The following is a 51,846-nucleotide window of genomic DNA, read 5'->3' on the forward strand; positions in this document are numbered from 1 at the left end:
CCCGGCGAAATCATAGTCCCAGAAGCTGACGATCGCGATCGTCAGGATCGGCAAGAGGAAAAAGAAACCGAGGATCAGCGCCAGCGGCGCCGCCTGCAGCCAGGCGATTGCCGCCTCCGGCATGCGGAAGCCACGGGTGCGGGCCGGCGCCGGCTCGGTCGTTTCTGGCGTTAGGACTGTCGACACCGATGGGCCTCCGGGGTGAATTCTTCGCTGTTGGACTTCGGGTCACAATCGGCGACGCTGCCTCGAAAGCTGCAGCGTTCTCGATCGATCCCTCCCCCTCGTGGGGAGGGTGACCCGAAGGGTCGGGAGGGGGTTTCTTCGGTACAGAAGCCCCTCCCCAACCCTCCCCACAAAGGGGAGGGAGTGACGCCACCGTCTCCCCGGCGGGGAGACGACAGATCTTACGCCGCGATGAATTCGTTCCAGCGGCGCACCATGTAGCGGTCCTCGTCCATGACCGAGTTCCAGCAGGCGACCTTGCCCATGCGCTCTTCGAACGAGCCGCCATCGCGCACCGCGCCGGCCTTCTCCATGACCTTGCCTTCCGGAGACATGATGTCGCCTGCAGCCGGCTTGCCTTCGATCCAGTAGCCCCATTCGTCGGCCGACATGAATTCCTTGGCGGTGTCCATGGCAGCGGAGTAGTAGCCCTGGCGGTTGAGATAGCCGCCGACCCAGCCGGACGTGTACCAGTTGATGTACTCATAGGCGGCGTCGAGCTGCGCACCCTCGAGGTGGGCGGCAAGACCAAGACCACCACCCCAGGAGCGATAGCCTTCTTTGAGCGGCTGGTACTTGCAGGCGATGCCTTTCGAGCGGACGGCGGCCACGGCCGGCGACCACATCGACTGGATGACGACTTCGCCTGATGCCATCAGGTTGACCGATTCATCGAACGACTTCCAGAAGGCGCGGAACTGCCCGTCCTGCTTGGCCTTGATCAGGAAGTCGATCGTCGTGTCGATTTCCGCCGTGGTCATGTTGCCCTTGTCGGCATATTTGATGATGCCCATGGCTTCGCAGATCATCGCCGCATCCATGATGCCGATCGAGGGAATGTTGAGGATCGAGGTCTTGCCCTTGAAGGCCGGGTCCATGATATCGGCCCAGGAGGTGATCTCGCGGCCGACGAGGTCGGGGCGGATGCCGAGCGTGTCGGCGTTGTAGATGGTCGGAACCATCGTGAACAGTTCGGTTTCGCCCTTGGCAAAGGTCTTGTCGCCGGCCTTTTCGACATAACCGACCGTGTGCGGCGCCGTGCCCTGCGCAATCACGCTGTCCGGCGTCAGCTTGCCGGTTTTGAACAGCGGCACGATCTTGTCGTAATATTTCAGCTTCTTGATATCCATCGGCTGGATGACGCCGGCCGGAAATACCTTCTTGAGGATCCAGTATTCGATGTCGGCGATGTCGTAACTGTCCGGCTGGGTGACGGCGCGCTGGGCGGCCGCATCCGAATCCGTTGCCGTCATTTCGAGCGTGATGCCGAGGTCGGCCTTGCACTTCTCGGCGATGGCATTGATGTTCGAAACGCCGGTGCCGAACTGGCGCAGCGTGATCGGGTTCTGTGCCCAGATCGTCGGGAAGCCCGTGACCAGGCCGGAGCCGATGATGGCACCGGTTGCGGCGGCGCCGGTCTTCAGCAATGTGCGGCGCGAGAGGCCCGCAGTCGTCTTGGTCGTCTTGGTCGTCTTGGTTTCTTCTGTCATGTCCGTTCCCTTTTTATGTGTTGATCAGGCGGTAACGCGGCCGAGCAGGATGACATCCTCCTCCGCCCAACTCAGAGAGACCGCATCGCCGACGGCGACGGGTTTGGCGTAGAAACTGCTGTCGCCGACGATCACGGTAAAATCGTCGCTGCCGGCACCGATGACGGTGATCTTCACCGAGGCGCCGCGATATTCGATATTGGAGACGATGCCGTTGAAGCCGAGCCCCGGTGCCGAGGCCGGCTCGATGCGCACCCGGTCAGTGCGGATGCCGAGATCAACAGGCGCGCCGGGTTCCTGCGGATCGCCATGGACCGCAAATGTCAGGCCTTCAGGCACCTCCATCACGACCTTGCCCTCCGCGCTCGAAACGGCGCGGCCGGTCAGAACGTTGTGGTCGCCCATGAAGCGCGCCACGAAAGCAGTGGCCGGCCGCTCGAACACCTCGCGCGGCGGCGCAGCCTGCTCGATCCGGCCGTCATTCATGACGACGACGAGATCGGCCAGCGCCATCGCCTCTTCCTGGCTGTGGGTGACGTGCACGAAGGTGATGCCGAGGGTCTTCTGGAGCTTCTTCAGTTCCGCCCGCATGCGGATTTTCAGGAATGGGTCGAGAGCCGAAAGCGGTTCGTCGAGCAGAAGCGCTTCCGGATCGGTGATCAGCGCCCGGGCGAGCGCCACGCGTTGCTGCTGGCCGCCGGACAGTTGGGCCGGCCGGCGATTGGCATAGGCCTCCATCTGCATCAGTTTGAGCATGTCGAGCGCCTTTGCCCGGCGCTCCGCCTTCTCCACGCCTTTCATCTTCAGGCTGAAAGCGACATTGTCGACCAAGTCGAGATGCGGAAACAGCGCATAGGACTGGAACATCATTGCCGTGCCGCGCTTGGCCGGCGGAAAATCCGTGACAACCGTATTGCCAAGCCTGACATCACCGAGCGAGATGCTTTCATGACCGGCGATCATCCGCAGCGTCGAGGATTTGCCGCAGCCGGAGGGACCGAGCAGGCAGCAATAGCTGCCGGCCGGAATCTTCAGGCTGATCGCATGCACGGCCGTGGTATTGCCGTAGATCTTTGAAACGGAGACAATGTCGATCTCGGAGGCTTTGGACATGAAGACTGTTCCCTATTATTGGAAACAGACAAAGCATCAAGCGTGCCAGTTGCGGGCTTAAGCGTTAAACCACTGAAATTAAACGGATCGAGAAAATGTGTCCGGTTCTCCACCGACAGTATCCCGATTTTGCACTGCCCATAATTTGAGCGTTTTGTTTTCAATGAAGGCAGTTATTGTATACAATACAGACGGCAGAATGCCGACAAAATCCCGGTTAACTTTGGCCGGCATCTGCGCTAAGAGTGACGCATCGAACTGGAATACGACGACGATGACGACTGCCGGAAAATCCATCTTCAGCGACGAGGGCGCCGATGTCAGCGCTCACCATATCCGCGTCGCCATCCGCGATGCAATCGTCGAGCGTCGGCTGGCACCCGGCACGAAGCTGACGGAAACCGATGTCGGCACTCTCTTCAACGTCAGTCGCACGCTGGTCCGCGGCGCCTTGCAGGCGCTTTCCTATGAAGGTCTCGTTCATGTCGAGAAAAACCGTGGCGCCTTCGTTGCCCACCCCTCTCCCGAGGAAGCCCGCCAGATCTTTGCCACCCGCCGGCTGATAGAGCCCGGTATCGTGACCGAGGCGATGAAGCACATCACGCCAAAGGATGTGTCGGACCTTCGGGATCTGCTGGCGGCGGAGGAAAGGCTGACTGTCGAACGCGGCCAGTCGGCGCGTCGGGCCGAAATCAAGGCGTCTGGCGATTTTCACCTGGCACTGTCGGCAATTGCACGAAACGCCATCATGCTGCGCTTCATGGACGAACTGGTCGCCCGATCCTCCCTGGTCATCGCGCTCTACGGGCAGTCCAGCATCTCGAGCTGCGGCCACAACGATCACCGCGACATTGTCGAGGCACTGGAAGCGCGCGATCAGGCCCTGGCCTGCCGGTTGATGCTGCATCATATCGATCATATCGAGGCCGATCTCGACCTTCGCATCAAGAAGGGCGCGGACCTCAAGGAAGCGCTCAATCTCTGACACCTGCCGTCAGCGCGGATCGCCCGGCGGGCACAGTGGGAGTTGCCCGGAACCGCCTGTCGGGAGAACAATATTTCCCTTTATAAACAGATACAAACACATGAAAAATCGGCGGAACCAAATGCCCGTCGCCGCGTTTCTCGCTCGCCTATTTGTAATGCAAGGACGAGAAGATCGTGAGCTACAAGAGTTTCCCAAATCCCATCCGCATCATCATCCGCAGCAGCCAGGAACTCATCATAGCAACCGCATGGGACGCCGTCGAGTTTCTGCGCAACTGGCCGGCATGCAGGGACCGGGCCTACCGTCGCGCCCTGCAGCATTGCCTTGACGCACTGGACGGCATCACGAGCCCGAAGAAGGCCCATGCCGCTTTTGCCGATGCCGCGCGTCAGGCGGGCATACTGGCATGAAACGCACAACCGGGCACTAACGCGCGCGCCGCACGACAAGGTGCCGACCACACCGCCCGAACGTCCGATTGCCATTGCCAAACGCCCGCCCCATATCCCGGCGGGAGTTTTCGCGTGTAAATTTGAAAGGCGAAAAACGCAGAGATGGGCTTGCCGTTCCCAAAAACGCGAATATACTCAGGAATAATTATTTCCACAGAGTGAAATAAATCAAGGGAACTGATCATGGCACTGAGCTGGCGTTTTTCTGCCCTCGCCGACAGGCATCGGGCACTGGGGTCCAACCTTGAGGACTGGAGCGGCATGGGAACCGCCTGGACTTACGACAAGGACATCTCCGCTGAACACATCGCCGTGCGCACCAAGGCAGGCATCATGGACGTGTCGGGCCTGAAGAAGGTTCACCTCGTCGGGCCGCATGCCATTGCCATTCTCGAATACATTACCACCCGCGACATGACCAAGGTCTATCCCGGCAAGTCGGTCTATGCCTGCATGCTCAACGATCGCGGCCATTTCACAGATGACTGCATCGTCTACCGCACCGGCCCGAATGCCTGGATGCTGGTGCACGGCTCGGGCACCGGCTCCGAGGAAATCGCCAAGCAGGCCGTTGGCCGCAACTGCGCCGTGCTGTTCGACGACGATCTGCATGACCTGTCGCTGCAGGGCCCGCTGGCCGTCGACTATCTCGAAAAATACGTGCCCGGCATTCGCGACCTCAAATATTTCCATCACATGCAGACGACCCTGTTCGGCGCGCCGGTGATGATCTCGCGCACCGGCTATACCGGCGAGCGCGGCTACGAGATTTTCGTGCGCGGCCAGGATGCCGGCCTGGTCTGGGACCGCATCGTCGACGAAGGCAAGGACATCGGCATCATCCCCGTCTGCTTCAGCGTGCTCGACATGCTGCGCGTCGAGAGCTACCTCCTGTTCTACCCCTACGACAATTCGCAGATGTATCCCTTCGCCGACGAGCAGCCCGGCGACAGCCTCTGGGAACTCGGGCTCGATTTCACCGTCAGCCCCGGCAAGACCGGCTTTCGTGGGGCGGAAGAACATGCCCGCCTGAAGGGCAAGGAGCGCTTCAAGATTTTCGGCCTTCTGGTCGAGGCCGATGGCCCGACCGATCTCGGCGACGAGGTCTGGGCCGACGGCAGGAAAGTCGGCACCATCACCTGCCCTTCCTATTCGAAACTGACCAATCGCTCGATGGCCATCATGCGCGTCGATGTTCCCTATGCTGTCCAGGGCACGAAACTCGAGGTGAAGGGGAAGACCGTCAACGCGCCGGCGATCGCCCACACCATCACCTTCGACGATCCGAAAAAGACAAAACGGACGGCGCAGGGCTGAGGACATCAGCATGCTTGTTCAAGGGATCAAAAGCAGACCGGAATACAAGGGGCTCGAGATCGATCCCCATGCGAAACGCCACCTCTTCGTCCTTGAGGGCGAAGGGGCAAAAGCCTTGACGGATCAGGTCGAGGCCAAGGGCAAGGATTTCCTCGCCAGATCCGAAATCCTCTATCTGGCCGGGGGTGCAGCCCCCAAGGCCTATGACGCGGTCATGGCCGCCCTGTCGCCCGACATTTTCTGGCAGGCACCGACGCTGCAGCCGATGCTGTTTCGCCTGCGCGCCTGTCTCGAGCAGGCCCGGATGGGCACGCGCATCTATGTCGCCGGCACCGAGGGCTTCATCGGCCAGATCATGCAGGTGGTCCTCGAATACGGCGTCGATTTCAATTCGATCCACACCGAACATCGCGGTTCGACGGCGCGGCGCGTGCAATGCGTGCACTGCAAGGGCATCACCGATGATGTGACGACCAGCCCCTTTGCCTGCACCCATTGCGGATTGTCGCTTCTGGTGCGCGATCACTATTCGCGGCGTCTGGGCGCGTTCCAGGGCGTCAACATCGATGCGGAAGAACCGGGCACCGCCCCGCAGCCGGAGGAGATGTTCCCGTGAGCCTCAGCACAGACATGCCCGTCCGGGTCGCCGATGTGACGCAGGTCACCGATCTCGTCAAGCGCTTCCGCTTCGAACGGCTGGACGGCCAGCCGATGCCGTTCTTCTCCGGTGGCGCCCATGTTGTCGTCTCGATGAACGACAACGGCTTGCTGCGTCGCAACCCCTACTCGCTGATGTCCAGCCCGGATGACAATAGCGGCTATGACATCAGCGTTTTGCGGGTTCCCAATTCGCGCGGTGGCTCGATCTTCATGCACGAGCAGGTCAAGCCGGGCGATCAGCTAACGGTCAGCCAGCCCGTCAATCTCTTCGCGCCCGACCATCGCGGCCGCAAGCACATCCTGATTGCCGGCGGCATCGGCATCACGCCGTTCCTGGCGATGATGGACCAGTTCAGCCGCGACAACGTCGCCTTCGAACTGCACTATGCGATTCGCTCGCGCACCCACGGCGCCTATTGGCAACAACTGCTCGATCGATATGGCGCGCGCCGGATCAAGATCTATGTCGATGAGGAAAAAAGCACCCTTCCCCTCGCCACGATTGTCGAAAACCAGCCGCTCGGCACCCATCTCTATGTCTGCGGACCGGCCGGCATGATCGACGGCGTGCTGCTCACGGCCTTGCAGGCGGGATGGCCGAAGGAAAACCTGCATTCGGAGCGTTTCCTCGCGCCGCCAGCCGGCCTGCCTTTCCAGGTCTTCCTCGAAAAATCGAATATCCACATGACGGTCGGCGAGCACCAGAGCATACTGGAGGCCGCCGAGGCCCATGGCTGCGACGCACCCTACATGTGTCGCGGCGGCGCCTGCGGCCAGTGCGAGACCGCAGTCGTCTCCAGCGATGGCATGCTCGAGCACAACGACATCTACCTGTCGGACGCGGAAAAGGCGTCGGGCGGGAAAGTCATGATCTGCGTCTCGCGCTTCAAGGGCCAGCAGCTCGTTCTTCAACTCTAGCGTCCGCATTCAAACGAAAAAAGGGGACCGGACTGATGACCATCACCTTCAAGAGCGAGACGTTTCGCGACGACTTCACCTTCCGCAACAGCCTCTACAACATCCGGCGCTTCCCTTTTCCCTTCGACCGCGACGACTACATGTATTCGGTCAACATGGAGCCGCATGTCAGGGGCAAGGCCGACAGCGTCTTTGAAAACCTTGTTGACGTCGATGAACATTATGTCGCCGAGATGCAGGACCGCGCCAAGGTGCTCAAGGAAGACCCGCTGCGCTGCCAGGCCCTGCCGCACATGATGGCGGCGCAATGGGACGTGCTGGAACTGCTGATGGAGCATCAGGCGCAGGATTATCCCGCGCATTTCACCCTGACGAAGGATGGCGACCGCTGGCGCTGGATCAACCGGCCGATGGGCATCGATGACACCTTCACCTTCGGTGACCCCTCGACCCTGCCCTATCCGCCGATGGAATACATCACCCGCCAGGCGCAGGGCGATTTCTGCATCGTCGACCAGCGCGACAACAATCTCTGGATGGATGCCGGCATGGTCACCACCCAGGCCGACTGGTCGCTGGATTTCGATATCGGCATGAACTTCATGGAATGGCACGGGCCGGTGCCGCTCGCCCACCAGATCGGCATTTTCGACCGGGCGTTGAAATTCCTCCTGAACCTGCAGCAGGGCAAGCCGACCCGGCGCCTCAACTGGACGATGACGGTCAATCCGCGGCTCGATACAAGCCCGGAAAACTACCACAAATGGGGACCGGACCGCCTGACCGTCACACCTGAGAATGTCGGGCAGAAGATGCACCTGCGCGTCGAGCTGCAGAGCCTCTGGCGCCTGCCGCGCTCCAACGCCATCCTGTTCGTTATCCGCTGTTATCTGATCAGCCTCGAGGAACTGGTGACCGTGCCGAAATGGGCCCGCCGCCTCCCCCGTGTCCTGCAAAGCCTGCCGCCCGAAATCATCGACTACAAGGGCCTCACCCGCAACCGCCCGCTGATGATCGACTGGCTTTCGAAATACGACGACGGGTCCCCGACAAGTGCCGGGATACATCCTGATTGACGACAGGAAGGCCCCTCCCCAACCCTCTCCACAAGGGGGCGGGAGAGACCGCTTCCGACAATGGCTTCCGACAATGGCTTCCGAGTTTGTCCGTGCAGCTTTGCTTCAATTGCGCCGGTTTGGCTGGAGGTGTCGACAGGGTAGGCCCTCCCCTTGCGGGGACGGTTGGAAGGGGCCTTTCGCCAATCTGACAACGACATAAAAAGGGAACGCACCAACATGACCAGAGTAGCCGTGATCGGCGCAGGACCATCCGGTCTTGCGCAATTGAGAGCCTTCCAGTCCGCCGCCCAGAAGGGCGCCGAGATCCCCGAAGTCGTCTGCTTTGAGAAGCAGGCCGACTGGGGCGGCCTGTGGAACTACACCTGGCGCACCGGCCTCGATGAATATGGCGAGCCGGTCCATGGCAGCATGTATCGTTATCTCTGGTCGAACGGGCCGAAAGAGTGTCTGGAATTTGCCGATTATTCCTTCGAGGAGCATTTCGGCAAGCCGATTGGCTCCTACCCACCCCGCGCCGTACTCTGGGACTATATCAAGGGCCGCGTCGAAAAGGCCAATGTCCGTGACTGGGTGCGCTTCTCGACGCCGGTGCGCATGGTGCGCTTCGACGAGGAATCAAAGACCTTCACGGTGACCGCGCACGACCGCGTCAACGACGTGATGTATGACGAGATCTTCGACTATGTCGTCGTCGCCTCCGGCCATTTCTCGACCCCGAATGTTCCCTATTTCGAAGGCGTGAAAACCTTTGGCGGTCGCGTGTTGCACGCCCATGACTTCCGCGATGCGCTGGAGTTCAAGGACAAGGACGTGCTGATCGTCGGGCGCAGCTACTCGGCTGAGGACATCGGCTCGCAATGCTGGAAATACGGCGCAAGGTCGGTCACCACCAGCTACCGTTCCAAGCCGATGGGCTTCAAATGGCCGGAACGCTTCGAGGAGCGTCCGCTGCTGCAGAAACTGGTCAACAAAACAGCGCATTTCGCCGATGGCACGACCAAGGAGGTCGATGCGCTGATCCTGTGCACCGGCTATCTCCACCATTTCCCGTTTCTGCCCGACGACCTGCGCCTGAAGACCGCCAACCGGCTCTGGTCCGACAACCTCTACAAGGGCGTCGTCTACGAGGACAATCCACAGCTGATGTATATCGGCATGCAGGACCAGTTCTACACTTTCAACATGTTCGACGCCCAGGCCTGGTACGCCCGCGACGTGATCATGGGCCGGATCACGCTTCCCTCGAAGGACGAGATGAAAGCGCATTTCGACAGCTGGCGCGCCCGCGAGGAAACGCTTGAAGACGCCGAGCAGATGATCTGGTTCCAGGGCGACTATGTCATCGAATTGCTGGCCGATACCGACTATCCGAAATTCGACATCGAAGGCACCAACAAGACCTTCATGGAATGGGAACACCACAAGGCCGACAACATCATGGGCTTCCGCGACAACGCCTACAAATCCCTGATGACCGGCACCATGGCGCCCAAGCATCATACGCCCTGGCTGGAAGCGATGGACGACACGCTGGAGGTATATCTGAAGAACTGACTGCGGGCCTTGGCATAGGCCCTGACGACACGGCGAAAGCGCCGTCCCCCTGTTCCACGACGCGGCGATTTTTGCCGCGTCGTTTGCGTTTTGAGCCAACGTGCGCAACACACCATCTTTCGCTGAAAAAATATTCAATTGCCCATTTTTTAAAATAGATTGCGGAAAATATAGTCATAAATTACTTTAATTTCAGTAACATAACCCCTTGAAACTATTATCGATGAATATAAACTCTTTTTCAGCCTCCCGATTTTTGCAGCTTTCTGACATGCGTGAAATAACAACCGGGGCGGACGGAAACGATACTTTCAAAAAATGCCACAACCTGGGTTCCGGGCAGGATCGTTGCGTCCATTATCTCTGATTGTATTCCCTGCTGCCAGACAAGCTGCAACGGCAGACAACGGCTCAAGAAAGGGGACGACATGGAACAGCAATTGACGGAGCTTGCCGCCAAGGTGGCAACGCTCGAAGCCAGCTCAGGCTGGATGAAGAAAATCGACATGGAGATATTTTACTGGTGGTGCATCGCCTTGATGTTTGCGATCCACGCCGGCTTCCTCGCCTATGAAATGGGGGCTTCCCGCGCCAAGAACGTGCTTGCCTCGGGCATCAAGAACATCCTTGCCGTCGCTTTCATCATCCCGGTCTTCTACTTCGTCGGCTGGTGGATCTACCTTGCCTTCCCCGCCGGCATCACCCCGAATCTCGAGACCGGCGCCGCCGGCCTGCCCTGGTCTGCCTCGATGGGCCCGAACCTGACCGACAGCGCATCGGGCATCTTCTGGGGTGCGTTTGCACTCTTTGCGGCGACGACAGCCTCGATCCTGTCGGGTGCCGTCATCGAACGCATCCGGCTCTCCGCCTTCATCGTCCTTGCCATCGTCCTCGGTTGCTTCGCCTGGATCCTGGCTGCATCCTGGTCCTGGCATGGCGGCGGCTGGCTGCTGACGAAATTCGGCTGGCATGATTTTGGCGCAGCAGGCTGCGTGCACATGGTTGCCGGCTTCTTTGCGCTCGGCGTGCTGATCAACCTGGGCCCGCGCATCGGCAAGTTCGGCCCCGGCGGCAAGATCAATGATCTCAGCCCCCACAACCTGCCCTTCGCCATCTTCGGCCTGATGCTGATCATCGTCGGCTTCTTCGGCTTCCTCGGCGGCTGCATGATCTATATCGGCGATGGCCAGTGGACGAGCATCTTCGGCAATCCGACGACGCTGTCGGCCGTGTCCTTCAACGTTCTCATGGGCTTTGCAGGCGGCATCATCGGCGCATGGCTGATGACGCGCGATCCGTTCTGGATGATGTCCGGCGCTCTGGCCGGCATCTTTGCGGCCGCTCCCGGTCTCGATGTCTATTATCCGCCTCTGGCCTTCCTGCTCGGCGTCGGTGGCGGCCTGATCACGCCGCTGGCAGACCGCTTCCTGCAGAAAATGGGCGTTGATGACGCCGTCGGCGCCGTCTCGGTTCATGGCATTGGCGGTTTGTGGGGCATTTTGGCCTTTGGCATCTTCGCTTCGGGGTATCCGCAGACGGTCGAGGGCGCGCCCGATACCAACTTCCTCGCGCAGTTGATCGGTGCCGTCACCATGGCACTCGTCGGCTTCGTTCCGGGCTTCCTCGTATCCATGCTGTTGAAAGCAATGGGCAAGCTGCGCATTCCCGAGAAGATCGAGATCATGGGCATGGACAAGGCCAAGGTTCCTGTCCGCGCCTATCCGGAAGGCCATTTCGGAACGACACCCGGCGGCATGACGCAAGTTCCCTTCCCGGGCGAATAAGATCCATGGGTGCCGCGCGGCCAAACGTGCGGCACCCGTCAAATCACCCCCCGCCCCGGATGCCACGACAGCATGGGGCTAGACCTTGAAAGGATTGACATGGGTTCTCCCATCACCACCTGGGAAGGCGCAGAAGCCTATTTCACCGGCTTTGGCAGCTTCTCCACAAGCTTCTTCCTGATTGCCGCGATCGCCTTCACCATCGGCGCCATTGCCTATGGCTCGAAACACGAGACAGAAGCCTACGAGCGCAGCCAGCTCGACTAGCTTTCATACCAGGTCAAAGGGCCGGGATGCTGCATCCCGGCCCTTTTTCTGCGTCTTGATGGTGCCTGATCCAGACTTCGATTAAGCCCAGTCCGGGCCGGAAACACTCAGGATCGCGGTTTCAGCTTCTGCGGATCATAATGCGCAAAGGGCACGATCCGCGCCGGAAAGCGCTTCTGGTGGCCGTCCAGCTTGCCGATCTCCACCTCCGTACCGAGCGCTGAATGCAGCACGTCCAGGCGTGCCAACGCGATGGTTTTCTTCAAAAGCGGCGAGCGCGTCGCGCTGGTGACGACGCCGACCTGGGCGCGGCCGATATGCACCGTGTCGCCATGGCCGACGGCATCATTGCTGTCGATGTCGAGACCGACGAGTTTGTAGCGCGGGTTTTCCTTGCGCTTGATCAGCGCTTCCCGTCCAATGAAATCCTCGGTTTTCGATTTCAGCGGCACGGTGAAGCCGATGCCCGCCTCGAAAGGATCGGTCTGATCGGTGAAGTCGGAATGCGCAAAGATCAGACCGGCCTCGATCCGTACCATATCGAGCGCTTCGAGCCCCATTGGCTTGATCCCATGCTTCTGCCCGGCTTCCCAGACCGCATCGAACACCGCGATCGCATCCTTCGGATGACAGAAGATTTCATAACCGAGTTCGCCGGTGTAACCCGTCCTTGAGACGACGACCGGCGCGCCTTCGAAATGACCGATGCGGCCGACCGAAAAGCGGAACCAGTCGAGTTCGCCGATCGACGGCTGCGACGGCGCCGTCCAGATGATCTCCCTGATGATCTCGCGGCTGGCCGGCCCCTGGACGGCGAGATTGTGCATCTGGTCGGTCGATGCGCGGACAAAGGCCTTGTAGCCCATCGTCTCCGCCTGCTGGCGCAGCCAGATGCCGGAGAAATCGTCGCCGCCGATCCAGCGGAAATTGTTCTGCGCCAGACGGAAGACCGTGCCGTCGTCGATCATGCCGCCGTTTTCATAACACATGGCGGTATAGACCACCTGCCCCGGCGACAGTTTGCGGATGTCGCGCGTCAGGCAATATTGCAGAAGCGCCTCGGCATCCGGCCCGGTCACCTCGAACTTGCGCAGCGGCGACAGATCCATCACCACCGCCTTCTCTCGGCAGGCCCAGTATTCCTCGATCGGCCCGTCATTGTTGAAGCGGTTCGCCAGCCAGTAGCCGCGATACTCCGCGAAATTGCGCGTCATCGCCGAAAGGCGCGGGTGAAAAGCGGTTTCCTGTGTCAGTTCCGGCTCTGCATCTGGGGTCATTCTGGTGGCCACTGCTCGCGTGAATTTCTCGGCGGATGAATAGGTGCGGACATGGATGTCCGTCGGGTCCCAGCCATTCGCGGCATCGATATCATCGGGACAGGAGGACGAGACGCAGACGAGGTCGGTCATCGCCCGCATCAGGATATAGTCACCCGGCCGCGACCAGGGCTCGTCGAGATAGAGCTGGTTCTGGTGGTCGATATTGGTGTTGTAGAAATAGTTGATCGCTTCCCAGCCCTTGCGCGGCGCAATACCGTAGGGTGCAAGCGCATGGTTGAAATTATCCGTGCAATTGACATGCCCCGGATAGCCCATGTCGTCATAATAGCGCGAATTGCAGGCCGTCGCGAAGGCGTCATGGCGGCCGACCGTATCCTGCACGATCTCAACCAGCGGCTCGAAATCGCGGTCGAAAGCCTTTGATGGCAGCCCTGGCGTCGGATAACTGCGCCCGAGCAGCGTGCGCGTCACCGTCGAATCCAGCGCCAGATCCAGCCCCTTGTCGACCTTGCGCGCTGCAAACGCCTGAAAATCCGTGCATTGCCGTCCGGCGACGTCAATGATCTGGATGAATTCGCCGGCCCGCACGAAATAGGCCGATGCCCTAGCCGCGGGAATGCGCAGATCCTGCACCGGATCGGCCATCGGTTCAGGCAGGCGCTCCTCATAGGAGCGCAGGATGCGCGTGCGCGTCACGCGAAAATCGATCGCGGTTGCCGTGTCCTGCCTTTCCGCGTCCATGGCCGCACCCGGCGCCGCAACGATCAGGAGACCGTCAAGCGCCATCGTCAGTTCCGCCGTCGTCCCGGCCGGTGTGTGGTCACCAAACAGCACCAGCGCCCTGGCATCCGCGAGATCGACGCCCCGGCGCCTGAGCGCGCCCAAAGTGCGGCGTGCGCTGTCATTGTCGAGCGACAGACTGTCCTTCAGGCCATCGGCGGCCCCCGTGAATGCAGCTCCGAGACCGGCGGCGTTGAACCGGCCCTTGGCATCGACAAAACTCACCTCGCAGGGCTGGCAGCCCTCGCTATCGGTCAGCGTCACGCGGTCACCAGCGGCCACCTTGATCACGGTCGTGCCGCGTCCACGCACACGGTACCGCTCCACGCCGGCAGGCAGCGACGGCATGCCGGGCCTCAGGATCGCGCTCGCCCGCGGCGGCTGCAACACGGCGGAAAGTCCTGCCGGTCCGTCCATTTCGTCCTCCCTGAAGCACGATGTGCAACCCACTCCCGTGACGCGACGAAGTCTGCCCGGACAATGTGGCCAAACTATCCTACGCGGGACCGGCAAAAGCAAAGAGAGACTTGACTGAGAAGAAAAAAAATTCACTATGAGGATAAGCTGCGCACTGTAAAAAACAACGGGAACCGGACGAAGCCGCCTCATCGCGACGCTCGCTCCAGAAACAAACAGCCGCAGCGATCACCAAAAAAAAGATAGCGCAACATTGCGCGCAACGACAAAACTGGTCGAGGGAGACTGCTCATGGCTTCTACTGTTGAAACCGAGGGATCGGCAACCGCGTCCAGCGGCGGACTGATCCGCGCGCTGGACTGGAAAGGCGCCTTCTGGCTCGCCGCCGGCGTTCCGCCGCTCGTGCTGTTTTCCATCGGCGGCATCGCCGGAACGACTGGCAAGCTCGCCTTCGTCGTCTGGATGATCTCGATGACGATGGGCTTCCTGCAGTCCTTCACCTATGCCGAAATCGCCGGCATGTTCGGCAACAAGTCCGGCGGCGCCTCGATCTATGGCGCCACCGCCTGGGTACGTTATTCCAAGTTCATCGCGCCGCTGTCGGTCTGGTGCAACTGGTTCGCCTGGTCACCCGTCCTCTCGCTCGGTTGCGCCATCGCCGCCGGCTATATCCTCAATGCGCTGTTTCCGATCTCGGGTGCCGATGCACCGGCGGTCATGGAATGGATCAGCGCCAACGCTGCCTCGCTGACATCAGACAGTCCGCGGGTCGTCGAATGGATCGCTGCCAATGCCGGCAAGACGCCAACCGACGCCATCGCCGCGCTGTTGTCGGCCGATGGCATTTCCGCGATGACACCGGCCATTCGCAGCTGGTCACTTGTGTCCTTCGAGATCCCCTATCTCGCCAATGCCAACCTGAACGCCACCTTTGTTATCGGCGCCGTGTTGATGCTGGTGATCTTCGGCATCCAGCACCGGGGGATTCTCGGCACCGCGAATGTCCAGAAATGGCTTGCGATCATCGTCCTGCTGCCACTGCTGCTGATCGGTCTCTATCCGATCTTCTCGGGCCAGATCGACGGCGGCAACATCACCGGCCTGCTGCCGCCGACCGGCGCCTATTCGGGCATCGACGGCACCTGGAGCAATGGCGGATGGACGCTGTTTCTCGGCGGTCTCTACATTGCCGCATGGTCGACCTACGGCTTTGAAACCGCCGTCTGCTACACCCGCGAACTGAAGAACCCGAAGGCCGACACCTTCCGGGCGATCTTCTACTCCGGGCTTTTGTGCTGCCTGTTTTTCTTCCTCATCCCGTTCACCTTCCAGGGCGTTCTCGGCCATGCCGGCATGCTGGCACCGGGCATCGTCGATGGCACGGGCGTTGCCGAGGCGCTTGCCAATCTCATCCATGGCGGCCGGATCATCACGCAGATCCTCGTCATCCTGATGATCATGGCACTGTTCCTGGCCATCATGACGGCGATGGCCGGGTCTTCGCGCACGCTCTATCAGGGCGCCAAGGACGGCTGGCTGCCGAAATATCTCGATCACACCAACGAACACGGCGCACCGACCCGCGCCATGTGGACCGATTTCGGCTTCAACCTGATCCTGCTTGCCATCGCATCGGATGTCGCCGGCTATTTCTTCGTGCTCGCCGTTTCCAATGTCGGCTACATCATCTTCAACTTCCTCAACCTCAATGCCGGCTGGATCCACCGCATGGATTCAAGCCACATCCACCGCCCATGGAAGGCACCGACCTGGCTGATCGGCGTCAACACCGTTCTCGCCTTCGTCAATGCAGTGTTCCTCGGCGCCGGAGCCAAGGTCTGGGGCTATTCCAATGCGCTCTGGGTCGGCTTCGCCTTCGCAGCCCTGATCCTGCCGGTCTTCGCCTATCGCCACTATGTGCGCGACGGCGGCAAATTCCCGGCCGGCGCCATGGAAGACCTCGGCCTCGTCGGCCAGGACCTCGGCGTCAAGAAGGCGGGTATCCTGCCCTATGTCGCGCTGGCCGGCGGCCTTGCCGTCGTGCTGATCGCCAACGTGATGTTTCAGCTTCCGGCTTGATCATCCAAAACAAAAGGCCGGGCGTTTGCAGCGCCCGGCCTTTTTGCGGTGTATCGATGGTCGAGCGTTCAGACGCGCTCGAGCGCCACGGCGATCCCCTGCCCGACGCCGATGCACATCATCGACAGCGAATAGCGGCCACCACTCAAGCCAAGCTCGATTGCCGCCGTGCCGGTGATGCGCGCGCCGGACATGCCGAGCGGATGGCCAAGCGCGATCGCCCCGCCATTGCGGTTAACCCTGTGGTCGTCGTCGGCGATGCCAAGATCGCGCAGTGTCGCAAGGCCCTGCGAGGCAAAGGCCTCGTTGAGTTCGATGACGTCGAACTGGTCCTGGCGCAGACCGAGCTTCGCCATCAGCTTTTTCGCCGCCGGTGCCGGGCCAAAGCCCATGATGCGCGGCGCCACACCGGTCGCGGCACCACCCAGAACGCGCGCGATCGGCGTCAGGCCATGCGCCTTCACCGCTCTTTCCGACGCGATGATCAGCGCGGCTGCGCCGTCATTGACGCCGGAGGCATTGCCGGCCGTCACCGAGCCTCCCTCGCGAAACGGCGCCTTCAGTTTTGCCAGCGTCTCGATCGTTGTTGAACGCGGATGTTCATCCCGGTCGACCACTATCGCATCGCCCTTGCGCTGGGGAATGGTGACGGGGGTGATTTCCCGTGCCAGCCGGCCGCTGTCCTGTGCCGCCGCTGCCTGGTTTTGCGAACGCACGGCGAAGGCATCCTGATCCTCGCGCAAGATCTTGAAATCCTCTGCAACATTCTCGCCTGTTTCCGGCATGGAATCGACGCCATACTGCTTTTTCATCAGCGGATTGACGAAGCGCCAGCCGATCGTCGTGTCGTAGATTTCGGCATTGCGCGAAAAGGCGCTGTCGGCCTTGGGCAGCACGAAGGGCGCGCGGCTCATGCTCTCGACGCCGCCGGCAATCATCAACTCGGCCTCGCCGGCCTTGATGGCGCGGGCCGCCGTGATCACGGCATCCATGCCCGAGCCGCAGAGCCGGTTGATTGTCGTCCCCGGCACGTCGACCGGCAGGCCGCCGAGCAGGAGCGACATGCGCGCGACGTTGCGATTGTCCTCGCCCGCCTGGTTGGCGCAGCCGAAGATCACATCGTCGACGGCTTCCCAGTCGACGGATGCATTGCGCGCCATCAGCGCCCTGAGCGGTACGGCGCCGAGATCATCGGCCCGGACCGAGGCCAGCGCGCCGCCGAAGCGGCCGATCGGCGTCCGGATATAGTCACAGATGAAAGCATCGGTCATGTCAGGCGGCCTCATGGGCTTTTTTGGTGCGGGCATTGATGTCGCGCAGCACGGCCAGCTCGGTTTCGGTCGGCACCGGCGTGTCCTCCACATGGTCCGCAAACTTGACCGTCCAGCCGCAATTCTCCTGGACCTGTTCGCGGGTGACATCCTTGTGGATCGATACCACGGTCAGTTCCTTGCTGACGGGATCCGGCTCGAAGATGCAGAGGTCGGTGACAACACGGGTCGGACCCTTTGTCTTCATGCCAAGGCGCGCGCGGTGATCGCCCCCCTCGCCGTGGCCCATCGAGGTAATGAAATTCAACTTTTCCACGAAACCACGATTGCTGAGCGCCATGGTGATGAAGATTCGGCCGCAATTGCTCGCGATCTCCGGCGCGCCGCCACCGCCCGGCAGACGCACCTTGGGCTTGTCATAGGGGCCGACGACGGTCGTGTTGAGATTGGCGAACTTGTCGATCTGCGCACCGCCAAGAAAGCCGGTGGTGATCCGGCCGCCCTGCAGCCAGTAGCGAAACATCTCGGGAACCGGCACCGTAAACAGCGCCGTGTCGGAGAGTTCGCCATCGCCGATCGACAGCGGCAGCACATCCGGCTTGGTGCCGACGGTGCCGCTTTCATAGATCAGCGTGATGTCGGGCGCATGCGTCAGCCGCGCCACATTGCAGGCCGCCGAGGGCGCACCGATACCGACGAAGCAGACATCGTCATTGGTGAGTGCGCGTGCAGCAGCGATCGTCATCATTTCGGTGGGCGTGAAATCCGTGCTCATCTGTTTCTCCCTCACGCTGCCTTGACCGGCTGTTTCTCCGCATGTTTGGCGAAATCCTCCGGCGATGCCTTCATGACGTTTTCCTCGATCCACGCCTGAAACGTCTCGCGCTCGCGGGCGATCTTGTCCCAGGCGATGTAGAAGGCATTCGAGCGTGGATAATAACCATGTGCATAGGAGGGGAACGCCCCGCCCGGCACATGCACGACCGATGTCACGGCCCAGCTTGGCAGCACGGTCGAATTGGGCGACGGCGGGTTGAGTTCGTCGACGATCTCCTCGACCGTGACGATCGAACGCTTGGCGGCCAGCACGGCTTCCTTCTGGACGCCGGTAATCCCCTCGATCAGGACATTGCCCTTCCGGTCGGCGCGCTGGGCGTGGATGATCGAAACATCCGGCCGGATCGCCGGTACCGCGGCAAGCACCTCGCCGGTGAACGGGCAGGTCACGCTCCTGATGTTCGGGTTGACCTTCGGCAGATCGGCCCCGATATAGCCGCGCAGCATGGCGAAGGGCAGGTTTGCGGCGCCCGCTTCATAGGCGTTGGCCATCGCCGCATGGCTGTGTTCCTCGATTTCCAGCGGTCGCGGCCACTGGTTTTCGACCGCATCGCGGAACCGGTGCAGCGAGCCGACGCCGGGATTGCCGCCCCAGGAAAATTTCATGCCGCGCGCACAGCCCGCGCCGATCAGTTGGTCGTAGATAATGTCAGGCGTCATGCGCACCAGATAGAGACCCTTGCGCCCCTGGCGGATCACCTCGTGACCGGCCGCATAGGGAATGAGATGGGTAAACCCCTCCATGGCGATGGTGTCGCCATCCTTTACATTCTCGGCAATCGCTTCGGACAGGGAACACAAACGGGCCATTTCGCCTCCTCCTTGGCTGGTCTGCCAGCCATTTCCTGGCTCGAGTTAAAGCCGCCATGGGCAATCCGTCAAATATTTTGTGCGTTATTTGACATTTGTTCATATATCGCACAAATTGACGGGGTAACGGGGGGGATCTGTCATGCAGGATACGGATTTCATCAGTAGCTTCGCCAAGGGGCTGAAGGTCATCGAGGCCTTCGACGAGGCCCGGCCACGCCTGTCGATCAGTGATGTCGCGAAGACCACCGGGCTCGACCGTGCCACCGCGCGCCGCTGCCTGCTGACGCTTTCGGAGCTCGGTTATGCCGATTATGATGGCAAGTTCTTCGCGCTGACCCCAAAAATCCTGCGGCTGGGTCATGCCTATCTGGCCGCCACGCCGCTTCCGGCCCTGGTGCAGCCCACTCTCGACCAGCTCTCCGAACGCACGGCGCAAAGCGCATCGGTCTCGGTGCTCGACGGCACGGATATCGTCTATATCGCGCGCGCTGCGCAGAAACGGGTGATGTCGATCAACCTGACGCCCGGCAGCCGCCTGCCCGCCTATTGCGCATCCATGGGGCGCGTGCTGCTGGCCGCCCTGCCGGAAGACGAGGCCCGTGCCGTTCTTAACCGCTCGGACCTGAAGGCCAACACGCCCAGGACATTGACAGCTCCGGACGAGATCATCGCAGAACTCTGGCGGGTGCGGGCGCAGGGCTACGCGCTCATCGACCAGGAACTGGAGCCCGGCCTCTGCTCGATCGCCGTTCCCCTGGAAAATGATCGCGGTCGCATCATTGCCGCCCTCAATATCGGCGCGCCGGCTGCCAGCGTTCCCGCAGCGGAACTGGTCGAACGTTATCTGCCGATCCTGCGCGAGGCGCAGGTGGCGCTGAAACAGGTCCTCCGCTGATCGCCTCACAACCGAATGCGACGGCGCTTGACAGCACCGGACACGGGCAACATCTATTCCAGCATCGCAGCCGGAAACATGATCATGACCGATGACAGAGAGACGCCGGAAACCAAGCTGACACTATCCAAACGCAAATGGGCCGAGCAAGGCAAGTTCCTGACCGGACGTATGACGCGGCCAGACTCCGACCGTCTGCCGCCGGGCCAGCATTTGGTCAAGAACTGGCCCGTGCTCGATCTTGGCCAGCAGCCGCTGGTGCGCACCGATACCTGGCGGCTGGATGTCGCCGGCGCCATCGAAACCGGCCTGTCCTTGAACTGGCAGGCTTTCGGGGCCCTGCCGAAGAGCCGCAAACTGTCCGACATGCACTGTGTCACCACCTGGTCGCGCTACGACAACCGCTGGGACGGCGTATCGACCCATGACCTGCTCGATGCCGTCATGCCGAAGTCGGACGCTGCCTTCGTGCTGTTGACCAGCTATGACGGCTACACCACCAACCTGCCGCTGTCCGACTTCGCGTCCGAGGATGCCATCCTTGCAACACACTGGGAGGGTGAGCCGCTGACCCGCGAACATGGTGGCCCGGTGCGGCTCATCGTCCCGCATCTCTATCTGTGGAAGAGCGCCAAGTGGATCAGCCGCATTGAATTTCTCACCAGTGAACAGGCCGGCTTCTGGGAGCGCAACGGTTATCACATGCGCGGCGATCCATGGACGGAAGAGCGCTACTCCGATGACTGAACGCCTCTGAAGATCGTTTTCAGAGGCGCGCTCCACCCGGAACAGTCGTCGACGGCCGCTAGACGGCAGTATCGCGCAATATGTCTGTCGCGGCTTCGCGCACCGTCTGGATCAGCAGTGACAGGGGCAGGCTCGGGATCGAATCCGTGCGCATGGTCAGGCCCACCGGCCCCTTCGTTTCGCTGGTATCGATCGGCAGCGCCCGGATCGTGCCGTCGCGGATGTCGCTCTCCACGACCCCGGCCGAGATGATCCACACCGCATCGCTCGACCGCACGAACGCCCGGCCGAAGGCATCCGAGACGGTCTCGATCTGCGTCGGCAGGCTGGCAATGGCATTGGCGATCAGGAAGCGCTCGACGAACGGCCGGATGATGGATGCCCGCGTCGGCATCAGGATCGTATAGTTGCCCAGCGTCGAAAAGACCGACAGGCCGCCCTGCAGCAGCGGATGCCCGGCCCTGACGACGAACAACACGCGTTCGGAATAGAGGTGTTCGAAGGAAAAACCGGTCATCTGCTCCGGCGCCGCCAGACGGCCGACGACCAGATCGAGATCGCCGATCCGCAATTGCTCGAGAAGCACGGCATTCTCGCCGGTAACGATCTTGATGCGGCTGCCGGTTTCCTCCTTGAGGAAGGCGGCGATCGCCTGTGGCATGATCCGGGTCGATACGGTGGGCAAGGCACCGATGCGCAGCGGAACGGCATCGCCGAGGCGTGCACTCGAGACCGAATCAATGCCCTGGCGCAACGCCGTCAGCGCCGCCCCGGCATGCCGCAGGAACACCTCGCCATAGCGGGTGATCCGGATGCCCCGGCCATCTCGCTCGAAGACGGAAACCCCCAGCGCCTCCTCCAGTTCGCGAATGGTCTTGGTCACCGCCGGCTGGCTGACATTCAAAAGCCCGGCCGCCTTCATGACGCTTTTCTGGCGCGCCACCTCGACAAAGGTCTGCAGATGGCGAAACTTCACGCGACTGTCGATCATAGAATTTCATAACCTATAGGTTAAGTAAAAGCCGAAAAATATCATTTTACCAAACCATATGAAAGTTCCAATCTGTCTCAGGAGGAGATTACCGTGCAGTTTGCCCGTATCCATGACATCGCCCTGCATTACCAGACGATCGGCGGTCCGGCCGGCCGGCCCGTGCTCGTCTTTGCCAATTCGCTGGGCACCGACTTCCGGATCTGGCGTGATGTGATCGTCCGGCTCGCCGGCGATTTCCCGATCCTCACCTATGACAAGCGCGGCCATGGCCTGTCCGACATCGGTGATGCGCCGGAGACGATCGAGACCCATGTCGGCGATCTCGTGGCACTGCTCGACCATCTCTCGATCAAGGATGCCGTCATCTGCGGCCTGTCCGTTGGCGGGCTGATCGCCCAGGGACTGTACCAGAGCCGGCCGGACCTCGTGCGCGCCCTCATCCTCTGCGACACCGCCCACAAGATCGGCACGCCGGAGATCTGGAACAGCCGCATCGCCGCCATCGAGGCCGACGGCATCGACAGCATCGCCGATGCCGTGATGGAGCGGTGGTTCACGCCGGCGTTTCGCTCCGAACAGGCCCTGGCGCTCGCCGGCTACCAGAATATGCTGGTCCGCCAGCCGGTCGCCGGTTACACCGGCCTGTGCGCCGCCATCCGCGATGCCGACTATACCGAGGCCGCAAAAAGCATCGCCGTACCGACGCTCTGCGTCGTTGGTGACCAGGATGGCTCGACATCGCCGGAGCTGGTGCTGTCGATGGCCAAGCTCATTCCGGGCGCACGCTATGAAATTATCAAGGATGCCGGCCATATTCCCTGCGTCGAGCAGCCGGAAATGCTGACTGAGATCCTGCGCGCCTTCATCGACACCCTACCCGCCGGAGACAATGAACATGGATGACGCCATCCCGCCTTCCGATCGCTACCGGCAAGGCCTTGCCACAAGGCGTTCGGTTCTCGGCGACAGCCATGTCGACCGCGCAACGGCGGCCGCCACGGAATTCGATCGCCCCTTCCAGGAACTGATCACCGAAGCCGCCTGGGGCCATGTCTGGTCGCGACCGGCCTGGTCGAAACGCGAACGCTCGATGGTCACGATCGCGCTTCTGGCGGCGCTTGGCCATGACGAGGAGGTCGCCATGCATGTGCGCGCAACGGCCAACACTGGCGCGACGCGCGAAGATATTGGCGAGGCTTTGCTGCACGTGGCGATCTATGCCGGTGTTCCCGCCGCCAATCGCGCGATCCGGATCGCCAAGCAGGTCTTCGACGCACTGGATGCCGAAAAAGCAGCGTAGGAACGGGGGGCCAAGCATGTCCGATATGTCCAACACCAAGCCGGAGACCGGCGCCTTTTTCCCGCGCGATCGCGCCTGGCATGCGCCGGCCCTGACGCCGACCTACAAGACCAGCGTGCTGCGCTCGCCGCAAAAGGCGCTGCTCGCCCTCGACAACACGCTTTCGGAGATCACCGGCCCGGTCTTCGGCCATGGCATGCTGGGCGAACAGGACGACGACCTGATCCTCAACTTTGCGAAACCCGGCGAATCGGCGATCGGCGAGCGCATCATCGTCCACGGTCGTGTGCTCGACGAGCGCGGCTGCCCGGTGCCCGGCGCGCTTCTTGAATTCTGGCAGGCCAATGCCGGCGGTCGGTACCGGCACAAGAAGGAAAGCTATCTTGCGCCGCTCGATCCGAATTTCGGCGGCTGCGGCCGCACGATCACCGATGCCGACGGCGCCTACCGCTTCCGCACGATCAAGCCCGGCCCCTACCCTTGGCCGAACGGCCCCAATGACTGGCGCCCGGCACATATTCATTTCTCGGTTTTCGGCCACGGCTTTGCCCAGCGCCTGATCACCCAGATGTATTTCGAGGGCGACCCGCTGATCTGGCGCTGTCCGATCGTTTCGACCATCCCGGACAGGCGCGCGATCGAGCTTCTGATCGCGCCGCTCGACATGGCCAACACCATCCCGATGGATGCGCGCGCCTATAAATTCGACATCGTTTTGCGCGGCCGGCGCTCGACCCTGTTTGAAAACCGGCTGGAGGGCAATTGATGGTTCAGGATCTCGGACGGCTGAAAGAAACCGCCTCGCAAACCGCCGGCCCCTATGTCCATATCGGCTGCACCCCGAATTTCGCCGGCATTGCAGGCGTCTATGACGCCGATCTGGGTGTGTCCATGGTCAACGATCAGACGCGTGGACAACGCATCACCGTGCGCGGCCGGGTGATCGACGGTGCCGGTGCGCCGCTCAAGGATGCCATGGTCGAGATCTGGCAGGCCGATGCCGCCGGCCTCTACAACAGCCCGTCCGACCGTCGCGGCATCGCCGATCCGAACTTCACCGGCTGGGGCCGCTGTCCGACCAGTGCCGACACCGGCGAATACGTCTTCGAAACGATCAAGCCCGGACGCGTGCCCTTCAAGGACGGTCGCCTGATGGCGCCGCACATAACCTTCTGGATCGTCGCCCGCGGCATCAATATCGGCCTGCACACGCGGCTCTATTTTGCCGACGAGGCCGAGGCCAATGCGCAGGATCCGCTGTTGGCCCGCATCGAGCATCGCAACCGCGTCGAAACGCTGATCGCTTCGCTGGAGGGTTCGGTCTATACCTTCGACATCCATCTCCAGGGCGAGAAGGAAACCGTCTTTCTCGATATCTAGGCACCCATGACCTATTCCGCCTTCGATCATCCCATCCTGTCCGGCCTTTTCGGCGATCCCGAGATCGCCGCCCTGTTTTCCGTCGACGCGGACATCACCGCCATGCTCGCCTTCGAGGCGGCGCTGGCCAGAGTCCAGGCTGCCCGGAGCCTCATTCCGGACGAAGCCGCAGCAGAGATCACGCACCTCTGCGCCAGCTTCAGCCCGGATAAGGCAGCCCTCGGCCGGGCAGTGGCCTCCGATGGCGTCGTCATTCCTGAACTCGTCCGCCAGATACGCCGGTCGCTGGGCGACAACGCTGCCCATCTGCATGTCGGCGCCACCAGCCAGGACGTCATCGACACCAGCCTGATGCTGCGACTGAAAGCAGCCTGCGGACTTGTGCTTGCAAGGCTGTCGTCGATCATTGACGCCATGGCTGCGCTCGAAAGCCGCGACGGTGCGGCCGCGCTGATGGGCTACACCCGCATGCAGGCGGCGATCCCGATCACGGCTGCCGACCGCATCCGGTCCTGGCGTGCCCCGCTCGAACGTCACCGTCTCCGGATGAGCGAAATCCAGGCCACACTGGCGATCCAGTTCGGAGGCGCGGCCGGCACATTGGAAAAATTCGGCACCGCGGGACCGGCGCTGCGATCGGCGCTCGCGGCAGAACTCGGGCTGGCCGACCAGCCGCAATGGCACAGCCAGCGCGATGGTCTCGTCGAGATCGCCGGGCTATTCTCGCTGATCACGGGCAGCCTCGGCAAATTCGGGCAGGACATCGCCCTGATGGCCGAGAGCGGCGGCGAGATCACTCTGTCCGGCGGCGGCGGCTCCTCCGCAATGCCGCACAAGCAAAATCCTGTCGCGGCAGAAGTTCTGGTCTCGCTTGCCCGCTTCAATGCCGTCCAGCTTTCGGGCATGCACCAGTCGCTGGTCCATGAGCAGGAGCGCTCCGGTGCCGCCTGGACGCTCGAATGGCTGATCCTGCCGCAGATGGCGGGCGCACTGGCGGCGTCGCTGAAGCTCGCCCTGTCGCTCACCGGACAGATCACCCGGATCGGCAGGACGGCCGCCTGATTCCTCTCTAAATTCGCAGCAGCAGACAGCGTTCCCTTCAATCCGTGTCTCCGCACCACTTCTGCTTTCCGCGTCATCAGGACTGGCGACAGGGGCGTTTCGAATGCTATGCCCGATGAGGAAATCTGCATCGCGAGACCTGTCCGAATGACCGCCCCCTTTGACAATCCCTTCCCCGCCTCCGACACCGCCCGCCACGCCATCTGGGACATGCTCGTCCGGCGCGATATCGATGCCTTTCTCGCCGCCGACTGGAGCCTCGTTGCCGATGATTTCATCGCAGACGGCTTCATCGGCATCCACGGCAACAAAAGCGGCAATCCGGACGACTGGACGCTCGCCTTCCCTGACCTTGCAGCCTATCGCGCCGAATGGCTGCGCCAGGCACTGGACTTTGCCGGCCAGACCTTTGGCGAGGATGCCCGCACCGCGATCTTCCGCACGACGACGCTGCGCGACATCGCCATAGCAGGGCAAACGGCGCTGGTGCGCAAGAAATTCGACGGCAGCATCCTTCGCCCCGATGGCACGCGCGACATCATGCAGTGGCAGACGCTCTATTCCTGCCGCCATCATCAAGGCGCCTGGAAGATTTCAGGTTTTACCGGCTACCTGCCTAACCCGATGGGCGAAAAGACACCGGCCGAAGGTTAGCCATGCGCCTGTTCACTGCCGTCCTGGCCACGGAAACCAATACATTCTCGCCGATCTGTATCGATCGCCTGGCGTTTGAGGAATCGCTCTATGCGCCGCCCGTGCGGCTGGTTCGGGACGCGCAGATGCAGTTTGGAAAGAGCCGCGTGCCCTTTGGCGACGCTGCCCATATCCGGCTTGGCGGCATCGACATCATCCTCAATTCGACCCGCGCGCAAGGCTTCGATCCGAGCCTGTTTTCGACACTGGGCATCGACCCGCTATCCCGGAAAATCCTGGTGATCAAATCCACCAACCATTTCCACGCCGCATTTTCGAAGATCGCCGCGCGCCCAAAAATATCTGGCCGCGGGTCGCCGATCCGCATGGGCAGGGCGTTTCCTGATTGTCATCAGCGCCCGGCAGAGAAAACAAAAAACGGCCGGGAAACCCGACCGTCTTGTTTGGTATGAACCATAAGGCACACGGCGATGTGGCGATGTGGCGATCAGTTCGCCTTGTCGCGGAAGGTCTTGCGCTTCGGCTTGCCGGCGTCAGGACCTGGCTTGTCAAAGGCAGGCTTCTCAAACTTCGGCTTGTCGAAGCTCGGCTTGTCGAAGGCCGGCTTTCCCGCCTTCTTGGCCCAGGGCTTGGTCTCGGTCTTTTCGCCGCCAAAGCCGCCGGTTGCCGGCTTGGCGTCGAAATTGCGCTTCGGCTTGCCGTCCGCCTTCCAGTCCGGCTTCGGACCGGCATTGGCACTCTTGCCGGCATAGGGCTTGCGCGCGCCGCCACCAAGATCCGGGGTGCCGTCGAGCTGGGTTACGGTAATGCCCTTTTCCAGTGCACGCTTCGGGCCGATGGCGGAGACGAAACGCTCGGCCCAGTCCGCAGCGATCTGCACATAGGTCTCGTCCTGCTGCATCTTGATCGCGCCGATCTCCTGCTTGCTGATCTTGCCCATGCGGCACAGCATCGGAATGAGCCAGCGCGGCTCTGCACTCTGCTTGCGGCCGGCAGACAAAGAGAACCAGACGCTATCGCCAAACTCCTCGCGCGGCCCACGGGCATCGTCGCGCGGCGGGAAACGATTGTCCGACGGCGTGAAGGCCGGCGTGTCCATCAGGTCCTCCGGCGCGGAACGGCCGACGCGGTAGAGACGGACGAAGGCCGCGGCCACCTGTTCGGGACCATGGCGCTGCAGCAGTTCGCGCACAAAACCCTGTTCTTCCTCGCGCAACGGGTCGGTGAAGGCCGGATCGGCCAGAATCCGCTCGTCGTCGCGGTGCGTGACTTCGTCTGCCGATGGCGGCTTTGCCCAGGTCGCGGTGATCTTGGCATTCAGGAGCAGCCGCTCGGCCTTGCGGCGGGCGCTGTTCGGCACGATCAGCGCGCTTACGCCCTTCTGGCCGGCACGACCGGTACGACCGCTGCGGTGCAGAAGGGTTTCCGGATTGGTCGGCAGGTCGGCATGGATGACGAGTTCGAGCCCCGGCAAATCGATACCGCGGGCCGCAACGTCGGTTGCGATGCAGACGCGGGCGCGGCCATCGCGCATCGCCTGCAGCGCGTGGGTGCGCTCGTTCTGGCTGAGTTCGCCGGACATGGCAACGACAGAGAAACCGCGATTGTTGAAACGCGCCGTCAGGTGGTTGACGGCCGCACGGGTCGAGCAGAACACCAGCGCGTTCTTGGCCTCGTAGAATCGCAGGACGTTGATGATCGCATTTTCGCGATCGGCCGGCGCGACGGTCAAAGCGCGGTATTCGATATCGACATGCTGCTTCTGCTCGGCCGAGGTCGAGACACGCACGGCATTGCGCTGATAGCTCTTGGCCAGCGTCGCAATCGACTTGGGAACCGTGGCCGAAAACATCAGCGTGCGGCGCTCGGTGGGGGCTGCGTCGAGCAGGAATTCGAGATCCTCGCGGAAGCCCAGATCGAGCATTTCGTCGGCCTCATCCAGCACCACCGCGCGCAGTTGCGACATGTCGAGCGCATTGCGGCGCACATGGTCGCACAGCCGTCCCGGCGTGCCCACAACGATATGGGCACCGCGATCCAGCGCGCGCCGCTCGTTGCGCATGTCCATGCCGCCAACGCAGGAAACCACGACCGCACCGGTCAGTTCGTAGAGCCATTCCAGCTCACGGGTCACCTGCAGCGCCAGTTCACGGGTCGGGGCAACGCACAGCGCCAGAGGCGCACCGGCGCCCTTGAAGCGCTCGGCGCCATCCAGCAGCGTCGGCGCGAGCGCCAGGCCGAAGGCCACGGTCTTGCCCGATCCCGTCTGCGCCGACACCAGGGCATCGGCACCATCCAGCTCGGGCGCGATCACGGCCTTCTGCACCGGTGTCAGCTCGGTATAACCGCGTTTGGTCAATGCCTGGGCGATCGCCGGAACGATGCCTTCGAAATCTGTCATGTGTTTGTCTCTCGGAATTCTGGTTTCGTGCGCCCGATGCGGGTCAAGGTGGCGCAGTAAACCGCGGCCAACACGTCGCGGGCCAATACATTGAGGCGGTACATACTGCCCATCGGTGCAATTGTACAGGGGTTGCCGGAATGGCGGTTAACAAGCGCAGGATCCGGGCGCTGGAATCGGCGATGGGGGCGGCATCGCAAACGCAAATCGCCCGGCCTGCAGGTGCGGCCGGGCGATGTTCATCCCTTGCGAAACCGAAGCCGGATCAGCTTTGCAGTCGCGGGCTCCTGACAACCTTGTTGAACAGTGCCTTCATCGCCGCCTCGATACCCTGCGTCGGGCTGACTTCGAAAAACAGGCCCGGCGAAGCGCAGGACTGCATGCGCGTGCTGATCTCAGACTGGAACGGCTTGATCCAGCTGTTATACCAGTCGTTGTTCGGCAATGGCAGGTAGGTTGTATAGAGCACTGCGATCTTGATGCCACGATTCTTGAGCGCGGTGCAGTAGGTGAGATCGATCGGCTCCTGACAGCGGCTGCCCGTCAGCCTTTTTGTACAACCCTTGGGCTTGTAACTATCGCCGACACCATCGGAGACGAAGTAGACAATTTTTTCCGGGCTTGCCGAGCTGGTACCGTTTCCGGGGGCGGTTATTTCATCGCTGATTTTCGTCAGCACGTTGTCGAAGCTCGTCTGCTGGTCGTTGTTGTAGCCCTGGAATGGAATACTCATCAGCTTGATGTTTTGTGTCCCGTTCTTCACAGTCGACAGGTTGCTGCTCAGATCGGCAACCTTGAGAAGCTTCACGTCCATGGCGGTTTCGCCGAACGTATAGGCCGCCATGCGGAACTGGTTCGAATAGCTTTGCGTCTTTGTGGCTTCCTCGGTCAATGCAGCGACCGCCTTTGCGACAACGTCGATGCGGATCGTCGCACCCACATTGCGGGCGACGAAGTAGTTGCTCGTCTTGTCCTCCACACCTTTTTCCGAAACGATATGACAGGCGAAGGCGCAGTTCTTGGAGCCTGGATCCTTGACGTTCTTGGTGGCTTTGATCAGTTTGTCGACATCGGCCGGCGTCGCACCGACGCCCATCGAAGGCGTGTTGTCGAGCAGCATGTAGAAGTCCATGAAGGACTGCGTCTGGTAGACGGCCACCGCCTTGCCGGAAACCTTGATGCTGTCCTTGCCGATCACGTGCAGGAGGCTGGTCTTGATCGCTATTTCATAGGTCAGTTCCGCCCTCAGATCCTTTCCGGTCTTCGTGACCGAGATGGTGACGTTGCGCTCGTTGACGTCGAGATCGGAATCGGCACCCTCCGGCTCACCAGCAATCCCCATTTTCTTCTCCGGCTCACCGTCACCGCCCGAAGCGTGTGCAAGCTGCGCCGCAAACAGGTTGAGGCCCTCTTTTTCACTGAGCTTGACCACGCCGTCGCCGGACATGTTGATCGCCTCGAGCATGCCGGCCGACTTTTCTGACAAGGCACCGATGACCGCCGCGTCTGCAGCGTTCTGCAACTCGGATCGCAACTGCATGGCGCGCGTAAAATCGATGGCCATGCCGGCCATGCCGAGGATCGGAACGATCGCAACGGCGGCCAGAATGCCGAAGTTGCCCGATTTGTCTTTCAGAAGTTTTTTCAACATGCGCGTCACAATCCCTCAATCTATCAGAAGCTGGCGCTGCTCCCGGCACTGTTTTTCTTTGGAGAGACTCTAACCGCGATGCGATAATCGCCGGTAAATTACAAAGGTTAACGAGCCACAAATGCGAACGACACCGCATCACTGTTCGAAATTTTAAAACAATGGTTCCCCATCAACTAAAGTCATCTTGAAAATTTGAGGCAAATCCGGTCAGTCCCCCGCCGACCCGCACCCTACGACAGGGCAATCGCATGGCGACGGCCGGTTGCGGCCGCGTCGGGAAAAAGGGCACTGCTCGCTTTCGGTTTTCCGAAAAGATAGCCTTGACCTTCGCCGCAGCCCAGCATCAACAGGAAATCCTTCTGATGCTGATCCTCGATACCCTCGGCCAGCACTTTCAGGCCAAGACCGGCGGCAAGTGTCGCAACGGACCGGACAATTGCCTGGCTGGTGACATCGGTCACGAGGTTGCGAACGAAAGACTGGTCGATCTTGATCTTGTCGCAGGGAAAATTGGCGATGTAGGCGAGCGACGAATAGCCGGTGCCAAAATCGTCCAGCGCAATCTGTACACCGAGCGCCCGCAGTTCCTGCAACTGCCGCGTTAATTGATCCGTTCCCTTGAGAAATACACTCTCTGTGATTTCAATCTGCAAACGCTGTGGCGACAGGCCGGTTTCCCGCAGGATCGCCTTCACTTCGCGCGCCATGTCCCCTTTTGCAAACTGGATTGGCGAAACATTCACGGCGACGCTCACATGCGCGGGCCAGGAGAGGGCCGCGCGGCAGGATTCTTCCAGAACCCAGCGTCCCAGTTCTGTTATGAAGCCGTTCGCTTCGGCAATACTGACGAAATCCAGCGGCGAGACCATGCCGAGCCTGCGGTGCTGCCACCGGATCAGCGCTTCGGCCCCGATCAGCTGGCCGGAGGAAAGATCAACCTGCTCCTGGAAGGTCAGGAAGAACTCTCCCGTCTGCAGCGCCTGCCGCATGTCCCCTTCCAGAATGCGCAACCGCGCCCGCTTTCCGGCAGAGACCGGATCGTAGATCGAATAGCCGGTGCCGGTGGTCTTGCAGGCCGTCTCCAGCGCGATTTCTGCCGCCTCCACAAGTCCGGCGGCGGCGCTCTCGCCAGCGTTTCCACCGCAGACACCGACGCGCGCACCGATCGAGACGCTCGATTGTTGCATGTCAAAAGGTTTCGCAAAGGCGGCAATGAGGTTTTCGGCAAAACCATCGACATCGGAGACAGAGGCAACGGCAAGATCGACAGCAACGCAGAAGACATCGCTGCCGAGGCGGCTGACATGGCGGATCGCAGGGTCGGCGCCTTTCAGGCGGGCGGCAACAGACCGGAGCAGCGCATCGCCGACATCCCGGCCGAGCGTTGCGTTCACAACGGCAAAGCGATGGATATTGATGGCGCAGACCGTCCACGCGCGGCCCGGTTCGAGCTCCATGCGGCGGATCAGTGCCCCGCGGTAAAGCGTATCCGTCAGTTCGTCATATTCGGAGAGATATTCCAGCTGCTTTTCGTATTGCCGCTTCTTCGTCATGTCACGCACCGTCAGGCAGGCGATACAGGCGTTTTCAGCCTGCTCTTCGTCGCTGGCATCCACTTCCAGCAGAGAGACTGTGATGCGGCATTCCAGAATACGCAGCTCTCCCTCAACGAAAATGCTCAATTCTTCCGGTTCAAGCGATCGTCTATCGTCTGCCCGGTTCATCCTCAGGGCTTTATCGACAAGCCGAGCGAGGCCGGGCGGTGCGACATCCCGAAAATTCGCCCCCGGCACGACGACATAGTCGGCGCCGAGAATCGACCGGGTCGTCGCGCTGGCATTGATCACCTGGCCGCTGGGGTCCACGACAATCACGGCATCGGCGCTGTCGCTGATGACCTGCTGCAGGAGGCGATCGGAATTGCGGGTCCTGATGCCGGCAAGCTTCGCCACCCAGTAGCTGAGATCGAGTTCGACGAGAAAACACAAAAGACCGACAGCGACAATCATCAGGTGCAGCAGGGTGGATGGCAGCACCATCGCCCAGTAGGTCTGCAGCGCGAGGGCGACCGTCTCGAGCACCAGGCTTACGAGGATGAGCCCGGCAAACACCGCCCGCAGCGACAGATGCTGCGCCCAGACAAGAACCATCAGCAACACGAGGACAGGAGCGATAGCAAGCGCAACCGATGTCGGCTCGATAGTCTGCAGGGCCCTGTTCTGCGCCAGCGTTTCGGCAGCGAGAAGATGCAGCATGGGACCGCTGATCACACCATGCACCGGGACTGAAAAGACATCTTTCAATTCCGTTGCATAAGCGCCGATCACGACCGAACGGCCACGGAACGACGCTTCAGGCACCACCCCCGCGAGCACGTCGGCGATGGAAAATGTCGGTACGGTCTGGGGATCGATCGAAAAATCGATGGCGAACTCGCCGGGGGTTGCGAAGTCCAGCCCGGTCATGACCGTCGGCACGGAGGAAAGCACCGCGCCATCGATCTCTTCGGCAACCGCAAAGCGGCGGACATGGGCATCGCGGTCGGGACGCACCGTGGCTGTCGCAAGCCATGCGTTCTGTGCAAACAGGGGCAAAGGCCGGGAGATCGCCAGGGATGCCTGATTTCGGTCCGCAGCGGCATGCTGCAGAAACACGGGGAGAATGACGCCACCGCCGGCCTTTTCGAGGGCGTCTGCAAGGCGTTCATCGGCCGCGGCCGTGGAGCGCGCGCTGAAGTCGATATCGATGAAGATATCGTTGACACCGGTGGCGACGAGTTTGTCGACGACGTCAGCGTATATCGTCCTCGGCCAGGGCCAGACGCCCACAGCATCGAGACTTTTCTTGTCGATGGCGAGAAAGACGAACTTGCCGGATGCAGGTCGCAGCACATTTGCGGACCGCCATTCCGTCAGCAGATTGTCAGTGCTGGTAAGGAAGGAAAACGAAGGCAGCACGATCGGCACCGAAAGAAGCAGCAACGCGGCAGCAATCGGGAACTTGCTGGCCCGCCCGATCCAAATGCGCAATCCAGCAGAAATTCGGGAAAACCAGACCCTTGACATCAACCGGCGTCGCCACGGCGTTCAGCCGGCAAACGTCCGTCGGCGAATTCAACGGCTGAAACAGACCCGTGCAGTTTTGCGGCTCTGTCCTTCTTGACGGGCTTATCCTTGTCACCCTTGCCGGGCTTGTCCTTGTCACCCTTGCCGGGCTTGTCCTTGTCGTCCTTGCCGGGCTTGTCCTTGTCGCCCTCGCCGGGCTCGTCCTTGTCGCCCTTGCCGGGCTTGTCCTTGTCGCCCTTGCCAGGCTTGTCCTTGTCGCCCTTGCCGGGCTTGTCCTTGTCACCCTTGCCAGGCTTGTCCTTGTCACCCTTGCCGGGCTTGTCCTTGTCGCCCTTGCCAGGCTTGTCCTTGTCACCCTTGCCAGGCTTGTCCTTGTCGCCCTTGCCAGGCTTGTCCTTGGACCTGTTGTCCCTGTCGCTGTCGGACTTGCCGAGCCTGTCCTTATCGCTCTTGCCGTTGTCGGCCTTCGTGTCCTTGCTCTTCTCCGATTTGCCTTTTGCCGTCGGGCTCTGGCCATCGGTCGTCTGTTTCGCATTTTTGGTGCTGTTGCCGACCAACTCATCCCGGTTCGGGACACGCGTTTTTACCGGTGCGACTGTCTTGACGATATCTTTCGGACCAATGCCTTCAACCTTCAAAGGCGAAGGATCGGCGGGATCAACGAAGACGCTTTGCCCGGGCCTGACATGAACGCGCTGTCCGCTGGCAAGCGCCGTCACTTCGACCAACCCGCGCGAAACATCAATCGACGCGGTCTTGCGGCTCACATGAATTTCAAAACGCGTCCCTTTAACGACGGCTGCAAGGAACGGTGTCTGCACAGACGTGTGGGGCCTGTTGCGGGTCTCGATATTGAAGACCAGCGTGCCATAGGGTTGATAGACGTCGGTCTGGCGATTTGTCCCGCCATGGGTATGCACGGAAGCCATGCTGTTGGGTTGAAACGCGATGTTTTCCGCGCCGCGGGCCAGCACCAGGCGCCCGCGCGGCCCCGTGGAGACCCAGGCCTTGTTGGGAATGACAAGCCCGGTTTCGACGGGCATCCAGCTGTGCCTGTCGATCGTGTAACGGACCTGCTGCGTTGTCTTGACGACGACCCAGTCCGAAGCAGATGCGGACAGCGGCCAGCAAAGGCTGGCAAGAACGAAGAGACACAATTTGAATATATTCGGCATGATAGGCTCCATTCAGGGCCGCCTTGCCTAAATGCTCTCTAATATTTCCTGAATCGGTGGAAAGGGCGCGATTTCATCGCTAAATTTCCCTTAACATCACCGCATCCAGGCCGCTTCTCACCGAAACCATAGCGCAATCCGATCCGATGCCGACCAACCGATCGGGCCCGTCAGGGAAGCCGCGCCAGTTTTCCTTCTTCGGCCTTGTAGAAGAACTGGCTGGCGACCAGCCAGCCCTTCAGCGGGCGAAGCGGTGGAATACAGGTCGCAAGCATGAACGGTCCGGTCACCAGCAAGTGAACCCAGAGCGGCACGCTGTATTGCACTTCCAGCCAGACGCCGAGTAGCACGCTGGGAACACACGCAAAGCAGATCACGAAAAAGGCCGGACCATCCGCCGGATCGGCGAAGGCATAGTCAAGCCCGCAGACCTCGCAATGCGGCTTCAGGGTGAGGAAACCATTGAACATGTGCCCCTGCCCGCATTGGGGGCAGCGCCCCTTGAGGCCAGTCTGGAGCGGAGAGAGCGGCGGCCATTCAGTTTCCATCGAGTGATCACTTTCATATCGGTCTGTGCGAGGATCAGAGACTACCATCAACAGATGGCATTGAATGCATACAATATGCACTACATTCTCAAATATTGAATGCCAATTTGTCAGATTGACGCACATGATCGGGCGTCCAATGCCTTATAGGGGACGAGACCGCCATCATCAGACAGGCGCAATGGACAACCACACCTATATTGACTGCATATTGTAGCGGGAAGCTCGACTATGAGGGGATGCCGCAAGGTGACGCCGGAACTGGCTGTGATCAATCGTCCCGCGGAAATCCTGTGCAAAGGACTTGCCCGCGCCCTTGCCCCCGGAGGATAGTGCACAGGCAACAGCGGCGACACGGGGGACGGGATATGCGCAAACTGCCGGCACTTTCGGCGATGAAGGTGTTCGAGGTCGTCGGTCAGACCCGCAGTTTTACACGCGCCGCAGATCGGCTGAACCTGACCCAGAGCGCCGTCTCCCGGCAGGTGCGCAATCTCGAGGAGCAGTTGGGCGAACCGCTGCTGATCCGCCACCACCACCATCTCGAACTGACACCATCAGGCGCCGAATTGCTGGCGACGCTGCAAAAGGCCTTCCACACGGTCGAACTCACCGTTCGCGGCATCATGGAAAAGCGCAATCGCAACCGGCTGCGCATCAATGTACCGCCGACCTTTGCCAAGCGCTGGCTTATGCCGAGGCTGAAAAGCCTGCGCACGGCCCTGCCCGATATCGAGATCAGCATCGGCACCGACCTTGAGGACAGCCTCGCCGAGCGCGGCCTTCTCGACTGCGCCATCCGGTTCGGCGATGGCGAATGGCCGATGCTGAAATCGCGCATCCTGATGACCGAGCGACACATCGCTGTCTGCGCCCCGGACTTGCTGACCGATGGACAGCCCTCTGAACCAGTCGACCTCTCGCGCTTCACGTTCCTGCATGTGCTGTCCTCCGGCGATCGGCGCTACCTCACCTGGCAGCACTGGCTGGATGCCGCCGGTCTCAGCGACACGGACACACGCGGCGGATTGGAATTTGACCTGCTCGACATGGCGATCGAAGCCGCCTGCGATGGGCTGGGCGTGGCGGTGGTCGACCGCGTCATGGTCGATCGCCAGTTGCGCAGCGGGCAATTGGTGCAGGTCATGGATGTCGAGGTCGAGGGCCACGAATCCTACTGGCTGGTGACACGCCCGGAACAGCAGGACAGCGCCCATGTCCAGGCGTTCCGCCACTGGCTCCTTTCCGAAGTCGTCAGCGGAACCGGGCCCGTGCCGATCGCCGGGGCCGCATACTAGAGCATTCCGTTTTGGAATGCTTTCCCCGACAAGAACGCGCTTGCGAAGCACCTGTGATCGCGTTCCTATTCATGAACGGTGATCCACGCTGTCTGTCCGACAGAAAAAGTCGCCGCTCAAGGGAGCCTGACTGCACATGACCGAGCATCGCAATTTCATCGGCGGCCAGTTCGTCGCAACGCCGGCTCTGGCGACCATCGACGTTCGCAATCCAGCCACGGGCGCGGTGTTTGCCAGCGTTCCCGCCGCAAGCGAGACCGATGTCCTGCAGGCGGTGGACCTTGCCGCCGCGGCACAAAAGACCTGGCGGAAACTGCCGGCGATCGAGCGTGGCAATGCGCTGCGCCGGCTGGCCGATTGCAACGAGCGCAATGCCGCAACGATCGGGCAAGCGCTGGCCCGCGAATCCGGCAAGAGCCTTGCGGATGCCACCTCCGAGGCGATCTACGGCGTCGAACTGATGCGCTACCATGCCGAATGGGCACGCCGCATCGACGGCGAAGTGATCGAAAGCGATACGCAGGACGAGACGCTGATGCTGATGCGGGCGCCGATCGGCGTCGTCGCCTGCCTCATTCCCTTCAATTTCCCGATCTACACGCTGGTGCGCAAGATCGCGCCGGCGCTGATCACCGGCAATGCCGTGGTCGTGCGTCCGAGCAACACGACGCCGACCTCGGCCTTCGCCTTTGCGCAGTGCATTCTGGAAGCGGATCTTCCGGCCGGCCTCGTCAGCATCATGACCATGACGCATGAAACCGCACGCGTGATGTGCACCGCACCGGCCGTCGGCATGATCACCCTGACGGGCAGCGTCGCAGCCGGCCAGACCGTGCTCGACTATTGCAAGACCAACATCGCAAAACCCTCTCTCGAACTCGGCGGCAAGACGCCTGTCATCGTCGAGCCGGATGCCGATCTGGACGTTGTCGCCCGCATGGTTCTGGCCGCCAAGACCGCCCATTGCGGCCAGGTCTGCACCTCGGTCGAACGGCTCTATGTCCACCGCTCCGTAGAGAACGCGCTCATCGAAAGACTGCGTGCCGGCTTTGCCGCCCGTCTTTTTGCCGATCGGTCGATCAACGCCGACAGCATGGGGCCGCTTGCCAACCTGGCCGCGCGCGACCGCATTCATGCCATGGTGGAGCGCGCCGCGGCCGAGGGCGCGGTGCTCGAGACCGGCGGCTTTATCCCTGAAGGCAACGGCTATTTCTACCCGCCGACCCTTCTCACCAGCTGCCGCCAGGCCATGGAGATCGTCCGCGAGGAGGTCTTCGGCCCGGTTCTCGCCGTCATCGCCTACGATACGTTCGACGAGGCCCTGGCGCTGGCCAGCGACCACCAGTTCGGCCTTGCCTCCGTGCTCTTCACCGAAAACTACCGCAAGGCCATGAGGGCGGCGAACGAGATCGAGGCGGGCGAACTCTACATCAACCGTTTCCCGGCCGATCCCTATCAGGGCTATCACGCCGGCTGGAAGAAATCCGGCCTCGGCGGCGATGACGGCAAACACGGCATGCTGGAATTCACCCAGACCCGCCTCGTCATCCTGAATCATTGACCTGCACAAGCCATCGGAGACCGCCATGAAGATCGCCGCGCTCAAGACCCACGTCGTCGCCGTTCCGCCACCGCATGTCGGCGGCATGTACTGGATCTTTGTGGAACTCGAAACCGCCTGTGGCATCAAGGGTGTCGGCGAAATCTACGCGACATCCTTCCATCCGACCGCCCTGGCGCCGCTGATCGACGACGTGTTCCAGCGCTACCTGCTCGACCATGACCCGCACCAGATCGAGCGGTTCTGGCGGGCCGCCTATTCCAGCGGCTTCACCCAGCGTCCCGATCCGACGATGATCGGCATTGTTTCCGGTCTCGAGATTGCCTGCTGGGACATTATCGGCAAGGCGGCCGGCCGGCCGGTTGCCGACCTGATCGGCGGACCCGTGCACGACAGGCTGCGGGCCTACACCTATCTCTATCCCAAGAAAGCCGCCGGCGACTACGACTACAACGACCCGGACCTTGCCGCAGAAGAGGCCATCCGCATGGTCAAAATGGGCTTCACTGCGCTGAAATTCGACCCGGCCGGCCCCTATACAAATTACTCCGGCCATCATCTGTCACTGAGCGTCATGGCGCGCTGCGAGCTCTTCTGCGCGAAAATCCGGGAAGCCGTCGGTGACAGCGCCGACATCCTGTTCGGCACCCATGGCCAGATGGTGCCGGCCTCGGCGATCCGGCTGGCCAAGCGGCTCGAAAAATATGACCCACTCTGGTTCGAGGAACCCGTGCCTCCGGGACAAGAGGCCGCGATGGCGCAGGTCGCCCGCGCCACCTCGATCCCCGTCTCGACCGGCGAGCGGCTGACGACGAAGTACGAATTCCAGCGCGTGCTCGAAACCGGTGCCGCCTCGATCCTGCAGATGAATGTTGCCCGCGTCGGCGGCATTCTGGAGGCCAAGAAGATCGCCGGCATGGCGGAAGCCTTCTATGCCCAGATCGCACCGCATCTCTATAACGGCCCCGTCGGCGCTGCCGCCAGCATCCAGCTGGCTGCGACATCGCCGAACTTCCTGATCCACGAATCGATCATCGATTTCGGCGGTTTCCATGGCGACGTGCTGAAGACCAAGCTGGCATTCGATGACGGCTACCTGATCCCGTCGCGTGAGCCCGGTCTCGGCATCGAACTCGATCTCGACGTGATCGCGGCCAACTCCCCCTATACCGGTGAACGCCTGCACCTGCAGATGTCGTCCGAACACGCCGACGTCAAGGCGCTCACGCCGGCCAGAGGCTGATGCGCAGGCAGAGAAAGATCCTTGTGGCCGGACGGGAGCGATCATGACCCATGACTTCGTCATTGTCGGCGCCGGATCGGCCGGCTGTATCCTCGCCAGCCGCCTCAGCGAGAACGGCCGCTACAGCGTGCTACTGCTCGAGGCCGGCGGCAAGGATGATTCCTTCTGGTTCAAGATCCCGGTCGGCTACGCAAGGAGCTATTACAATCCGGCGGTCAACTGGATGTATTCGACCGAGCCGGAGCCCGAACTGTTGAACCGCCGCCTCTATGTGCCCCGCGGCAAGGTGCAGGGCGGCTCCGGCTCGATCAATGCCATGGTTTTCGTGCGCGGTGCGGCGTCGGATTTCGACGACTGGGCAAAAGCCGGCAATCCCGGCTGGGCTGCGGACGATGTGCTGCCGTTTTTCCGCAAGCTCGAAACCCATGCCAAGGGCGCGTCCGACTGGCATGGCGGCGACGGACCGATCCACGTCACGCCGATGCGCGGCATGACCCATCCGGTGAGCGACGCCTTTCTTGAGGCCTGCAGTGAGTTGCAGCTGCCGCTCAACCCTGATTTCAATGGCGCCGCGATCGAAGGCGCGGGCGTCTACGACATCAACACCCGCAAGGGCCAGCGCTCGCATTCCAGCGCCGAATATCTGCGCCCGGCCCTGAAGCGGGCCAATCTGTCGATCGAGCGTCACGCAATTGCCGAACGGCTGGTTTTTGCCGATGATGGTCGCGTCACCGGCGTCGAGGTGCGCCAGAACGGCGCCATCAAGACCTTTTCCGCCCGCTGCGAGGTGATCGTCGCAACAGGCGCGGTCGCCACGCCGAAACTGCTGCAGCTCTCCGGGCTCGGCAACGGCGCCAGCTTGACCGCGGCCGGCATTGCGACCCGCCGTCACCTGCCCGCCGTCGGCGCCAATCTGCAGGATCACCTCTGCGCCAGCTTTTATTACCGTGCCAACCGGCCGACCCTGAACGGAAGTTTCGCCAGCCTGTTCGGTCAGGCGGCCCTCGGCCTGCAATATGTGCTGACCCGCAAGGGGCCGTTTGCCATGAGCGTCAACCAGGCCGGTGGCTTCTTTCGAGGTCGACCGGACGAACAGCGGCCGAACATCCAGCTCTATTTCAATCCGCTCTCCTATCGCATCCCCAACAACCCGAAAGCCGGGCTTTTGCCGGAACCCTATCCGGGCTTCCTGATCGCCTTCAATTCCTGCCGCCCGACCAGCCGCGGCGCGGTGACGATCGCCTCGCCCGATCCCGCCGATGCACCCCTGATCCGCCCCAACTACCTGTCCACGGAACGCGACATCGACGAAATCATCCAGGGCAGCCGTCTGGTGCGCCGCATCGCCGGCGCTCCGGCGCTTGCCGCAATCACCGCGCAAGAGGTTTCCCCCTCGCCGGCCATCGACACAGACGCCGGGTTCATTGAGTATTTCCGGGAAAACTCCGGTTCGATCTACCATCTCTGCGGCACGGCGATGATGGGCCGAGATGCAGCGACCGCTGTGGTGGACAGCCGGCTGCGCGTGCACGGCGTGCAGGGTCTGCGCATCGTCGATGCCTCGGTCTTTCCGAACGTCACCGCCGGCAACATCAATGCACCGACGATGATGGTCGCCGAAAAGGGCGCCGCGATGATCCTGGAAGACGCCCTTTGAGCGCAGGATGCGGGATGGGGCTCTGCACCGGTCGCGCCTGTGCCAGGGCCCGCTGACGAAAAAAGTGAACAGCCAGCTACCAGCGGGCTAAAACGGGAGAACGGACATGCGATACGGCTTTATCGGCCTTGGACATCTCGGTGCAAATCTGGCGGGCAGCCTGCTCAAGGCGGGTTTTGACCTCACCGTCAACGACGTCGATCGCGGCAAGGCGGATGGCCTCATCGCCGCCGGCGCCGGCTGGGCACAGACGCCGGGAAGCCTTTCGGCCAGTGTCGATGCCGTCATCACCTGCCTGCCCTCGCCGGCGATCTCGGAAAAGGTCCTGGCCGGACCGGACGGCATTCTATCGGGCCTCAAACCCGGCGGCACCTGGATCGAGATGAGCACGCTCGACCAGACCGATATCGAGCGGCTGGCGACAATGGCAGCGCACAAGAGCGTCCGCATGATGGAGGCACCGGTCACCGGCGGCGTGCACAAGGCGGCATCCGGCGAGATAACCGTGATTGCCGGCGGCGATCGCGATCTCTTTGAAACCCATCTTCCGGCCCTCCAGGCCATGGGCGGCGAGATCTTTCATGCCGGCCCGCTCGGCAAGGCGGCGGTGATCAAGGTGATCACCAACATGCTCGCCTTCATTCATCTGATCGCGACCGGCGAAGCCCTGATGCTGGCCAAAAAGGGCGGCATCGACCTCACCGACGCCTTCAACATCATCAAGGCCAGTTCCGGCAACAGTTTCGTCCACGAGACGGAGGGCCAGGTGATCCTCAACGGCAGCTACAACATCAATTTCACCATGGACCTTGCGGTCAAGGACCTCGGTTTTGCGCTCGGCTTCGGCAAGCAGTTCGGCGTGCCGCTCGATCTCGCCTCGCATGCGCTGCAGACCTTCATCCGCGGACGCTCGACCTATGGCGGCAACGCCTGGTCGTCGCAGGTCGTCAAGCTGCTCGAAGACGCGGTCGGCACCGACCTGCGCGCGCCCGGCTTCCCGGCGGAACTCTGACGCCAGCAAGGCCGACAGACAGACCGCCGGGCGGGGAAGAGCGCCCCGGGTCGCAACGATGCCGGGGCAGGTTCAGTCCGGCTGGAACCGGAGCCAGAAACATCGGAGCCAGACATACTGGGGCCGGAACGGTCGGTGCTGGAAAAGTTGACGCCCGACCGGCTCAGGACGCAAACACCAGATCGCCGCCATCGCGCCGGTTCAGGGCCGCGAGGAGATCGTCCTGCGTCTGGTGGCCCATCAGAAAAAGATCGATGACCGCGCCGGCGGCGCTGACGCCCTCCTGGCTGCGCAGGCGAATGCTCCGTTCGGCGCACCAGGAGAAAAGTGCACCGGCAAGCGCATCGACATCATCGAAACGGGGTGTGACGGTCTTGAACGATGTAACGGTCTGGGACATGAAACCCTCCTGCTGGAATGAAGATGCCCCAGATTGAGACCAAGTCCTGCGTTTTGCAAAGCCGATCGCAATCCGCAGTTAATCGCTCCGCACGCCCTGTCCCGTTTCGCAACACTCTCTCAAAAGATCGTGCCGATCTGGCACAGTTTTGCCCCTTCGCCACGATTTCCGGTTGTTTCCTGGGACTTTGTCACCAGCGCGCATGGATCACCGTTCACACTTTGACGGCGAGCGATGGGCGGATCTTCGGGACGGATAGAAACAGAAATGGTGGGCCCGGAGGGCCTGCCGAATTCCAAGAAAATCAGCAGCTTAACCCCGTGTGGGACGAAGACCCCATTTTATAAAAATCAATGGCTTAGTAAAGCCGCCGTCCCACTTTTTCCGGACGTTTCCGCCCCTTCTTTCCCGGTCGTATTGCGACCAGGGAGGCGCGTATGAGCGGGGCGCGGCCATTTCGGGACGTGAAGCTGCAATGGCTTCAGCAGTTGAGCTGCGACAAGGATTTGAGCGACAGCGCACGATCCGTGGCGCTTTACGTCATCACCACGCATTTGAACGGCCACACCGAGAAGGCGTGGCCGTCCTATCAAACGATTGCCGACGCGACCGGCAAGAGCGTCAAGACCATTCAGCGCGCCGTCCGTGAACTTGAAGTCAAAGGATGGTTCGAGGTCCAGCGCGGAAATGGCGTCGGGCACAACACAGAATATCGTCCCTCAGCGGCATCGATTTTACGCGCATCGGATGCCCGTGAAAAGACGGACAAAGTTGTCACCCTTTACCCCAATGAAGGCGGTCAAAATCGTCCGCAAAGGCGGTCAGATGTGTCCAGAGAAGGGGGACAAATATGTCCACCAAACTTAGAGAAAGAAAAAATAAATAAACCTAACCCGCGCGAGGACGCCCCGCCGCGCGTCGAGACGCGGCGAGCTGTCCCGCTCGTTTTCGTAGCCGAAACCAAAACGGATCAGGTCGAGCAATGGCGCACCTGGTTGCGACGTCACGGCTTTCCGTCGATCGACGCTTTGGGCATGCGGACGTTGAAAAACGGGAAAGCAGGCTATGCCCTGCCCAGCTATTGGCCGCCGGATGAGACGAGCGCGAGTGCGCTGGATTGGATCGCTTTCTTCAGCCACCGCCGTGACCACATTGCCCATGAAACCGCCCGGCAGACGACAGTCCGGAGGGCGTCATGACGGCTGGCGATTTGAAGAGAGCAAGGCGACCCCTGTCATACGGCGAGCCGTCCGACAGGGAGCATTGTGAGGGGAGGCAGGCCTCCCCTTCAAACCCCACCAAGAGCATGCGGCGATCGCCCAAAGGCGAACTCAATGCCGTCGTGGTTTTCCGCTGCACGGCAACGGAAAAGCAGGCGCTGACCGCACGCGCGGCGCGGGCTGGTTTGCCCTTTGCCACGCTGATGCGGGAAGCGCTTGGCCTCACCGAGGCGCGCCGCCGCCGTCCGGTCCCCAAGGTGGATCCGGAGCTGGTGCGCGCCGTCGCCCGGATCGGTGGCAACCTCAACCAAATTGCGCGATGGCTGAACACGGCCCAGGCTCAGGGCCAGTTGTCCGCGATCGACGCAATCTCGGTTGCCGCCCGCCTGGTCGCGATAGAGCGGGCGCTTTCGGACACACTTGAGCAGTTCACGGCCCAGGATGGTGCGCCGTGCTGATCAAGTTCTTCCGAAACGGCCAGGGCGGCGGATCGGGACCGGTTGACTACCTGGTCGAGCGCGACGTCGTCGCTTACGACCAGAACCGCAACGCGATCCGCGACGAGCGCGGCGAGATCATGCTATTTGCTCGCGAGCCCCTGCCGGAAGTGTTGCGCGGCGACGCAGACCGCATGCGCGCGCTGATCGACGCCTGCCCGCATCAGTGGACCTATCGCGCCGGCGTCATCGCCTTCACGGCGGAGGACGCGCCGAACCCCGCCCAGCAACGGCAGGTGATGGACGCCTTCGAGAGCCTTGCCTTCGCCGGGCTCGAAGCCGACCAGCGCGATATGCTTTGGGTCCGCCACACCCACGAGGGCCGCGTCGAGCTACATTTCGTGACGCCGCGCATGGAGCTTGTGAGCGGACGCAGTCTCAACATCGCACCACCCGGCTACCAGAAACATTACGACGCCTTGCGCGATGTTCTGAACAAGGAGCACGGCTGGAACGATCCGATGGCGCCGGAGCGCGCCCGCGAGACAGTCAGCCTCATCGAAAGCGTACGGCGCGGCGATGCCCGCGAACTGATCCATGACTGGATCGTCCAGCGCGTCGAGACCGGCGAAATCTACGACCGCCCGAGCATGACCGAGGCTTTGACGGCGGCAGGGTTCGACCTGCCGCGCGCCGGCAAACATTACATCACCGTGCGCGATCCGGAGACGGACGAGCGCTGGCGTCTGAAAGGAGACCTGTTCCGTGAAGACTGGACCCGAAAGAATACCCTTGAGCGAGCGCTTGAAAGATCGGCTGGCAAGCCCAGCCGCTCCGGAAGCCGGCTCGACGCCATCGCCATCGATGAGCTTCGAGACCGATTGGAGCGAAGCCTTGAAGCGCGCGCAAGCTACAATCGTGACCGATATCCGCAGCTTCACGGACACGAACCGCCAGCACTTGAACGAGGCGCTGGCGACGACCGAGGCGGACGTGAACCGGCTTCGCTCGATGGTGCAGCCGTTCTTCCTGACCATGGGCGCGGTGGCACTGCTGATCGTCCTGTTGAGTTTCGCCGCGAGCTGGTTTTGGGCGGGCCTGATGATCGACCGCGCCCAGAGCGCCAGCCTCTGGCAGATGGGCTTGCAGGTCAACCAGACCAGCAGCGGCAAAGTCCTGACATGGGACGTCAACCGCCTTCAGCTGATCACCTGTCAGGCCGGGAGCGACAAAGCGCCATGCCTGAAGATCGTCCAGGGAGATTGACCGATGACCGAAACCACCAAACCACCGATGCCCGAGAGCCTGTCCCCGCTGGAACGCGAATTGCTGGGTTACGTCGAGACGTTGATGAACGCCTTGAGCAGCGGAACCGCGCAATTCGAGACACTGGAGAAACGCTCGACCGACATGATCGAAAATCGGCAAGCGGCTTTGGAAGGATCGCTGAAATCGCTCATCGCGTCACAGGCTACCTTCATGAACGCCTGGCTCGCCTCCGGCACTCCTTCCAGCGACACGGCCTCGACCGAGCTAGCGGAAGCGTTCGCCCTGCTGGAACAAGCCGAAGCGATGCTGGAGGCGGTCGCAGCGCCGACGTAGCAGACCGAACGCCCGCGCCCGGTCGCGGCCGCGGCCGCGTCTGATTTTCATTCCATTCGGAGTTTCGACCCATGAATTTTATCATTCAGCCCTATCGCTATGCCCTTTCCATCGCCGTTTTTGCGGCGGGTTTCCTGCTGATGGAAACAGCGCCGTTGTTCTGGCCACCCATCTACCAAAACACGCGCGCCGCGATCCTGGTGATGTTTTTCGGGTTTGCGCTGCTGACCTTAGCGGGAGACACCCAGGGCCGCATCCGCAGCGCGTCGGGCTTAGCTGTGGGGGCTGCCCTCCTTGCCGCGTCTGCTCTCGCCCTTACCGACCCGGCCATTGCGGCAGGCGTCCTGCTCGACAGCTTCAAGAGTTGGCGCAACGCCGGCTATTCCGGAATCGAAAGCATCCGAGGCATGGTCTCGACATGGCATCGTTTCACGGAGGCGCAGAAGCTGGGTTTACAAACCAGCCTTGCCATCGGTCTGCCTGTGCCCCTGCTCCTCATTTTACGCACGATCTCGATTGCCGCCCCGGCATCATCGAGCCGCATTTCCAAACAAGGCCCATGGCGCGCCCGGTGGATGAACCGGAGCGAACTGCGCCAGCTTCGCCACAACGATACGGGCTTGCCGCTCGGTCTTTCCGGCAGGGCGATGCTGCGCTATCGCCCCAATCCGAAGACGGGATGGCGCGCCGGCCACCACGTCGCCATCGCCGGCACACGCGCCGGGAAAGGCGTGTCCGTCGTCATTCCCGCAATCATCGACCATGACGGGCCAGTCGCCGTCCTCGACATCAAGGGCGAGAACTTCGCCGTGACGCGCCGATATCGGCAGGCGCTCGGCCGTCAGGTCGTGGTTCTCAATCCATTCGGCGTCATTGAGCCGTCGAAGGACCAGTTCAACCCGCTCGACTATATCCGCCAAGCGCACCTTGTTCGTGACATCGAGGTCATTGCCGAGGGACTTGTTCGACCGGAAGGCGGAAACGGTTCGCATTTCGCCGAAATGGCGAAATCGACGATCGCCGCCGTGATCGAGGTCGTCATGACTAGGCGCGCGGAAGCCGATCGCAACCTGATCACCGTCATGGACCTGCTGTTTTCCGCAGGCTTTGAAAAGACGCTGTCGGAATGGGCCAGTGCGCCGGAAACCTTCGGCACGCGCCCGGCCGCCGCCGCTGCGACCTTCCTCGCAGCCGGCGAGAACGAGCGCGGCGCAATCAAGACGACCATCAAGAAGGCCTTCGATTGGGCACGTTCCGACGAACTGCGCAGTTTCCTAAGCGCATCCACATGCTCGCTCGAAAACCTGTTCGAGGGCCGCGCCGACCTCTTCATGGTCGTGCCGCTCGACCAGGTAGACGCCCAAGCCGTCTTTCTCCGGCTCCTGACGAACATCATTCTCGGTATGGCTGTGCGCCTTGAAGGCGCGAAGAAGCCGAAAAGGAACGTGCTTCTGGTGCTGGACGAGTTTGTCCGTCTCGGCCGGATGGAAAAGCTGATCAACATCGCCAACGTCGCCGCCGGCTGCGGCATCGAGGCGCTATTCATTACACAGGACAAAGGCCAAATCGAAAGCGTCTATGGCAAGGGCGACACCGCCAGCATTCTCGGCTCCTGCGTCACCACCCGCATTTTCGGTCTCGGCCGCGCCGAGTTCGAAACCGCCAATTGGGCCGCGAACGCGCTTGGCGATCAGACGGTGCTCACCCGCACCAAACAATCAGCCGCGAAGTTCGGCGAGAGCCGCAAGACCTCAACCGCCGAACAGCGCCAGAAGCTCATGACCGTCGATCAGATCCTGGAAATGAAGACCGGTAAGATGCTGCTGCTGACGGGGTCGAAACCGCCAGCGCTGATTGACGCGATCGTGTCGCACCGGCATCCGGCATATCGGGGGAAGCTGGACCGGAATCCAATGGTGTAGTTGGTCCGCAAGGCCTCTCAATCGCTTAAGATGCGCGATCACTTCCAATCAGCGGATAGTTCACTCCCAATCTGCCGAAAATATTGGCCTCGCATCGGTCTTGTCGGGTTTTCACGATCGGGAAATTTCCCTCCCCAGGTATCATCACATGTCACTGATTTTCCCGATCGGGAAATTTTAATCGACAATGCAACTTATATCCTGCTATTTTCCCGATCGGGAACAAAAATGGCAAAACAAGTCAGAAGTCCAGCCGATATCGGCGCCCTGGTTCGCAGTACCCGCAAGGAGCAAAACTTGCGGCAGGATGAGCTTGCCGGCGTTTCGGGCGTCGGCCTCCGATTCATTGTCGATCTCGAAGCCGGCAAGCCGACAGCTCAGATCGGAAAAGTCTTGCAGGTTCTGCAAACGCTGGGGTGTTCGATTGATATTCTGGCTCCTGGAGAACGTAGAAAATGACGGTAAGAGTTCTCAATGTCTGGTGGGATGGTCGCATCGTCGGGCAATTGACACAGGACAGGCATGGCGACATCGGCTTCGCCTACATTCCAACCATGGCGTGATGACGGCAATATATGAACGCTTTCGGCCTCTATTGCGAAGCGAGTAGAGCGTTTCTCTTGTCAATAATGCGATTAGGCCGATTGAACAACAAAACAATCGAAAGAAGAGGTGTTTAGAGGCGTACAGTCATACATTGCCGTCTCTCCGGAAACTGCACATTCCGGGCTAACATAGGCAACACAGTAGTTTTCAGCTTGACCGATCATTTGATCAAGAGATCTGAGAAAACGGCTTTTCCCAGCACCATTTCATCTCATAATGATGTTCAAATTGCTCAAATTGGCGCTCCGATTTTTACACTCAGCTCTGTATGTCTCAAACCAAATCCCCATATCGATCGACTGGCGATCGGCGGCCGCCACGATCCAGCGACTGAAGCGCCCGCGCAACCATAAATTTGCACAACGCAATTTGAATGCCAGTCGCTGGATCTCGGACCTAGTCATACCGGCGGGGGAACTTGCCAATCCGAAAGCAACAAGGTACGCCCGTCTCATAGCAGTACCGGTCAAAAAGCTTGTGAATTGCTCCGAGTGGTAAGATGCTGAATGAACGAATTTCGCGTAGGAGTTTATCGAGATCTCAACGACTCGAGGTTTACGATTCGCCGAGAAGTTAGGGAATGCAATGAGTTTGGGAGCCATTGATTTATTTTGCGGAGCGGGCGGGCTTACGCATGGCCTTGAACGCGAGGGAATAGATGTTATCGCCGGTATCGACATAGACCCGATTTGCGCCTTTCCATATGAGGCAAATAATCTTTCACGCTTCGTGCTGCATGATGTCGCAAAGATCGACGCTGCGAAGTTGACGGAGGCCTGGGGGGATACGGAAGTCCGTCTACTTGCAGGCTGCGCTCCATGCCAGCCTTTTTCGAAATACACCCAGGGTAGGATGCGCGACGAACGCTGGAGCCTTCTCAATGCTTTCTCGCGGCTAATTGACGAGTGCGCACCCGAACTGGTCACCATGGAAAACGTACCTGAACTCAAGAGGCATTCAATTCACGAGGATTTCGTGTCTCAACTGAAAGCGCTCGGATACGAAGTAAGTGAGACCATCGTCGAGTGCTTGCACTACGGAATACCCCAACAGCGCAAGCGCTTGGTACTCCTGGCTTCAAAGCTGGGGCCGATAGAGTTGATTTCGGCCAGTGAATTTGGCGCTAAAGCCAGCACGGTACGCGACGTCATCGGCGATCTCCCTCCAATTGCAGCTGGTCAAGCGCACTCGTCCGACGGCCTTCACAGAAGTAGCGGCCTGTCAGAAATCAATCTACGTCGCATACAAGCGTCGCGACCGGGTGGTTCCTGGTCAGATTGGGACAAAAGCCTCGTCGCCAATTGCCACCAAAAGGAGCAGGGGAAGGGCTATCGATCCGTGTACGGTCGCATGGAGTGGGACAAACCCGCCCCGACCATAACGACACAGTCGTTTGGCTTTGGCAGTGGTCGGTTCGGCCACCCAGCGCAAGACAGGGCGCTTTCACTACGTGAGGCGGCGATGCTGCAGACTTTTCCGAAGAACTACAAGTTTGCTCCAGACGACAGGCGCGTCGAAATGAAAAACATCGGTAGGCTCATCGGTAACGCGGTTCCGGTAACCTTGGGTCAAGTCGTAGGCCGAAGCGTCATTCGCCATCTCGGCGGCCTCCAGTCAGAAGTATGAAACTAGTTCCCGGGAAGGCTGCGTAGTTGCCCCACTTTCAGTTCTCCGTTGACGCTGCATTGCTTCGCGAGCTTGGTGAGCGACTAGTTGGGCAGCCGCATATCGCGCTCGCAGAACTCATCAAGAACTCCTACGATGCGGACGCTATCGGCGTCAGCGTTACGTTCGGAACGGACACAATAACCGTCCTCGACAATGGCGACGGCATGACGAAGGAGACGTTCCGCAAATTTTGGATGCGGGTGGGTTCTCCGCACAAACAAGAAGTTCTACAGACCACGCTTGGACGCCGCCCAACAGGAAGCAAGGGGATCGGGCGACTTGCCGTGCAATTTCTTGGCAGTAACATGACACTTCGCACGACACCTTCGTCCGATACGACAAAAGAAATGATTGCGACGGTCAACTGGGCGGAGGCGACCAAAGCCAACGAACTGACGCAAGCCAAAGTAGAATACCACGTACGGCGCCGAACTGCGCCATACGCAGGGGGACAGCTACATGGCACCGAGATTACAGTCTCAATACTTAACCAGATATGGGAGAAGCCCGACCTGGAAGGGCTCGCGAGACAGATCTGGCAACTGCGCCCACCGTTCCAATCCGACTCTCCCGCCAATTTCTCGGTTTCACTCCACCATCCAGATCAAGCCTTAGAAGAAGCCTTCTCGCTTCAGCTAGGCCGCATCTTGGACATTTGGAGCGCTCGGGTTCGGGGAAAACTACTGCCCCGCAAGAAAAAAGATATCTCACGAAGGAGAACGTTTCGGCTTGTTTTGGAATTCTCAGGGGGCGAACCCGAGTCGCATGAGTATGAAATCCCTGATTGCGATATACACAAATGCAGTTTCGAAATTCGAATCTTCAGTCTCTACAACAAACAGCGCTATGGAGTGCAGGTCGAGTCGGCTCGACAGTATCTGAAAGAATATGGTGGCGTTCACATTTACGACGCTGGTTTTCACCTGCCCTACTACGGGCCTGACACTGATTGGCTGAAGACTGAAATAGATCACAGCCATAGAAAGAGCACCTCAATGCTTCTGCCGGAAGCCTTGCAGGAGCAGCGCGGGCTGAACAATCTTCCCACGATGTCGCGTGTATACGGCGTCGTAAACGTCGACACCGGACTTGAACGCAACGCAGCGATAAAGGAAAAGCGGTCGAAACTGAACGAATACCTGCAGATTCAGGCTTCGCGGGACAGACTCGTGAGCAATCCGTCCTATCGTGCGCTACGCGATGCCGTTCGATATGCACTTGATTTCTACGCGGTGCGCCAGACTGTGAGGATGAACCCTCCTCCTACCTCAAACGTCCGGCTCGGCGAGATCTCGTCCGAAAAAGTGAGGCGCGTCGAGGAAGTAATCGATAGCTATAGAGAATCAATGCCAGCGGCAGTTTATCACGCCATCTCGAATGAGGTTAAAGAGGCGGTCAAGGCATCCGAGACCGACGCTGAAAACGCCGTTAAGCAAATTGGTTTGTTGGGGGCATTGGCTACCGCAGGTATTGCGGCGCTTGCTTATGAGCATGAGGCGAGCAAACAGCTCGCCGATCTTGATCAAATTGTTCGTAGGATGAAAAGTGGGACGAGCCCGGACGTTCGAGAACTCGCTGTCTCGTTGGAAAACTGGATCAAGCGTGCCAAGCAGACCCGGGCTCTCTTCGCACCGATCAATGACAGAGAGAATAGGGAGACCAGAGCGCAGCTGCGAGCCCTCCCTCTTTTGGAGTCAATATTTTCTAATGTGCGACCGTTGCTAGCCGGAACGAAGTTCTTGGTGAGCCTTCCTGAGAGTCCGTCCGAACACTTTCTCATTTTGAACATAGCCTTCGCAGCATGAGGCGGATGGAGGCTAATTTGAGGAAGGCAAGCGCATTTCTTGACAGGTTTTCGAGGTCCTTGGCCAGTCTACGGCATCGTCCGAGCCATGTGAGAGCGGCGGTGCAAAAGTCGGCCACGGTAGCGGCGGAATAGTCCGGCTGCGGGCGGAGTAAAATCCGGCCACCTATTTCTCTTCTGCGACGAATGCAGGAGGGCTTGGGGATCTACACCGTGG

47 protein-coding genes and 2 pseudogenes (1 of these 49 only partly in view) are annotated in these 51,846 nt (G+C 60.9%); 32 read left to right on the forward strand and 17 right to left on the reverse strand.

The features are described 5' to 3' along the window. From AX760_RS05805 to AX760_RS05815, 3 genes are all read right to left on the reverse strand, one after another. Window positions 1–123, reverse strand: the 5' end (the start) of a protein-coding gene (locus AX760_RS05805) for an ABC transporter permease (protein WP_245294940.1). The gene continues 726 nt to the left of window position 1, outside the view; the window shows 123 of its 849 coding nt (coding positions 1–123); it begins with the start codon at window positions 121–123; its stop codon lies beyond the left edge, outside the window. 284 nt (window positions 124–407) lie between these two features. Continuing rightward, window positions 408–1,715, reverse strand: coding sequence for an ABC transporter substrate-binding protein (locus AX760_RS05810; protein WP_071832048.1), 1,308 nt, complete (start codon window positions 1,713–1,715; stop codon window positions 408–410). A 24-nt stretch (window positions 1,716–1,739) separates the two neighbouring features. After that, window positions 1,740–2,828, reverse strand: coding sequence for an ABC transporter ATP-binding protein (locus tag AX760_RS05815; RefSeq protein ID WP_071832050.1), 1,089 nt, complete (start codon window positions 2,826–2,828; stop codon window positions 1,740–1,742). A gap of 274 nt (window positions 2,829–3,102) precedes the next feature. Here AX760_RS05815 and AX760_RS05820 point away from each other — a divergent pair, with 274 nt between their 5' ends. The 9 genes from AX760_RS05820 to AX760_RS27075 all read left to right on the forward strand — a co-directional run bounded on the left by AX760_RS05820 (window position 3,103) and on the right by AX760_RS27075 (window position 11,847). After that, window positions 3,103–3,813, forward strand: a complete 711-nt coding sequence (locus tag AX760_RS05820) for a GntR family transcriptional regulator (protein WP_071832051.1) — start codon at window positions 3,103–3,105, stop codon at window positions 3,811–3,813. 176 nt (window positions 3,814–3,989) lie between these two features. Then, window positions 3,990–4,226, forward strand: a complete 237-nt coding sequence (locus AX760_RS05825; RefSeq protein ID WP_071832052.1) for a DUF982 domain-containing protein — start codon at window positions 3,990–3,992, stop codon at window positions 4,224–4,226. 225 nt (window positions 4,227–4,451) lie between these two features. Next, on the forward strand, window positions 4,452–5,585 hold the full coding sequence (locus AX760_RS05830) for an aminomethyl transferase family protein (RefSeq protein WP_071832053.1): 1,134 nt from the start codon (window positions 4,452–4,454) through the stop codon (window positions 5,583–5,585). 10 nt (window positions 5,586–5,595) lie between these two features. Then, window positions 5,596–6,201 carry a dimethylamine monooxygenase subunit DmmA family protein gene (locus AX760_RS05835; RefSeq protein ID WP_071832054.1) on the forward strand — a complete coding sequence of 202 codons (606 nt, stop codon included), beginning with the start codon at window positions 5,596–5,598 and terminating at the stop codon, window positions 6,199–6,201. After that, a complete protein-coding gene (locus AX760_RS05840) occupies window positions 6,198–7,163 on the forward strand; it encodes a PDR/VanB family oxidoreductase (RefSeq protein ID WP_071832055.1) in 966 nt (321 codons plus the stop codon). The genes AX760_RS05835 and AX760_RS05840 overlap by 4 nt, the downstream gene beginning before the upstream one ends. Before the next feature lie 35 nt (window positions 7,164–7,198). Continuing rightward, entirely contained in the window at window positions 7,199–8,239 is a 1,041-nt protein-coding gene (locus tag AX760_RS05845) for a heme-dependent oxidative N-demethylase family protein (RefSeq protein WP_071832056.1), read from the forward strand. Between the two features lie 219 nt (window positions 8,240–8,458). Next, window positions 8,459–9,796, forward strand: coding sequence for an NAD(P)-binding domain-containing protein (locus AX760_RS05850; RefSeq protein ID WP_071832057.1), 1,338 nt, complete (start codon window positions 8,459–8,461; stop codon window positions 9,794–9,796). A gap of 428 nt (window positions 9,797–10,224) precedes the next feature. Continuing rightward, entirely contained in the window at window positions 10,225–11,580 is a 1,356-nt protein-coding gene (locus AX760_RS05855; RefSeq protein WP_071832058.1) for an ammonium transporter, read from the forward strand. 99 nt (window positions 11,581–11,679) lie between these two features. Then, a complete protein-coding gene (locus tag AX760_RS27075) occupies window positions 11,680–11,847 on the forward strand; it encodes a hypothetical protein (protein ID WP_175552019.1) in 168 nt (55 codons plus the stop codon). Window positions 11,848–11,954: 107 nt separating this feature from the next. Here AX760_RS27075 and AX760_RS05860 read toward each other — a convergent pair whose 3' ends face one another. Next, a complete protein-coding gene (locus AX760_RS05860) occupies window positions 11,955–14,255 on the reverse strand; it encodes a trimethylamine N-oxide demethylase (protein ID WP_245294941.1) in 2,301 nt (766 codons plus the stop codon). 360 nt (window positions 14,256–14,615) lie between these two features. On the opposite strand from AX760_RS05860, the gene AX760_RS05865 reads away from it, so the two are divergent. Continuing rightward, a complete protein-coding gene (locus tag AX760_RS05865) occupies window positions 14,616–16,403 on the forward strand; it encodes a trimethylamine N-oxide permease (RefSeq protein WP_071832060.1) in 1,788 nt (595 codons plus the stop codon). A 68-nt stretch (window positions 16,404–16,471) separates the two neighbouring features. Here AX760_RS05865 and pcaF read toward each other — a convergent pair whose 3' ends face one another. The 3 genes from pcaF to AX760_RS05880 are packed head-to-tail and all read right to left on the reverse strand — an operon-like array spanning window position 16,472 to window position 19,321. After that, complete coding sequence (gene pcaF, locus AX760_RS05870) at window positions 16,472–17,674, reverse strand: 3-oxoadipyl-CoA thiolase (protein ID WP_071832061.1); 1,203 nt, start codon at window positions 17,672–17,674, stop codon at window positions 16,472–16,474. Window position 17,675: 1 nt separating this feature from the next. Next, window positions 17,676–18,449 carry a CoA-transferase subunit beta gene (locus AX760_RS05875; protein ID WP_071832062.1) on the reverse strand — a complete coding sequence of 258 codons (774 nt, stop codon included), beginning with the start codon at window positions 18,447–18,449 and terminating at the stop codon, window positions 17,676–17,678. 11 nt (window positions 18,450–18,460) lie between these two features. Continuing rightward, window positions 18,461–19,321, reverse strand: a complete 861-nt coding sequence (locus AX760_RS05880; RefSeq protein ID WP_071832063.1) for a CoA transferase subunit A — start codon at window positions 19,319–19,321, stop codon at window positions 18,461–18,463. A 142-nt stretch (window positions 19,322–19,463) separates the two neighbouring features. Here AX760_RS05880 and AX760_RS05885 point away from each other — a divergent pair, with 142 nt between their 5' ends. Next, entirely contained in the window at window positions 19,464–20,219 is a 756-nt protein-coding gene (locus AX760_RS05885; RefSeq protein WP_071832064.1) for an IclR family transcriptional regulator, read from the forward strand. A gap of 84 nt (window positions 20,220–20,303) precedes the next feature. Beyond that, the gene (locus tag AX760_RS05890) at window positions 20,304–20,966 is read left to right on the forward strand and encodes a sulfite oxidase-like oxidoreductase (RefSeq protein ID WP_071832099.1); all 663 of its coding nucleotides are present in this window, start codon (window positions 20,304–20,306) and stop codon (window positions 20,964–20,966) included. Between the two features lie 58 nt (window positions 20,967–21,024). On the opposite strand, the gene pcaQ is transcribed toward AX760_RS05890, so the two are convergent. After that, window positions 21,025–21,957, reverse strand: a complete 933-nt coding sequence (gene pcaQ / locus AX760_RS05895) for a pca operon transcription factor PcaQ (protein ID WP_071832065.1) — start codon at window positions 21,955–21,957, stop codon at window positions 21,025–21,027. 93 nt (window positions 21,958–22,050) lie between these two features. Between pcaQ and pcaD the strand changes: the two genes are divergently transcribed. From pcaD to AX760_RS26190, 7 genes and pseudogenes are all read left to right on the forward strand, one after another. Further along, window positions 22,051–22,863 (forward strand): 3-oxoadipate enol-lactonase, encoded by an 813-nt coding sequence (gene pcaD / locus AX760_RS05900; RefSeq protein ID WP_071832066.1) that lies wholly within the window; start codon window positions 22,051–22,053, stop codon window positions 22,861–22,863. Further along, on the forward strand, window positions 22,856–23,260 hold the full coding sequence (gene pcaC / locus AX760_RS05905) for a 4-carboxymuconolactone decarboxylase (protein ID WP_071832067.1): 405 nt from the start codon (window positions 22,856–22,858) through the stop codon (window positions 23,258–23,260). Before pcaD ends, pcaC begins: the two co-directional genes overlap by 8 nt. Before the next feature lie 16 nt (window positions 23,261–23,276). Further along, window positions 23,277–24,026, forward strand: a complete 750-nt coding sequence (gene pcaH, locus AX760_RS05910) for a protocatechuate 3,4-dioxygenase subunit beta (protein WP_071832068.1) — start codon at window positions 23,277–23,279, stop codon at window positions 24,024–24,026. After that, window positions 24,026–24,640, forward strand: coding sequence for a protocatechuate 3,4-dioxygenase subunit alpha (gene pcaG, locus AX760_RS05915; protein WP_071832069.1), 615 nt, complete (start codon window positions 24,026–24,028; stop codon window positions 24,638–24,640). The genes pcaH and pcaG overlap by 1 nt, the downstream gene beginning before the upstream one ends. Before the next feature lie 6 nt (window positions 24,641–24,646). Next, window positions 24,647–25,702, forward strand: coding sequence for a 3-carboxy-cis,cis-muconate cycloisomerase (locus AX760_RS05920; RefSeq protein WP_071832070.1), 1,056 nt, complete (start codon window positions 24,647–24,649; stop codon window positions 25,700–25,702). A gap of 147 nt (window positions 25,703–25,849) precedes the next feature. Further along, window positions 25,850–26,356: a hypothetical protein gene (locus tag AX760_RS05925; RefSeq protein WP_071832071.1), complete on the forward strand. Its 507-nt coding sequence runs from the start codon at window positions 25,850–25,852 to the stop codon at window positions 26,354–26,356. A 101-nt stretch (window positions 26,357–26,457) separates the two neighbouring features. Beyond that, window positions 26,458–26,741: pseudogene (locus AX760_RS26190) on the forward strand (MlrC C-terminal domain-containing protein); the annotation flags it as partial. Window positions 26,742–26,843: 102 nt separating this feature from the next. On the opposite strand, the gene AX760_RS05935 reads toward AX760_RS26190, so the two are convergent. The 5 genes from AX760_RS05935 to AX760_RS05955 form a co-directional block, all read right to left on the reverse strand. Beyond that, complete coding sequence (locus tag AX760_RS05935) at window positions 26,844–28,757, reverse strand: DEAD/DEAH box helicase (RefSeq protein ID WP_071832073.1); 1,914 nt, start codon at window positions 28,755–28,757, stop codon at window positions 26,844–26,846. A 265-nt stretch (window positions 28,758–29,022) separates the two neighbouring features. Next, entirely contained in the window at window positions 29,023–30,408 is a 1,386-nt protein-coding gene (locus tag AX760_RS05940; RefSeq protein WP_071832074.1) for a TadE/TadG family type IV pilus assembly protein, read from the reverse strand. 233 nt (window positions 30,409–30,641) lie between these two features. Beyond that, complete coding sequence (locus AX760_RS05945; RefSeq protein ID WP_071836348.1) at window positions 30,642–33,440, reverse strand: EAL domain-containing protein; 2,799 nt, start codon at window positions 33,438–33,440, stop codon at window positions 30,642–30,644. A gap of 35 nt (window positions 33,441–33,475) precedes the next feature. Beyond that, window positions 33,476–34,651: a FecR domain-containing protein gene (locus AX760_RS05950; RefSeq protein ID WP_175552020.1), complete on the reverse strand. Its 1,176-nt coding sequence runs from the start codon at window positions 34,649–34,651 to the stop codon at window positions 33,476–33,478. A 170-nt stretch (window positions 34,652–34,821) separates the two neighbouring features. After that, window positions 34,822–35,199 (reverse strand): DUF983 domain-containing protein, encoded by a 378-nt coding sequence (locus AX760_RS05955; protein ID WP_071832077.1) that lies wholly within the window; start codon window positions 35,197–35,199, stop codon window positions 34,822–34,824. A gap of 368 nt (window positions 35,200–35,567) precedes the next feature. On the opposite strand from AX760_RS05955, the gene AX760_RS05960 reads away from it, so the two are divergent. The 5 genes from AX760_RS05960 (at window position 35,568) to AX760_RS05980 (ending at window position 41,970) form a co-directional block, all read left to right on the forward strand. Continuing rightward, window positions 35,568–36,497: a LysR substrate-binding domain-containing protein gene (locus tag AX760_RS05960; RefSeq protein WP_210187268.1), complete on the forward strand. Its 930-nt coding sequence runs from the start codon at window positions 35,568–35,570 to the stop codon at window positions 36,495–36,497. 136 nt (window positions 36,498–36,633) lie between these two features. Further along, window positions 36,634–38,058 (forward strand): aldehyde dehydrogenase, encoded by a 1,425-nt coding sequence (gene aldA, locus AX760_RS05965; RefSeq protein ID WP_071832078.1) that lies wholly within the window; start codon window positions 36,634–36,636, stop codon window positions 38,056–38,058. Between the two features lie 25 nt (window positions 38,059–38,083). Continuing rightward, window positions 38,084–39,301: a mandelate racemase/muconate lactonizing enzyme family protein gene (locus AX760_RS05970; RefSeq protein ID WP_071832079.1), complete on the forward strand. Its 1,218-nt coding sequence runs from the start codon at window positions 38,084–38,086 to the stop codon at window positions 39,299–39,301. 43 nt (window positions 39,302–39,344) lie between these two features. After that, complete coding sequence (locus tag AX760_RS05975) at window positions 39,345–40,958, forward strand: GMC family oxidoreductase (protein WP_175552021.1); 1,614 nt, start codon at window positions 39,345–39,347, stop codon at window positions 40,956–40,958. A 106-nt stretch (window positions 40,959–41,064) separates the two neighbouring features. Next, window positions 41,065–41,970 carry an NAD(P)-dependent oxidoreductase gene (locus tag AX760_RS05980; protein WP_071832080.1) on the forward strand — a complete coding sequence of 302 codons (906 nt, stop codon included), beginning with the start codon at window positions 41,065–41,067 and terminating at the stop codon, window positions 41,968–41,970. Window positions 41,971–42,133: 163 nt separating this feature from the next. Here the strand turns inward: AX760_RS05980 and AX760_RS05985 are convergent, their stop codons facing one another. Then, window positions 42,134–42,370, reverse strand: a complete 237-nt coding sequence (locus AX760_RS05985) for a hypothetical protein (protein WP_071832081.1) — start codon at window positions 42,368–42,370, stop codon at window positions 42,134–42,136. A 437-nt stretch (window positions 42,371–42,807) separates the two neighbouring features. On the opposite strand from AX760_RS05985, the gene AX760_RS05990 reads away from it, so the two are divergent. Beyond that, window positions 42,808–43,569, forward strand: a complete 762-nt coding sequence (locus tag AX760_RS05990) for a helix-turn-helix domain-containing protein (RefSeq protein ID WP_071832082.1) — start codon at window positions 42,808–42,810, stop codon at window positions 43,567–43,569. A 107-nt stretch (window positions 43,570–43,676) separates the two neighbouring features. Then, window positions 43,677–44,048 (forward strand): MobC family plasmid mobilization relaxosome protein, encoded by a 372-nt coding sequence (locus tag AX760_RS05995; RefSeq protein WP_071832083.1) that lies wholly within the window; start codon window positions 43,677–43,679, stop codon window positions 44,046–44,048. Between the two features lie 122 nt (window positions 44,049–44,170). Here the strand turns inward: AX760_RS05995 and AX760_RS27575 are convergent, their stop codons facing one another. Together AX760_RS27575 and AX760_RS28115 are read right to left on the reverse strand one after the other, a co-directional pair. Continuing rightward, the gene (locus AX760_RS27575; RefSeq protein WP_245294942.1) at window positions 44,171–44,404 is read right to left on the reverse strand and encodes a hypothetical protein; all 234 of its coding nucleotides are present in this window, start codon (window positions 44,402–44,404) and stop codon (window positions 44,171–44,173) included. A gap of 15 nt (window positions 44,405–44,419) precedes the next feature. Then, a complete protein-coding gene (locus tag AX760_RS28115; RefSeq protein ID WP_425348818.1) occupies window positions 44,420–44,968 on the reverse strand; it encodes a hypothetical protein in 549 nt (182 codons plus the stop codon). On the opposite strand from AX760_RS28115, the gene AX760_RS27585 reads away from it, so the two are divergent. The 6 genes from AX760_RS27585 (at window position 44,946) to AX760_RS06025 (ending at window position 51,630) form a co-directional block, all read left to right on the forward strand. Beyond that, window positions 44,946–45,293: a hypothetical protein gene (locus AX760_RS27585; RefSeq protein ID WP_245294943.1), complete on the forward strand. Its 348-nt coding sequence runs from the start codon at window positions 44,946–44,948 to the stop codon at window positions 45,291–45,293. The genes AX760_RS28115 and AX760_RS27585 overlap by 23 nt on opposite strands. Window positions 45,294–45,296: 3 nt before the next feature. Then, the gene (locus tag AX760_RS27590; RefSeq protein WP_245294944.1) at window positions 45,297–45,629 is read left to right on the forward strand and encodes a hypothetical protein; all 333 of its coding nucleotides are present in this window, start codon (window positions 45,297–45,299) and stop codon (window positions 45,627–45,629) included. 71 nt (window positions 45,630–45,700) lie between these two features. After that, window positions 45,701–47,551 (forward strand): type IV secretory system conjugative DNA transfer family protein, encoded by a 1,851-nt coding sequence (locus tag AX760_RS06005; protein WP_071832085.1) that lies wholly within the window; start codon window positions 45,701–45,703, stop codon window positions 47,549–47,551. 228 nt (window positions 47,552–47,779) lie between these two features. After that, complete coding sequence (locus AX760_RS06010; protein ID WP_071832086.1) at window positions 47,780–48,010, forward strand: helix-turn-helix transcriptional regulator; 231 nt, start codon at window positions 47,780–47,782, stop codon at window positions 48,008–48,010. Window positions 48,011–48,742: 732 nt separating this feature from the next. After that, window positions 48,743–49,783, forward strand: coding sequence for a DNA cytosine methyltransferase (locus AX760_RS06020; RefSeq protein WP_071832088.1), 1,041 nt, complete (start codon window positions 48,743–48,745; stop codon window positions 49,781–49,783). 26 nt (window positions 49,784–49,809) lie between these two features. After that, window positions 49,810–51,630, forward strand: a complete 1,821-nt coding sequence (locus tag AX760_RS06025; protein ID WP_071832089.1) for an ATP-binding protein — start codon at window positions 49,810–49,812, stop codon at window positions 51,628–51,630. On the opposite strand, the pseudogene AX760_RS26635 reads toward AX760_RS06025, so the two are convergent. Further along, window positions 51,602–51,718: pseudogene (locus AX760_RS26635) on the reverse strand (IS5/IS1182 family transposase); the annotation flags it as partial. The gene AX760_RS06025 and the pseudogene AX760_RS26635 sit on opposite strands and share 29 nt — an antisense overlap. Window positions 51,719–51,846 lie beyond the last annotated feature (128 nt).

It is taken from the genome of Pararhizobium antarcticum, from assembly GCF_001885585.1.
Lineage (GTDB): Bacteria > Pseudomonadota > Alphaproteobacteria > Rhizobiales > Rhizobiaceae > Pararhizobium > Pararhizobium antarcticum.

Bases quoted from the DNA above. Each gene is read 5' to 3' on its own strand.
- AX760_RS05810 (WP_071832048.1), bottom strand. From the start codon at position 1,715: ATGACAGAAGAAACCAAGACGACCAAGACGACCAAGACGACTGCGGGC.
- AX760_RS05815 (WP_071832050.1), bottom strand. From the start codon at position 2,828: ATGTCCAAAGCCTCCGAGATCGACATTGTCTCCGTTTCAAAGATCTAC.
- AX760_RS05820 (WP_071832051.1), top strand. From the start codon at position 3,103: ATGACGACTGCCGGAAAATCCATCTTCAGCGACGAGGGCGCCGATGTC.
- AX760_RS05830 (WP_071832053.1), top strand. From the start codon at position 4,452: ATGGCACTGAGCTGGCGTTTTTCTGCCCTCGCCGACAGGCATCGGGCA.
- AX760_RS05835 (WP_071832054.1), top strand. From the start codon at position 5,596: ATGCTTGTTCAAGGGATCAAAAGCAGACCGGAATACAAGGGGCTCGAG.
- AX760_RS05845 (WP_071832056.1), top strand. From the start codon at position 7,199: ATGACCATCACCTTCAAGAGCGAGACGTTTCGCGACGACTTCACCTTC.
- AX760_RS05850 (WP_071832057.1), top strand. From the start codon at position 8,459: ATGACCAGAGTAGCCGTGATCGGCGCAGGACCATCCGGTCTTGCGCAA.
- AX760_RS05855 (WP_071832058.1), top strand. From the start codon at position 10,225: ATGGAACAGCAATTGACGGAGCTTGCCGCCAAGGTGGCAACGCTCGAA.
- AX760_RS27075 (WP_175552019.1), top strand. From the start codon at position 11,680: ATGGGTTCTCCCATCACCACCTGGGAAGGCGCAGAAGCCTATTTCACC.
- AX760_RS05860 (WP_245294941.1), bottom strand. From the start codon at position 14,255: ATGCCGTCGCTGCCTGCCGGCGTGGAGCGGTACCGTGTGCGTGGACGC.
- AX760_RS05865 (WP_071832060.1), top strand. From the start codon at position 14,616: ATGGCTTCTACTGTTGAAACCGAGGGATCGGCAACCGCGTCCAGCGGC.
- pcaF (WP_071832061.1), bottom strand. From the start codon at position 17,674: ATGACCGATGCTTTCATCTGTGACTATATCCGGACGCCGATCGGCCGC.
- AX760_RS05875 (WP_071832062.1), bottom strand. From the start codon at position 18,449: ATGAGCACGGATTTCACGCCCACCGAAATGATGACGATCGCTGCTGCA.
- AX760_RS05880 (WP_071832063.1), bottom strand. From the start codon at position 19,321: ATGGCCCGTTTGTGTTCCCTGTCCGAAGCGATTGCCGAGAATGTAAAG.
- AX760_RS05885 (WP_071832064.1), top strand. From the start codon at position 19,464: ATGCAGGATACGGATTTCATCAGTAGCTTCGCCAAGGGGCTGAAGGTC.
- AX760_RS05890 (WP_071832099.1), top strand. From the start codon at position 20,304: ATGACCGATGACAGAGAGACGCCGGAAACCAAGCTGACACTATCCAAA.
- pcaQ (WP_071832065.1), bottom strand. From the start codon at position 21,957: ATGATCGACAGTCGCGTGAAGTTTCGCCATCTGCAGACCTTTGTCGAG.
- pcaC (WP_071832067.1), top strand. From the start codon at position 22,856: ATGGATGACGCCATCCCGCCTTCCGATCGCTACCGGCAAGGCCTTGCC.
- pcaH (WP_071832068.1), top strand. From the start codon at position 23,277: ATGTCCGATATGTCCAACACCAAGCCGGAGACCGGCGCCTTTTTCCCG.
- pcaG (WP_071832069.1), top strand. From the start codon at position 24,026: ATGGTTCAGGATCTCGGACGGCTGAAAGAAACCGCCTCGCAAACCGCC.
- AX760_RS05920 (WP_071832070.1), top strand. From the start codon at position 24,647: ATGACCTATTCCGCCTTCGATCATCCCATCCTGTCCGGCCTTTTCGGC.
- AX760_RS05925 (WP_071832071.1), top strand. From the start codon at position 25,850: ATGACCGCCCCCTTTGACAATCCCTTCCCCGCCTCCGACACCGCCCGC.
- AX760_RS05935 (WP_071832073.1), bottom strand. From the start codon at position 28,757: ATGACAGATTTCGAAGGCATCGTTCCGGCGATCGCCCAGGCATTGACC.
- AX760_RS05940 (WP_071832074.1), bottom strand. From the start codon at position 30,408: ATGTTGAAAAAACTTCTGAAAGACAAATCGGGCAACTTCGGCATTCTG.
- AX760_RS05950 (WP_175552020.1), bottom strand. From the start codon at position 34,651: ATGCCGAATATATTCAAATTGTGTCTCTTCGTTCTTGCCAGCCTTTGC.
- AX760_RS05955 (WP_071832077.1), bottom strand. From the start codon at position 35,199: ATGGAAACTGAATGGCCGCCGCTCTCTCCGCTCCAGACTGGCCTCAAG.
- AX760_RS05960 (WP_210187268.1), top strand. From the start codon at position 35,568: ATGCGCAAACTGCCGGCACTTTCGGCGATGAAGGTGTTCGAGGTCGTC.
- aldA (WP_071832078.1), top strand. From the start codon at position 36,634: ATGACCGAGCATCGCAATTTCATCGGCGGCCAGTTCGTCGCAACGCCG.
- AX760_RS05970 (WP_071832079.1), top strand. From the start codon at position 38,084: ATGAAGATCGCCGCGCTCAAGACCCACGTCGTCGCCGTTCCGCCACCG.
- AX760_RS05975 (WP_175552021.1), top strand. From the start codon at position 39,345: ATGACCCATGACTTCGTCATTGTCGGCGCCGGATCGGCCGGCTGTATC.
- AX760_RS05980 (WP_071832080.1), top strand. From the start codon at position 41,065: ATGCGATACGGCTTTATCGGCCTTGGACATCTCGGTGCAAATCTGGCG.
- AX760_RS05985 (WP_071832081.1), bottom strand. From the start codon at position 42,370: ATGTCCCAGACCGTTACATCGTTCAAGACCGTCACACCCCGTTTCGAT.
- AX760_RS05990 (WP_071832082.1), top strand. From the start codon at position 42,808: ATGAGCGGGGCGCGGCCATTTCGGGACGTGAAGCTGCAATGGCTTCAG.
- AX760_RS05995 (WP_071832083.1), top strand. From the start codon at position 43,677: ATGCGGCGATCGCCCAAAGGCGAACTCAATGCCGTCGTGGTTTTCCGC.
- AX760_RS27590 (WP_245294944.1), top strand. From the start codon at position 45,297: ATGACCGAAACCACCAAACCACCGATGCCCGAGAGCCTGTCCCCGCTG.
- AX760_RS06005 (WP_071832085.1), top strand. From the start codon at position 45,701: ATGAATTTTATCATTCAGCCCTATCGCTATGCCCTTTCCATCGCCGTT.
- AX760_RS06010 (WP_071832086.1), top strand. From the start codon at position 47,780: ATGGCAAAACAAGTCAGAAGTCCAGCCGATATCGGCGCCCTGGTTCGC.
- AX760_RS06020 (WP_071832088.1), top strand. From the start codon at position 48,743: ATGAGTTTGGGAGCCATTGATTTATTTTGCGGAGCGGGCGGGCTTACG.